Source organism: Bacteriovorax sp. As-1 (assembly GCF_058446905.1).
Map to the genome: position 1 here is coordinate 342,500 of NZ_CP184341.1, position 56,260 is coordinate 398,759.

59 protein-coding genes (2 of these 59 cut by a window edge) are annotated in these 56,260 nt (G+C 40.9%); 28 read left to right on the forward strand and 31 right to left on the reverse strand.

Features of this window, described 5'->3' with window-relative positions; all coding sequences use genetic code 11:
* Positions 1-270, forward strand: partial view of a hypothetical protein gene (locus ACN20O_RS01710; protein ID WP_491636584.1) — the 3' portion only. Its footprint begins 75 nt before the window's first position; the window shows 270 of its 345 coding nt (coding positions 76-345); the start codon falls outside the window, past its left edge; the stop codon is at positions 268-270.
* A gap of 44 nt (positions 271-314) precedes the next feature.
* On the opposite strand, the gene ACN20O_RS01715 is transcribed toward ACN20O_RS01710, so the two are convergent.
* Complete coding sequence (locus tag ACN20O_RS01715) at positions 315-905, reverse strand: hypothetical protein (RefSeq protein ID WP_491636586.1); 591 nt, start codon at positions 903-905, stop codon at positions 315-317.
* A gap of 279 nt (positions 906-1,184) precedes the next feature.
* Between ACN20O_RS01715 and ACN20O_RS01720 the strand changes: the two genes are divergently transcribed.
* Positions 1,185-2,519: a D-alanyl-D-alanine carboxypeptidase gene (locus tag ACN20O_RS01720; protein ID WP_491636588.1), complete on the forward strand. Its 1,335-nt coding sequence runs from the start codon at positions 1,185-1,187 to the stop codon at positions 2,517-2,519.
* A gap of 49 nt (positions 2,520-2,568) precedes the next feature.
* Here ACN20O_RS01720 and ACN20O_RS01725 read toward each other — a convergent pair whose 3' ends face one another.
* Both ACN20O_RS01725 and ACN20O_RS01730 read right to left on the reverse strand, forming a co-directional pair.
* Positions 2,569-3,213 carry a DedA family protein gene (locus ACN20O_RS01725; RefSeq protein ID WP_491636590.1) on the reverse strand — a complete coding sequence of 215 codons (645 nt, stop codon included), beginning with the start codon at positions 3,211-3,213 and terminating at the stop codon, positions 2,569-2,571.
* Between the two features lie 17 nt (positions 3,214-3,230).
* The gene (locus ACN20O_RS01730) at positions 3,231-4,085 is read right to left on the reverse strand and encodes a M48 family metalloprotease (RefSeq protein ID WP_491636592.1); all 855 of its coding nucleotides are present in this window, start codon (positions 4,083-4,085) and stop codon (positions 3,231-3,233) included.
* A gap of 94 nt (positions 4,086-4,179) precedes the next feature.
* Here ACN20O_RS01730 and ACN20O_RS01735 point away from each other — a divergent pair, with 94 nt between their 5' ends.
* Genes ACN20O_RS01735 through ACN20O_RS01755 form a run of 5 tightly spaced genes read left to right on the forward strand, consistent with a single transcriptional unit; the run spans position 4,180 to position 7,260 of the window.
* Positions 4,180-4,527, forward strand: coding sequence for a hypothetical protein (locus ACN20O_RS01735; protein WP_491636594.1), 348 nt, complete (start codon positions 4,180-4,182; stop codon positions 4,525-4,527).
* 20 nt (positions 4,528-4,547) lie between these two features.
* Complete coding sequence (locus ACN20O_RS01740; RefSeq protein WP_491636596.1) at positions 4,548-5,231, forward strand: hypothetical protein; 684 nt, start codon at positions 4,548-4,550, stop codon at positions 5,229-5,231.
* Positions 5,232-5,291: 60 nt separating this feature from the next.
* Positions 5,292-5,615, forward strand: coding sequence for a hypothetical protein (locus tag ACN20O_RS01745; RefSeq protein ID WP_102244151.1), 324 nt, complete (start codon positions 5,292-5,294; stop codon positions 5,613-5,615).
* Positions 5,597-6,523: a hypothetical protein gene (locus ACN20O_RS01750; protein WP_491636597.1), complete on the forward strand. Its 927-nt coding sequence runs from the start codon at positions 5,597-5,599 to the stop codon at positions 6,521-6,523. Before ACN20O_RS01745 ends, ACN20O_RS01750 begins: the two co-directional genes overlap by 19 nt.
* A complete protein-coding gene (locus ACN20O_RS01755; RefSeq protein ID WP_491636598.1) occupies positions 6,511-7,260 on the forward strand; it encodes a phosphatase PAP2 family protein in 750 nt (249 codons plus the stop codon). Before ACN20O_RS01750 ends, ACN20O_RS01755 begins: the two co-directional genes overlap by 13 nt.
* Here the strand turns inward: ACN20O_RS01755 and ACN20O_RS01760 are convergent.
* Genes ACN20O_RS01760 through ACN20O_RS01770 form a run of 3 tightly spaced genes read right to left on the reverse strand, consistent with a single transcriptional unit; the run spans position 7,257 to position 9,177 of the window.
* Positions 7,257-8,108: an MBL fold metallo-hydrolase gene (locus ACN20O_RS01760; protein WP_491636600.1), complete on the reverse strand. Its 852-nt coding sequence runs from the start codon at positions 8,106-8,108 to the stop codon at positions 7,257-7,259. The genes ACN20O_RS01755 and ACN20O_RS01760 overlap by 4 nt on opposite strands.
* A gap of 14 nt (positions 8,109-8,122) precedes the next feature.
* A complete protein-coding gene (locus ACN20O_RS01765) occupies positions 8,123-8,419 on the reverse strand; it encodes an ArsR/SmtB family transcription factor (protein WP_491636602.1) in 297 nt (98 codons plus the stop codon).
* Positions 8,416-9,177 (reverse strand): TSUP family transporter, encoded by a 762-nt coding sequence (locus ACN20O_RS01770; protein WP_102244156.1) that lies wholly within the window; start codon positions 9,175-9,177, stop codon positions 8,416-8,418. Before ACN20O_RS01770 ends, ACN20O_RS01765 begins: the two co-directional genes overlap by 4 nt.
* 64 nt (positions 9,178-9,241) lie before the next feature.
* Between ACN20O_RS01770 and ACN20O_RS01775 the strand changes: the two genes are divergently transcribed.
* From ACN20O_RS01775 to msrB, 6 genes are all read left to right on the forward strand, one after another.
* Positions 9,242-9,655, forward strand: a complete 414-nt coding sequence (locus ACN20O_RS01775; protein WP_491636605.1) for a YeeE/YedE family protein — start codon at positions 9,242-9,244, stop codon at positions 9,653-9,655.
* Positions 9,655-10,077 carry a DUF6691 family protein gene (locus tag ACN20O_RS01780; RefSeq protein WP_102244158.1) on the forward strand — a complete coding sequence of 141 codons (423 nt, stop codon included), beginning with the start codon at positions 9,655-9,657 and terminating at the stop codon, positions 10,075-10,077. Before ACN20O_RS01775 ends, ACN20O_RS01780 begins: the two co-directional genes overlap by 1 nt.
* 46 nt (positions 10,078-10,123) lie before the next feature.
* The gene (gene glsA / locus ACN20O_RS01785; RefSeq protein WP_491636607.1) at positions 10,124-11,047 is read left to right on the forward strand and encodes a glutaminase A; all 924 of its coding nucleotides are present in this window, start codon (positions 10,124-10,126) and stop codon (positions 11,045-11,047) included.
* 11 nt (positions 11,048-11,058) lie between these two features.
* Positions 11,059-12,105 carry a mechanosensitive ion channel family protein gene (locus tag ACN20O_RS01790; RefSeq protein WP_491636609.1) on the forward strand — a complete coding sequence of 349 codons (1,047 nt, stop codon included), beginning with the start codon at positions 11,059-11,061 and terminating at the stop codon, positions 12,103-12,105.
* Between the two features lie 56 nt (positions 12,106-12,161).
* Positions 12,162-13,607 (forward strand): hypothetical protein, encoded by a 1,446-nt coding sequence (locus tag ACN20O_RS01795; RefSeq protein WP_491636611.1) that lies wholly within the window; start codon positions 12,162-12,164, stop codon positions 13,605-13,607.
* A 64-nt stretch (positions 13,608-13,671) separates the two neighbouring features.
* On the forward strand, positions 13,672-14,181 hold the full coding sequence (gene msrB, locus ACN20O_RS01800) for a peptide-methionine (R)-S-oxide reductase MsrB (RefSeq protein ID WP_491636613.1): 510 nt from the start codon (positions 13,672-13,674) through the stop codon (positions 14,179-14,181).
* Here the strand turns inward: msrB and ACN20O_RS01805 are convergent.
* Both ACN20O_RS01805 and ACN20O_RS01810 read right to left on the reverse strand, forming a co-directional pair.
* Positions 14,145-14,381: a VF530 family protein gene (locus ACN20O_RS01805; protein ID WP_491636615.1), complete on the reverse strand. Its 237-nt coding sequence runs from the start codon at positions 14,379-14,381 to the stop codon at positions 14,145-14,147. The two genes, msrB and ACN20O_RS01805, sit on opposite strands and share 37 nt — an antisense overlap.
* Positions 14,371-14,946, reverse strand: coding sequence for a TetR/AcrR family transcriptional regulator (locus ACN20O_RS01810; RefSeq protein ID WP_491636617.1), 576 nt, complete (start codon positions 14,944-14,946; stop codon positions 14,371-14,373). Before ACN20O_RS01810 ends, ACN20O_RS01805 begins: the two co-directional genes overlap by 11 nt.
* Positions 14,947-15,009: 63 nt before the next feature.
* Here ACN20O_RS01810 and ACN20O_RS01815 point away from each other — a divergent pair, with 63 nt between their 5' ends.
* From ACN20O_RS01815 to ACN20O_RS01825, 3 genes are read left to right on the forward strand one after another with little or no spacing between them, the layout of a single operon-like run.
* Complete coding sequence (locus ACN20O_RS01815) at positions 15,010-16,290, forward strand: acetyl-CoA C-acetyltransferase (RefSeq protein WP_491636619.1); 1,281 nt, start codon at positions 15,010-15,012, stop codon at positions 16,288-16,290.
* A gap of 11 nt (positions 16,291-16,301) precedes the next feature.
* The gene (locus ACN20O_RS01820; protein ID WP_491636621.1) at positions 16,302-17,135 is read left to right on the forward strand and encodes an alpha/beta fold hydrolase; all 834 of its coding nucleotides are present in this window, start codon (positions 16,302-16,304) and stop codon (positions 17,133-17,135) included.
* 44 nt (positions 17,136-17,179) lie between these two features.
* The gene (locus tag ACN20O_RS01825; protein WP_491636623.1) at positions 17,180-18,715 is read left to right on the forward strand and encodes an SDR family NAD(P)-dependent oxidoreductase; all 1,536 of its coding nucleotides are present in this window, start codon (positions 17,180-17,182) and stop codon (positions 18,713-18,715) included.
* 4 nt (positions 18,716-18,719) lie between these two features.
* On the opposite strand, the gene ACN20O_RS01830 is transcribed toward ACN20O_RS01825, so the two are convergent.
* Positions 18,720-20,291 (reverse strand): ATP-binding protein, encoded by a 1,572-nt coding sequence (locus tag ACN20O_RS01830; protein ID WP_491636625.1) that lies wholly within the window; start codon positions 20,289-20,291, stop codon positions 18,720-18,722.
* Positions 20,292-20,522: 231 nt separating this feature from the next.
* Complete coding sequence (locus ACN20O_RS01835; RefSeq protein WP_491636626.1) at positions 20,523-21,257, reverse strand: helix-turn-helix domain-containing protein; 735 nt, start codon at positions 21,255-21,257, stop codon at positions 20,523-20,525.
* A 123-nt stretch (positions 21,258-21,380) separates the two neighbouring features.
* Between ACN20O_RS01835 and ACN20O_RS01840 the strand changes: the two genes are divergently transcribed.
* Complete coding sequence (locus ACN20O_RS01840; RefSeq protein ID WP_491636628.1) at positions 21,381-21,515, forward strand: hypothetical protein; 135 nt, start codon at positions 21,381-21,383, stop codon at positions 21,513-21,515.
* Here the strand turns inward: ACN20O_RS01840 and ACN20O_RS01845 are convergent.
* Positions 21,502-22,254 (reverse strand): GAF domain-containing protein, encoded by a 753-nt coding sequence (locus tag ACN20O_RS01845; RefSeq protein WP_491636630.1) that lies wholly within the window; start codon positions 22,252-22,254, stop codon positions 21,502-21,504. The two genes, ACN20O_RS01840 and ACN20O_RS01845, sit on opposite strands and share 14 nt — an antisense overlap.
* A 191-nt stretch (positions 22,255-22,445) precedes the next feature.
* On the opposite strand from ACN20O_RS01845, the gene ACN20O_RS01850 reads away from it, so the two are divergent.
* Positions 22,446-22,895 carry an LEA/WHy family protein gene (locus ACN20O_RS01850; protein ID WP_491636632.1) on the forward strand — a complete coding sequence of 150 codons (450 nt, stop codon included), beginning with the start codon at positions 22,446-22,448 and terminating at the stop codon, positions 22,893-22,895.
* On the opposite strand, the gene ACN20O_RS01855 is transcribed toward ACN20O_RS01850, so the two are convergent.
* The gene (locus ACN20O_RS01855) at positions 22,858-23,691 is read right to left on the reverse strand and encodes a rhomboid family intramembrane serine protease (protein ID WP_491636634.1); all 834 of its coding nucleotides are present in this window, start codon (positions 23,689-23,691) and stop codon (positions 22,858-22,860) included. The two genes, ACN20O_RS01850 and ACN20O_RS01855, sit on opposite strands and share 38 nt — an antisense overlap.
* A 147-nt stretch (positions 23,692-23,838) precedes the next feature.
* Between ACN20O_RS01855 and ACN20O_RS01860 the strand changes: the two genes are divergently transcribed.
* Positions 23,839-25,269: a DNA-3-methyladenine glycosylase 2 family protein gene (locus ACN20O_RS01860; protein WP_491636636.1), complete on the forward strand. Its 1,431-nt coding sequence runs from the start codon at positions 23,839-23,841 to the stop codon at positions 25,267-25,269.
* Positions 25,270-25,591: 322 nt separating this feature from the next.
* Positions 25,592-27,088: an ATP-binding response regulator gene (locus ACN20O_RS01865; protein WP_491636638.1), complete on the forward strand. Its 1,497-nt coding sequence runs from the start codon at positions 25,592-25,594 to the stop codon at positions 27,086-27,088.
* A gap of 9 nt (positions 27,089-27,097) precedes the next feature.
* Here ACN20O_RS01865 and ACN20O_RS01870 read toward each other — a convergent pair whose 3' ends face one another.
* The 8 genes from ACN20O_RS01870 to ACN20O_RS01905 form a co-directional block, all read right to left on the reverse strand.
* The gene (locus ACN20O_RS01870) at positions 27,098-27,232 is read right to left on the reverse strand and encodes a hypothetical protein (RefSeq protein ID WP_491636640.1); all 135 of its coding nucleotides are present in this window, start codon (positions 27,230-27,232) and stop codon (positions 27,098-27,100) included.
* Between the two features lie 384 nt (positions 27,233-27,616).
* Entirely contained in the window at positions 27,617-28,498 is an 882-nt protein-coding gene (locus tag ACN20O_RS01875) for a pirin family protein (RefSeq protein WP_491636642.1), read from the reverse strand.
* 6 nt (positions 28,499-28,504) lie between these two features.
* Positions 28,505-29,344: an aldo/keto reductase gene (locus ACN20O_RS01880; protein ID WP_491636644.1), complete on the reverse strand. Its 840-nt coding sequence runs from the start codon at positions 29,342-29,344 to the stop codon at positions 28,505-28,507.
* Positions 29,344-29,976 (reverse strand): glutathione binding-like protein, encoded by a 633-nt coding sequence (locus ACN20O_RS01885; RefSeq protein ID WP_491636646.1) that lies wholly within the window; start codon positions 29,974-29,976, stop codon positions 29,344-29,346. Before ACN20O_RS01885 ends, ACN20O_RS01880 begins: the two co-directional genes overlap by 1 nt.
* 86 nt (positions 29,977-30,062) lie before the next feature.
* Complete coding sequence (locus ACN20O_RS01890; protein WP_491636648.1) at positions 30,063-30,581, reverse strand: glutathione peroxidase; 519 nt, start codon at positions 30,579-30,581, stop codon at positions 30,063-30,065.
* A gap of 3 nt (positions 30,582-30,584) precedes the next feature.
* Positions 30,585-31,205: a TetR/AcrR family transcriptional regulator gene (locus ACN20O_RS01895; RefSeq protein WP_491636650.1), complete on the reverse strand. Its 621-nt coding sequence runs from the start codon at positions 31,203-31,205 to the stop codon at positions 30,585-30,587.
* 2 nt (positions 31,206-31,207) lie between these two features.
* Complete coding sequence (locus tag ACN20O_RS01900; RefSeq protein ID WP_491636652.1) at positions 31,208-34,414, reverse strand: efflux RND transporter permease subunit; 3,207 nt, start codon at positions 34,412-34,414, stop codon at positions 31,208-31,210.
* 1 nt (position 34,415) lies between these two features.
* Positions 34,416-35,816: a TolC family protein gene (locus tag ACN20O_RS01905; RefSeq protein ID WP_491636654.1), complete on the reverse strand. Its 1,401-nt coding sequence runs from the start codon at positions 35,814-35,816 to the stop codon at positions 34,416-34,418.
* A gap of 152 nt (positions 35,817-35,968) precedes the next feature.
* Here ACN20O_RS01905 and ACN20O_RS01910 point away from each other — a divergent pair, with 152 nt between their 5' ends.
* Together ACN20O_RS01910 and ACN20O_RS01915 are read left to right on the forward strand one after the other, a co-directional pair.
* Positions 35,969-36,586 (forward strand): TetR/AcrR family transcriptional regulator, encoded by a 618-nt coding sequence (locus ACN20O_RS01910; protein WP_491636656.1) that lies wholly within the window; start codon positions 35,969-35,971, stop codon positions 36,584-36,586.
* Between the two features lie 81 nt (positions 36,587-36,667).
* Positions 36,668-37,486: a substrate-binding periplasmic protein gene (locus tag ACN20O_RS01915; protein WP_491636658.1), complete on the forward strand. Its 819-nt coding sequence runs from the start codon at positions 36,668-36,670 to the stop codon at positions 37,484-37,486.
* Here the strand turns inward: ACN20O_RS01915 and ACN20O_RS01920 are convergent.
* Both ACN20O_RS01920 and ACN20O_RS01925 read right to left on the reverse strand, forming a co-directional pair.
* Positions 37,470-38,840, reverse strand: coding sequence for an acyl-CoA dehydrogenase family protein (locus ACN20O_RS01920; RefSeq protein ID WP_491636660.1), 1,371 nt, complete (start codon positions 38,838-38,840; stop codon positions 37,470-37,472). The genes ACN20O_RS01915 and ACN20O_RS01920 overlap by 17 nt on opposite strands.
* Positions 38,841-38,891: 51 nt before the next feature.
* Positions 38,892-39,773 carry a helix-turn-helix domain-containing protein gene (locus tag ACN20O_RS01925; protein WP_491636662.1) on the reverse strand — a complete coding sequence of 294 codons (882 nt, stop codon included), beginning with the start codon at positions 39,771-39,773 and terminating at the stop codon, positions 38,892-38,894.
* A 118-nt stretch (positions 39,774-39,891) separates the two neighbouring features.
* Between ACN20O_RS01925 and ACN20O_RS01930 the strand changes: the two genes are divergently transcribed.
* Entirely contained in the window at positions 39,892-40,611 is a 720-nt protein-coding gene (locus ACN20O_RS01930; protein WP_491636664.1) for a YceI family protein, read from the forward strand.
* A 118-nt stretch (positions 40,612-40,729) separates the two neighbouring features.
* Here the strand turns inward: ACN20O_RS01930 and ACN20O_RS01935 are convergent, their stop codons facing one another.
* Genes ACN20O_RS01935 through ACN20O_RS01960 form a run of 6 tightly spaced genes read right to left on the reverse strand, consistent with a single transcriptional unit; the run spans position 40,730 to position 49,296 of the window.
* Positions 40,730-41,404 carry a hypothetical protein gene (locus ACN20O_RS01935; protein WP_491636666.1) on the reverse strand — a complete coding sequence of 225 codons (675 nt, stop codon included), beginning with the start codon at positions 41,402-41,404 and terminating at the stop codon, positions 40,730-40,732.
* A 5-nt stretch (positions 41,405-41,409) separates the two neighbouring features.
* Positions 41,410-43,518, reverse strand: a complete 2,109-nt coding sequence (locus tag ACN20O_RS01940) for a TonB-dependent receptor (protein WP_491636668.1) — start codon at positions 43,516-43,518, stop codon at positions 41,410-41,412.
* Positions 43,519-43,531: 13 nt separating this feature from the next.
* Complete coding sequence (locus ACN20O_RS01945; protein ID WP_491636670.1) at positions 43,532-44,800, reverse strand: lysine N(6)-hydroxylase/L-ornithine N(5)-oxygenase family protein; 1,269 nt, start codon at positions 44,798-44,800, stop codon at positions 43,532-43,534.
* Complete coding sequence (locus tag ACN20O_RS01950; protein WP_491636672.1) at positions 44,793-46,538, reverse strand: IucA/IucC family protein; 1,746 nt, start codon at positions 46,536-46,538, stop codon at positions 44,793-44,795. Before ACN20O_RS01950 ends, ACN20O_RS01945 begins: the two co-directional genes overlap by 8 nt.
* The gene (locus ACN20O_RS01955) at positions 46,535-47,524 is read right to left on the reverse strand and encodes a GNAT family N-acetyltransferase (protein WP_491636674.1); all 990 of its coding nucleotides are present in this window, start codon (positions 47,522-47,524) and stop codon (positions 46,535-46,537) included. The genes ACN20O_RS01950 and ACN20O_RS01955 overlap by 4 nt, the downstream gene beginning before the upstream one ends.
* Positions 47,518-49,296, reverse strand: a complete 1,779-nt coding sequence (locus ACN20O_RS01960; RefSeq protein ID WP_491636676.1) for an IucA/IucC family protein — start codon at positions 49,294-49,296, stop codon at positions 47,518-47,520. The genes ACN20O_RS01955 and ACN20O_RS01960 overlap by 7 nt, the downstream gene beginning before the upstream one ends.
* Before the next feature lie 249 nt (positions 49,297-49,545).
* Between ACN20O_RS01960 and ACN20O_RS01965 the strand changes: the two genes are divergently transcribed.
* Together ACN20O_RS01965 and ACN20O_RS01970 are read left to right on the forward strand one after the other, a co-directional pair.
* Complete coding sequence (locus ACN20O_RS01965) at positions 49,546-50,784, forward strand: MFS transporter (protein ID WP_491636678.1); 1,239 nt, start codon at positions 49,546-49,548, stop codon at positions 50,782-50,784.
* Positions 50,785-50,804: 20 nt separating this feature from the next.
* Positions 50,805-51,524, forward strand: a complete 720-nt coding sequence (locus ACN20O_RS01970) for a siderophore-interacting protein (protein ID WP_491636680.1) — start codon at positions 50,805-50,807, stop codon at positions 51,522-51,524.
* 30 nt (positions 51,525-51,554) lie between these two features.
* Here the strand turns inward: ACN20O_RS01970 and ACN20O_RS01975 are convergent, their stop codons facing one another.
* Entirely contained in the window at positions 51,555-51,830 is a 276-nt protein-coding gene (locus ACN20O_RS01975; protein WP_491636682.1) for a hypothetical protein, read from the reverse strand.
* A gap of 330 nt (positions 51,831-52,160) precedes the next feature.
* Between ACN20O_RS01975 and ACN20O_RS01980 the strand changes: the two genes are divergently transcribed.
* A complete protein-coding gene (locus tag ACN20O_RS01980) occupies positions 52,161-53,066 on the forward strand; it encodes an alpha/beta hydrolase (protein WP_491636684.1) in 906 nt (301 codons plus the stop codon).
* Here the strand turns inward: ACN20O_RS01980 and ACN20O_RS01985 are convergent.
* On the reverse strand, positions 53,063-53,863 hold the full coding sequence (locus tag ACN20O_RS01985) for a response regulator (RefSeq protein ID WP_491636686.1): 801 nt from the start codon (positions 53,861-53,863) through the stop codon (positions 53,063-53,065). The genes ACN20O_RS01980 and ACN20O_RS01985 overlap by 4 nt on opposite strands.
* A 143-nt stretch (positions 53,864-54,006) precedes the next feature.
* A complete protein-coding gene (locus ACN20O_RS01990; protein ID WP_491636688.1) occupies positions 54,007-54,486 on the reverse strand; it encodes a hypothetical protein in 480 nt (159 codons plus the stop codon).
* Positions 54,487-54,660: 174 nt separating this feature from the next.
* Here ACN20O_RS01990 and ACN20O_RS01995 point away from each other — a divergent pair, with 174 nt between their 5' ends.
* Together ACN20O_RS01995 and ACN20O_RS02000 are read left to right on the forward strand one after the other, a co-directional pair.
* Entirely contained in the window at positions 54,661-55,116 is a 456-nt protein-coding gene (locus ACN20O_RS01995; protein WP_491636690.1) for a hypothetical protein, read from the forward strand.
* A protein-coding gene (locus ACN20O_RS02000; RefSeq protein ID WP_491636692.1) for a hypothetical protein crosses the window boundary here: on the forward strand, positions 55,109-56,260 show its 5' portion. The gene runs 192 nt beyond the window's last position; 1,152 of the gene's 1,344 nt are visible here — the first part of the coding sequence; the start codon lies at positions 55,109-55,111; its stop codon lies beyond the right edge, outside the window. Before ACN20O_RS01995 ends, ACN20O_RS02000 begins: the two co-directional genes overlap by 8 nt.

A 56,260-nucleotide genomic window follows, 5' to 3' on the forward strand; every position in this document is an offset into this window, starting at 1 on the left:
CTTCTCATGGGTGATAAATTTAATCGACTTCCCAATCAGACAATGATCGAGATTAAAAAAGGCCAGCTCGGCCCTTACAACCTGGTCATTACTTCAATTCAGGATGATGAAGAGTACACTCATTACCTGAGCGGGATACTACTGACGACCAATGAAGAAGAGCTATTAGAAGAGCTTGGTACATACCTTGAACAAGAGCATATACTGGATGACATTGTGGCCATGAGAAAGCGCTATGCTGTTTCACCCGGTCCCATCTGGAAACAATAAACACAAATAAAAAAGGCCTCTTTCGAGGCCTTTTCTTATTGAAACTATCTACACTGAGTAGAGCTTAGAACAATTCTTTCAACCCAAGTTACGTCCCCTTGGAAAGTTGCTGCTTCATCATTTGTGTTAGCAGCTGAGATCGTAAGAGTAACATCTTTGTCTGTCTTTCTGTCGTAGTACTGGATCCATCTTGTACCGAATCTTGTTTGGTACTGGATTGAACAAGCTACACCACCGTTTGGTACTGGGTAACAAACTTGAACTGGCTCTTGGTATTGGCAAGATTCAGTTGTTTGTCTTCTTTCAGAATCAGTTACAACTGTTGCAACTGTTCCTTTTAAGTCAACTGGCTGTCCAACTGTGTTTGAGTTGTAAGCAAACGATCCATTTGATGGGATTGATCCATCTGGAACGTTGAACTCATATTTTTCATCGCTGTCGTTGTTTAGGCGAAGAGTGATTTTCTTTTTAGTGTTAGCTTTGATGTCTGCTGAATATGTCCCTACTCTCACAGTTCTTAAAACACCTTTTGTTGTTTTAATTTTTACATCTTTATTAACGTTAAGTTGTCCTTCGATTTTTTCACAACCTGCAAATAGAATTGCGGCCGCAACTAATGGTAGTAATGTTTTCATTTGGGAGTTCTCCTAAAGTGGTAAAAAATTCAATATTTTGAACTTATCGCGGCTTCCGTAATAGGGCAAATTCCTGGTAAAAATGTAAGGTTTTAAATAATAGCTTTGTGTCATATGTGAAAAAACGGTGACATTCTGGCCCCGCCTCCCTCTAAATCCCTATAGGTATACGAACCTATAGAATTTACAAGCTTGGTTGAAACGCCCCCCTATAAAGGGTTATACCCCGAGTACATATTTTTGGGGAAACCACAGATTCATCACATGGGGGGCTACTGAATGAAATTATCTAGAAAACTAACAAGTGCAGCACTTTTAGCAATGTCCGCGACATCAATCATGGCCAGCGATAGTACTGATAAAGACTTTTCTAAGCTTTTATCAAGATACAAACTAAACGCTAGAGAGCAGTCATATTGTTACACTGATGAGAATGGAAAACTTCAAGGCTCAAACGTAGACCTGCAAGTTCGTCTTGCTTCAGTCACAAAACTCATCACTACTCTTTGGGCAATGGAAGAAAAAGGTCCAAACTATCGTTACGATACAAAACTCTATATCAAAGGAAATAACCTGCACATTCAAGGATCTTTCGATCCTTTTATGAGTAATGAAAAAATGCTTTTCCTGGTCTCTCAGTTAAACACTCTAGGATACAAGCACTTTGATAAGATCACGTACGATAAAACAGTTCAGATTTTCCCGAGTGCTCAGGTTCACACCGACCCATACCCTCTTATTACAAGAGAATCTAACGGAAAAAATATTAAGATGTATTTCAACACAGACTCATGGTCAAATGTGTTTAAAGCAGAATACGATCGCCTGGCCTCTCTCGCTAAAAAAGACCGTTTCCTGAAATCTGTTGAAATGAGTGCGGACGCTGTTGAATTCGCAGAGAAAAACCCTCTGGTAGCAGACATCAACAATGTTCCTGAAGATGTAAAAGTTCTAACTCTTACTTCTCCAGCTCTATATAAATACCTAAAAGAAACAAACGTTAAATCAAATAACTACTCTTCTCACACGATCTTCCTTGATTTAGGTGGGGCCGCTAAATTTGAGAAATGGGTTGCAAATAGATTTAGCATTACGACTGATAAACTTAAGCTTTGGAACGGTAACGGACTTCCGACAGTTATCAATGGAAAAAGAAACGACAACTACGCAACTTGTGCAGTTATGGCCGAGCTGATTGAAGCTCTTAAAGAGTCATCTGAAAGACAAGGAAAAGAAATTGAAGACGTAGTAGCAGTTCCTGGAAGTGACGCTGGTACATTTGCTAACCGTCTAAACTCAAGTGACCTAAAAAACACTTTCGTAGCGAAGACTGGTACATTAATGCATACATCGACTCTTGCGGGTGCAATGAACACGCAAAAAGGATATAGCTTCTTTGGTATCTTCAACCAGACAACAGATGTAAAAAGCGCTAAATTAGTTCAAAACGCGATGGTAAAATCTATAATGGATGAAATGAGTGGTCCAAAGACGTTTGGCTACCAGGTAGAGGGATTCCACGCTTACGACAACAACGAAAATGTTAAGAACTTCAACATTATCGATGAAGAAGAAGCTACTGACTTCAGTGCGATCGAAGGATCTCTTCACTAATCTGATTTAACATGAATAAACAAAAAGGCCCGCGTAATGCGGGCCTTTTTTATTTTGAAGCTTTTCTCTTTTCTTTGATAAATTCAATCACGGCCGGCAGAACTGAAATGATGATAATCGCAATCATGACCAGCTTAAAATTCTTTTGAATAAAAGGAAGATTTCCGAAGAAATATCCTAACGGGATAAATGAAAACACCCATAAAACAGCGCCAACTACGTTATAGGTCATAAATTTTTTGTAAGTCATCTCCCCGATTCCGGCGACAAAGGGAGCAAAGGTGCGCACGATAGGAATAAAGCGCGCGATGATAATTGTTTTTGCTCCGTACTTTTCATAAAAGGCCTGGGCCTTAATCAGGTGATCTTTATTAAAAAACTTAGAGTCGTGTTTATAAAAAACTTTTGGCCCAACATACTTTCCAATGGCGTAGTTCACACTGTCTCCGATAATCGCCGCGGCCAGAAGTGACAGCGAGATCGTCCAGAAATCAAATGAACCACGGGCAGCAAAAGCACCGATAGCAAATAAAAGAGAATCCCCCGGAAGAAATGGAAGCACCACCACTCCGGTCTCACAAAAAATAATCATAAAGAGAATTAAGTAAGTCCATGCATGATACGTTTGGATCAAATAATCCAGGTGGACTTCAATATGTAAAATGAAGTCGATAATTGCGTGAATGAATTCCATGAAAAGGTTCCTGTTGGTTACGGTTTATACCAACAGCGAGGACGGGTCCCTGGTCTATTGGTATCATTACAATGACCAATTTTAGCATCAGTCTCTGAAGTTGCAACATTAGATCCAACAGTACATAAGGCACCTTGATAAAGAGTATCAAAGCGGCATTGAGGACGTGGGTAGTCGTTAGTGTTAGTTCCCTTCACCACTCGCGAGTCTGTGGCGTCGATACTTACAGTCGTTTTTGCATCAGGAAGTTGATTTAAGAAATGTGCGAAGCTCAAACTTGCCAGCATAGTGCGGATACAAATTTTTAACTCACCCAGATTCTTATAAACGAAGTTACAGTCCTTAATGACTTTTTCAGGAATGTTATCGTTGATTGAAACGTCTTCACTTTTTAATTCAGCATAGTAGTTCTTTAAACATTTCGAAGACGCCCAGTAATCGGCCTGTCCTTCAGCTGAAGGCCATCCATCATAAAGGAAAGTTCTCGGTGCTCCACCTAAGTGGTGACCAAGTTCGTGACAAACAACTAATGCTAGAGAGTCTTTCGTCATGCCTTTTGCGCGGGCAATTCCACCGGCCACGTGAACAGTCCACGTGTCGACTTCGCGAGTGGCATAAGCGTTTACAGTGTCTTCGTTCCAAGTCGCATTCATGACTAGTTGAAGGCCAGACTTTTCTAAAACCACTGGTGCATAAATTTTATGGAGGAGTTTAGTAACTGTGTTGAAATCGTGTTCTGTCACACTTTCGAAATCCTTCACACGAAGTGGAGGGATATGAAGGTCGTAATCCGGGACAGCATTGGCCATCAGAGATCCCGAAGCTCCCAAAAAGAGTGAAAGAATAAGGGCAAAAGACCACAGTTTTTTCATGGGCCGGAGTGTACTCAAAAGACAGCAAAAAGACTAACCTTTTTAAATGAAACTTATATTGCAAAACGCATGGCGCAATAGATAGGCTAGACCTATGAAAACTCAAAAAATACGCCTCTCGGTTGCCCTACTGGCATTGATTCTTACATCGGTCCAGGCCTTTGCCCACTGCCCATCAAGCTACAAAGAAGAAAAAGTATGCTTTATGCTGGAAAAAAACCTGCTGTATATTTACGATAATAAATTAGAACACAACGGTCCCTACAAAGATTTTGAAAAGGCAGACTTAGTGGCACTTAAGTCACTAAAAGGCCAGAAACTGGATTTTAAAAAGGTGGCCCGCGGGATTTATAAAATTGAATCAACTGAGACACTAAAGAACATCACTGTTGAAGTTTCTTTAGATAAAAAGAAAAACGATATTAAGGTTTCTCACGAATAAACCCAGACCCAGGACCATGGATGGCCAGATATTTATTTGTTCTTCTTCTCCTTACTGCAATCTTCCCTACTCTTTTATTCGCAGGAATTCCTGGGATTGAGATCAAAGGCGTTCTTGAGCGCGAACTCAAAACAACTTATCTGCAAAGCTTAGAACAAAAATTCGGTGAATGCGGTGACAATCCTGAGTCATGCCTGTCTCTGCAAAATGGTGAATACCAGGTTCTCAATCTTCCTAAAAAAGAAATGTGCTTTCCTTACACCACTTGTGGATTCTACAAGTGCATGGAAAGAAAATACCAATGCGACAGTGTCGGAGTGAATTACTTTACAGAGCTTGCTCACCCAACTTGCAGCGCTTACGTTAAAAACATCGAAGATAAAAAATTTACGAAGGCCGGAGTTGAATGGATTTACACAGTGATGGTGTGTCTGCAAAAAGGATTAGTCGATGAATGTGAAGTCAAAGGAAACTGTCCGACATCAGGTAATTTAAAAGAGCGCAAAAAAACCTGTGATCACATCACAGAGTTCACTCTTTCTTATCATCCGGGCTGTTACATCAATAGCGGCGTAGGCGTTTGTAAATTACCCCTTCAAGACAAAACAAATATCTGGAAAACTGTCAGCCCTTATCTGACTGCGCGCGAGAGACAAGAAGCGTATAAAGTGATTTTCCATTGCTTGAATCCAATCAAAAAATAATTCTTTACACTTACAAGAAAATATTGTTTCATGGCCCAAACTTTTTCTCAAGGACCTGCTATGAAACACATCACACTACTTGCTTTAACTGTTCTATCAACTTCAGCTTTCGCTGGAAACCTTTGCTCTAAATACGAAAGCTACCCTCGCTACATGAAGGCGATCGCTGCTGTTGCATCAAACCAAAATAAAACTCTGGAAGTTTTTTGTTCTAATCCAAGAGTGCTGGATATCGAAGCTCAACCAAGTAGAATCATCACTCGCGAAGGAGAAGTTATTCCTCACGTTCGCGTTCAAGAGCACTTCGATTATGATAGCTGCCTGTACATGGTCAATGAAACAGACTACAGCATCTCTCAGTCTCGTTGTTACTCAGGAATGTAATTATAAAGTACCTCTTACTTTTAATTGTTCCATTCACACTCTTTGCAAAAGAAATCGATACCGATATCTCTCACCCGTTTTATCTTTTAAAACCGGGTGAGATTAAACTTCATGCTGAAACACGCTACTTTATGGAAGAGCATGAATATGAAAAGGCCAGTACCGTTCAGGACCTTTTTGAATATGAACACTGGTATTATAAAATTGAAAATGCTTACGGACTGTCTAACGGCAGACTCATCGGCGGCTCACTTTCTTTTATTTCTAACGGAAGACTTTCAAAAAACTATGCACCGACATTAAACATCCCAGACAGCAGAGTTTCTTATCAAGGATTTCATGCTTTTGAACTTTATTACGAAGAACACTTCAAAGCTGACAGTGATAAAAACAAACTGGCCTTAAGAATAAAAGTGAAAGGTTCTCCATTAAAAGGAAAAGAATCCAACAACACTTACTCCGGTAAAGATCTCTCTTTAGGTTTTCTGTACTCTCACCGCCACGAAGACTGGCGCTTCTATGGTGATATCCATGCCGATATCATCGGCAGAGAAAAAACCTGGAAACAAAATGGAGAAAAAGAAACAGTTAATGCCTATTCGCAATTCGGAACACTTTTAGGGACCCAATGGCTGCTGGGAAAATGGTTTGTTGAAGGCAATGCTCTTTTTTACCTTACAACCGATTACAATTCACATAGTGCCTCTTACACCAGACTCACTGACAAAGGATTTATTGTTGGTGGAAAGTTTGCACTTGGATATTTTTTATCAGAGCGCTCTTTCATGACTCTTGAGCATGTGAGAAAAGGCTCCAACTTCAACGTCATTACTGAATCAACCAATGATGCCACCGAGTTTGAAATTGAAACTCAATACAGTAAGCTGGGGGTTTCATGGTTTTTCTAAAATGGCTTATTCCTATTTTACTTATGTACCAAGTTGCCTTCGCTGAAGAAGAAAGAGCACTTCAATTTGAAGACAAATCTTATTTGAAAGATGTGGGTAGCGATTTAATCAGTCCACTCACCACTCCGGCAAAATGGATTCTTCTTGGGGGAACGATTACCACTGGGATGATGTACATTACGAGAAAAGACATCACCTATAGAAAAAGAGAAAGCTTTCGCGAGGCAAAGCCTTTGGGTAAACTAGGCTTTATCGGTGATTATGTCGGGTACGGGCTTTTAAACCTAGGCTACAGTTCATACTATCTTTGGCAGGGAAAATTTCACGATGACCCCAAAGCCCTAGAGCGCGCTGAACATATGTTAAGAGCAACAACTTATACTGTCGCACTGACGACTGCTCTAAAATACACCATCAGTGAAAAGCGGCCCGGTTATCCTGATGACCACCACTCCTTTCCTTCAGGTCACTCTTCTGCATCTTTTGCTTTTGCCTCAGTTGTGGCCCTCCAACATGGTTGGTTCTGGGGAGGAGTTGCCCACGGAGCAGCGGCCTTCATCGCTATCAGTCGCGCCAACGATGACTTTCACTACCTTCACGATATCACCGCCGGTATGACTATCGGAGCTTCATTTGCGTGGGGTGTATACTACAACCTACAAAAAGGGAATCCCTACTGGCTGACACTGGTACCAGTACCTAAAGGCGCGGGCCTTGCCATGGGATTAGATTTCTAGATTTTTTTCATCTTATTAAAAAGCGGCATCTTCAGTTCTGTAGGTAGAACACCTGCATTGATATTAACTTGAATGCTGGCAAAAAGAAGACGTGGGGCCTTTAGAGTTTTATCGCGGGCCTCGCGGAAAGTTACATACTCTTCTCTTGATGTTTCTTTTCTCAATTGAGTATTGTGCATTTTTGACTGGCCAATAGTTGTCTCAAAACGAAGGTCTCTACCGTTTGGCTGATAATCATGACCTACAAACACAATTGTATCGTCTGGCAGAGAATAAAGATTTTCATGAACTGAGGTATATAAATCCTGTGCACTTCCATCGGGGAAATCGCATCTTCCAGTTCCCGAATCTTCAATAAAAAGAGCGTCACCAGTAAAAACCATATTATTAATATGAAAACTCATACATGCTGGCGTGTGACCAGGAGTAGGAATAGCGTGAATTTTAATTGATCCTGCAGAGAACTCTTCATGATTTTTAATTAACTTATCAAACTGTGAACCATTGGTTTTAAAATCATCTCCAAAATGAAAGACATCCTTAAAAGACTTCTGCACTTTTTGAATGTTTTCACTTATCGCAATTTTAATATTAGGAAAGTAATCTTTAAGCTCTTGTGAGCTCGACAAATGATCTGCGTGAGCGTGAGTCTCAAGACAATAATGAGGATTAAGTTTGTGCTCTCTAATAAAATCCAGGATCAATTTCAGACTGTTATTTTCAATCGCACCAGAGGCCGGGTCATAATCTAAAACAGGGTCAATAATCACTGCATCTTTGGTGTTATGATCATAGACGATATAAGTAAGAGTAAATGTGTCTTTATCAAAAAAGTGCTGAACGTTCATAATCCCTCATTAGGTTAAGAGCAAAATATTTTATTCAAAGACAAAATTAGCTTTTGTATTTTTTTATCAGAAATGCTGTACATTGAAAAGTTTCCCTCTTTACGCGACATAAGGATACCTTCTTTTTGCAGACGGATAAGAAATTGCGAAGTCTGAGACTGAGATAAATCACTCTTTTGCATAATCTCTCCCACACTTTTTTCCCCATCCATTAAAAGACAAAGAATCAACAGTCTTTGTGGATGAGAAAGCGCCTTGAGTATGTCTGCCACCTCCACACTCTTTTGTTTTAAATCGACATTTTTCTTCATATTAAAACCTTTTGTCCTATGGCCATAAAAGAATACAGAACGACTAGGGTAAAGACAACTCTTCGGCCTAATTCACTCCATTTAGCTGGTATTTTACCCATTATTTTTTTGACAACTAAAGACGCGAGCACTGTGCCGATAAAAAGAAAAAAAATATCTATTCCTCTGACTCCTCCACTTCCTTTTTTTAACAACTGCATTACAAACGAAGAAAGAGAGATCAGGAAAATGAGAAGCAAGCTGCTAGGGAGGGCCTCTTCATAGCTCAGGTGAAAAAAGTTGATCAAAAGAGGAATGATCAACACTCCTCCCCCAAGTCCTGTAAGCGTCGTCAATGCCCCAAAAACGATACCTGAAAAAATAACCGGCCAAAACGTTTTAACTTCAACACCTGGTTTTGCAGAACTTTTCTTCTTCCATACACTCCAGAGTCCATAAAGACTAATAAGCCCCAGTAAAGAAGCCGTAACCAAGTCCCCGACATAAGGTTTAATTTGTAGGGCCATTGCCGTCCCTAAAAAACTGCTCGCAAAAAGTCCTGACACTATTTTATTATCGGCCTTTTGTCCGCCCCCGATATGGCCTCCAAGGTAATTAATCCCTGAAGCAATCATGACAACTATTAAAGAAAGGAAAGTGGCTTCATTTAAAGAGACATGAAGTCCGGTTAAAAAAAGAGGAATGGCAATCAATGCCCCGCCTGCCCCAGTCAGACCTAGAACCAACCCTGTCAATAAACCAATAAGTGTTAAAATCATGATGTTATCCTGCCTTGACAATATTATTATATTATAATATCGTTATATTGTCAAAGGAGGTCTTATGTTGGCATTAATAGGTGGAATGATGATTGGGCTGGCCGCGGCCATGCTCTTACTGACCAATGGCCGGATAATGGGTGTAAGCGGAATCGTGGGCAACCTCATTTCCCCTTCTTCTTTAAAAGAGAAAAAATGGAGAATCATCTTTCTCTTAGGGCTCTTCAGTGGCGCCTTTTTAGTCAGAGAGTTCTTGCCCTCTTCATTATCGTTTTCGACTTCTCTGAAATATTGGGACTACGCCTTAGCGGGTATTCTCGTCGGTGTAGGGACAACAATGGGCAGTGGCTGTACTTCCGGTCACGGAGTCTGCGGAATCTCCCGCTTTAGTCCGCGCTCTATTATCGCAACTTGTACCTTTATTGCTTTTGGAGTCCTGGGATTTTTTCTCTCTAAAATTATTCATGGAGGTTTCTAATGAAGGCCTATCTTGCAGCTTTCCTGGCCGGCGCTCTCTTTGCCTTAGGTCTTGGGGTTTCAGGTATGACTCGTCCGGATATCGTCCAAGGTTTCTTAGATCCTTTTGGCAACTGGAATCCAAGTCTGATTGGGGTTATGGTCGGAGCTATTTTGGTTTTTTCCATTGCCTATCGCCTGATTACCAAACGACCTAAACCTTTATGGAGCGAAGCTTTTAGTCTGCCGACAAAAAAAGACATCGACTCCCGACTTATTCTTGGTGCTACCGTTTTTGGACTCGGCTGGGGATGGGCCGGAATTTGTCCAGGACCAGGACTGGTGTCGCTTGTTAGTGGCCATGGGGAATTTTTTATTTTTGTCGCGGCCATGCTTATTGGGATGCGACTGTATATGTGGATTGAAAAGAATTGGTTAAGTTAAGAGTATTGAGATGACGGGAGGATCTACTTAAGGTTATAGTTTTTCTATGGAATACATGAACGTTTTTTTAGAAGAATTAATTCAAAAATACTCCTCTGACAAAAAAGGCGCTCAGGCCAGCTATATACCTGAACTGGCCAAAGTGAATCCTGATTATTTCGGAATTGCTGTCGTCACAGTTGATGGTGAAGTTTATTCTGCCGGAGACATTGAACAAAACTTCACTCTACAATCGGCCTCAAAACCTTTTGTCTATGGCATGGCCTTAGAAGAGCACGGCAGAGAGTTCATCAGGGCCCGCGTAGGTGTTGAGCCAAGTGGTGAAGCCTTTAACTCCATCGTCGAGCTGGAAAAAAACACTCATAGGCCATACAATCCGATGATTAACTCTGGGGCGATTGCCATCAGTAGTTATATTCAGGATAAAGATAAAATCAAAAGATTAGAGCGCGTGCTCAATCTCTTTGGCGATTATGTCAATCACCCAGTAAGTGTGGATGAAGCCGTTTTTCAGTCTGAGAAAAAAACTGCTCACCGCAACCGCTCTATCGCTCACCTGCTTCGCCACTTTGATGCCATTGGTGATGACATCGAAGAGTCATTAGATCTTTATTTCAAACAGTGTTCGGTTTTAATTAATACAGTTGATTTGGCGACAATGGCGGCGACTCTTGCTAATAACGGAGTTCAGCCTAAAAGCCAAAAGCAAGTCATCAAAGAAGAATACGTCAGTGATATGTTAAGCCTGATGTTTACCTGTGGGATGTATGATACAGCAGGTGAATGGGCCTACACAGTCGGGCTTCCGGCAAAAAGTGGTGTGAGTGGGTGTATCCTTGCCGTGGTTCCTGGAAAAATGGGAATTGCTGCTTACTCTCCACTTATTGATCAGCACGGGCATTCTGTTCGCTCAGTTAATGCGATTAAAGACTTAGTGAAGAAATACAATTTAAGCATTTTTAAATCATAAGAGGATCGTCCATGGATCAGGTCAGGCTTCCCATTGAAAAAATTGAATACTTTATTCAGCATGAATCATTTGTTGTTTTAGTCGTTGCCCTTCTTTTTGGATGGATCTTTTACAAAATTTTCTTAAAACGCATTTCAGACAAAAGGCACGCGACGCTAAGAAGACGTTTTATAAAAACCGGCCTCTATCTGGTTTTGGCCATTGTGCTCGCTCTCTTTCACTGGGGGCTTGTCCAGGCGACCTGGACAGATTACTTTACCGTTAAAATCGCCAACTACATTGGCCTCGTATCTTTTCTTATCTTAGTCACAGTCCTTATCCGCTGTGCCCAGATCTATGTTTACCTCTATCTCTTCCTGGCCAATATGAGCCAGGGGGTTCCAAGACTTATCGCCAACCTTTTCACTCTGCTCTTTTCAACCTTTGTTGTGAGCTGGATTGCCGCTGATGTTTTTGGTTTTAACTTAGCAACTGTTCTTGCCACTTCTGCTATCTTTACTATCGTTCTCGGTCTCGCTCTTCAAGATACGTTGGGAAATTTATTTTCCGGTGTGGCATTGCAGATTGAAAGACCATTTCAGTTAGGTGATTGGGTTGAAGTACATAATTCCGATGATAAGTGGGTTGGACAAATTCAGGAGATCACCTGGAGAGCAACTTCTCTTTTAGGTTTTGGTGACGAACTGATTGTGATTCCCAATAAAACAATTGCTCAAAGTCAGCTGCTCATTTTTTCAGACAGAAATAAGCCTGCGCGTTTTTCCCAGGCCTTCCGTTTCCGCTTTGATGTAGACATCTTAAAAGCAAAAGCGGCCATCCTGGAAGGAGTCAAAGCTGTGCCGGAAATCCTTGAAGACCCAGAACCTCGCGTTTTGGTGATGGAAGTCACTGAGTCCTGGGTATCCATGAAAGTCTTTTATTCGGTAACTGATTACGGGCGCAAATACCGCGTGGGTGACCTGGTCGTGAGTAATGTCCTGGAGGCCATCAAGCGCAAGCGTCTGGCGCTGGCAACGCAGGTTTTAAGCCTTTCTCGAGAGGAAGAAGACCACGATTAAACCCCTCTATTTATAGGCAGTTTGACCTTGATTTGGTTCACTGTTAAAATTTAAGTATGAGTATCGCCGTAATTGACCAAGGGGCTGAGCTATACTGGTTTGTGAGCAACGCTCTTTTACAGGACGAGCTTCCCTTAAAGCACTTAAAAACAACGTCTTCAGGTGAACAGTTCATTCTTCAAGAGCTTCCAGCTATCGTTGTATTAAATGGTGATGACTCTGCTATTCAACCTGAAAAATTCATCGGAAAAATAAGAAACCACGTCTTTGCCAGAAACACCATGTTCATCGTGGTCACGGCCGACACTTCTGCTGAATTTAAAAAATCATTAATCATTGCCGGAGCAAGCCAGATCCTCTACCGAGGTCGAGGCTACACTCCTTCACCTAAATTTTTTAGAAATCTTATCAAGTGGTTTTTAAATTTAAAAAATCCCGATCCTCAGGTGATTGAATACAAACCGGTTGAATTTTTAGCTGATGGTGAGTTCTCTACTTTTGGACGCATTGGATGGATTTCAGCTGCCCAATGTTATATCGAAGTCAACCTGGATTTGAGTCCAGGGAAGGCAATTGAAATGAGAAATCCGCTTTTTGATGAGCTGGATATTAAAGATGTCATTTTAACTATCGTCGATAAAAACACCATTGGCCGCTATTACCAATATGCCAATGGGTATCTATGTAAGATTGAATCTAAGAAATCCAATGCGGATAAAAAGAAGCTGCTCGCCTTTATTGAGAGCAATCAGGACATTTCAAAATATAAACCGGTTAAAGTTGTTTACTACGAACAAAACGTGAATAACCGTGAAGCTATTAAAGGAATGATTAAACTCGACCAGCGCTACTGTGCACGTGGGTTTGCCAACCTGGATAACTTCCTCGATGAACTTAACTTCCAACTCCCTCACCTCATCTTGATTGACCGCCAGATGATTGAGGTCAATAGAACAAAATTTGAGCCGTTAAAAAAATTCCTGCAAAGTCATTTCTGTTATTGTGTGACTTATGACAATGAAGGAAAAACTGACCTGGAAAAATATAAAAAGGATTTCGACTTTGCGATGCATGTGCCTCGTGGAATTGAAAGTAAACTACTTGAGTCCATGGTGCAAAAGCTCGATGAAAAAATGCTCGCCAACCACATGGAAGACAGCGCTGGAAAAATCTTTTTTAACAAATACTCTGCCTATAGCCGCATGAGTCTGCATTCACACTGTCGCGTGAGTGAACTGGCCATTACCGGTGTAGGTGTTTATCTGCCTTTTGCCATGTCGTCTTATTGTGCTTTTGAAATCACCTCTCAGGGCTTCACTCACCTTGGGATGAACCGCATGCAGTACTTTAGAAGTTTTATCAACAAAAAAAGTTCTACTGACATCTACCATCAATGTATCTTTATGGGACAAACTGTTTCGGATAACGAAATGATCAAAACTGCAGTCGAAAAAATCAAAGCATCCAGCTTTGAAGAATGGAAAATGAACTCTGCCCGGTAAGACAAAAACAAGACAACGAAAGCTTAAGTTGCTTTAATCAACTCAAAGGAAGATGATCATGAATATGAAAACTTTAATCCTTTGTTCATTTCTTTTTTCACATTCACTTTACGCCTGGGATTCTTCTTCATTTAAAATGCCTATCAGGGCCGAGTTAAAAAAGAAGCTCACTCCCATTCAATACGAAGTCACACAGGAAGAAGGAACTGAGCACCCTTTTAAAAACGAGTTCCACGACAGTAAAAAAGAAGGCATCTACGTCGATATCGTTTCAGGAGAGCCGCTTTTTAGCTCTCTGGATAAATTCGATTCCGGAACAGGCTGGCCGAGTTTTTCTCGCCCGCTGGTCAAAGGCAATCTAATTGAGAATAAAGAAAACAGTTTATTTCTTGGTGCGCGCACCGAAGTCAGAAGTAAGCACGCAAACTCTCACTTGGGTCACGTTTTCGATGATGGCCCAGCTCCTACAGGACTTCGCTACTGTATGAATTCAGCTGCGATGAAATTCATCCCAAAAGAAAAATTAAAAGAGTCTGGTTACGGTGAATTTGAAGCGCTTTTTTCACGTAAGTAAGCGACGTAAAGATTTTCCACTTTCGTTCTTGCCCATGGGGTTTTTCTTAAAAAAGTCAGGCTCGATTTCACACTAGGGTTGCTCTTAAAACAATTGATATCAATTAACTGAGACAATTCTTCAAAGCCATAGAACTCTACCAGTTCTGTCACGATTGCCTCTAATGTTTTTCCATGAAGTGGATTATTGTTATTTGCCATGTAATTGATCCAAAAGGGCCTCGAGCATTTTCTTTAAACTCTCCTGCTCCCCTCTGATGCGTGCGACTTGAACGCCGCCTTGAAGGGTCGTGAGAAATAAATCAGCGGCCAGTGTACTATCGATTGTCTTTTTAATTGTTCCTTCTTTTTTTCCCTGCTCAATTGTTTCTACCAGCCAATCGCGGATCAAGAAATGAAATTGCTGAAGTTTCTTTTTCATCTTTGGCGAAACAGAATAAAAATCAGAAGTAAAAGATCCTACCGGGCATATCATGTTGTGTTTAGCTGAGAGTGAGCAAAATCCTTTAACCATCTTCTCCAGTTTTACTTTTGAAGGAAGCTCCTGCACTTTTTTTGCCCAGGTCTTATGCCCCTGTTCGTAGTCTTCCAATAAAGCTATCCCCATGTCTTCTTTAGAAGAGAAGTAATAATGAAGGCTCGCTTTTTTGATCCCAAGAGAGTCGGCGATGGTCTGAAAGCTAAAGCCATTAAACCCCAGAGTTTGCAGGTATTCCTTAGCTAAATTCAGGGCCTCGGTCTTTGTGTTGTTGCTTTTAGCATTCATAAGGTGTATTCTACCTACCGGTAGGTAAAAAGTCAAAGTCTAATCATTTAAGGAAGATAAAGTATGAAAACCACAACAATGAGACCCGTTGCCATCATCGCAGGATCAAGAACTCCTTTTACAAAATCATTTTCACACTATTCGAGAACAACGAATTTAGAACTCATCACGGCCACACTAAAAGACCTGGTAAAAAAAACAAAACTAGAAGGTGTACAGCTTGGTGACGTTGCTACCGGTGCTGTTATGAAAAACGCTGAAGACTGGAACATGACCAGAGAAGCGGTTTTAAAATCAGGCCTACATCCTCACACTCCTGGATATGATGTTCAACGTGCGTGTGGAACAGGATTAGAAACTGCTGCACAAATCGCTCTTAAAATTGCTTCAGGACAAATTGAGGCCGGGATCGCCGGCGGAACTGACACTAATAGCGATATCCAAGGTGTTTTCTCACATAAATTCTCATGGCTCATGATGGAGTTGCAAAAAGCAAAATCAATTCCTGAGAAATTTAAAATCATCTCGCAAATTAATCCCAAACTTCTTCTGCCAATTTTCCCAGCGGTAAAAGAGCCACAAACTGGTTTATCAATGGGGCAACACACTGAGCTTATGGTTCAAGAGTGGAAAATCTCTCAGGCAGAACAAGATAAACTTGCTTTTGAATCTCACCAAAAAGCGGCCCGTGCTTATGAGGCTGGCTTTCACCAGGATTTATTATTTGAGTTTAAAGGATTAAAAAAAGACTCAATCCTAAGACCTGATACGACAATTGAAAAACTATCAAAACTAAAACCAGCTTTTGATTTCACAGGAAAAGGTACACTGACAGCTGGTAACTCAACAGCACTAACAGATGGAGCTTCTGCTGTATTACTAGGAAGTGAAGACTTCGCTGATAAACACAAGCTTCCTATCCTTGCCTACTTTGTCGATGCTGAATACTCCGCTGTAGACTTCGTTAAAGGTGAGGGTCTTTTAATGGCGCCGACATTTGCAGTAAAAAGATTATTAGAAAGAAATAATTTAAAACTTCAGGATTTTGATTTCTACGAAATCCATGAGGCCTTCGCTGGACAAGTTCTTTGTACACTAAAAGCTTGGGAGTCACCTGAGTACTGTAAAAAGATGGGACTTTCTGAACCAATGGGATCAATTGATAGAAACAAACTAAATGTTAACGGCGGAAGTTTGGCCCTAGGTCACCCGTTTGCAGCAACAGGGGGAAGAATTATTGCATCTCTGGCAAAAGCTCTTTCACAAAAAGGAAGTGGACGTGGATTAATTTCCATCTGTACTGCTGGTGGTATGGGTGTTGCGGCGATTATTGAAAGACCGTAAGTGAGAGCATAATGAAAAAACACCTGCCAAAAATCATTGCCCTCTTAAGCAGCTTTGCTCCGGCACTCGCCGCTAAGATTGCGCTAAAAATGTTTGCAACTCCTACGAGAATTCCTCGGCCAGAGTCGGAAATGGCAGTGTATGGAACGTCAAAAAAATATCTTTTATCAAATGGGATTGCTGCTTTTGAATGGGGCAATCCCACTGATCCTCTTGTCATGCTTATTCACGGATGGAATGGCCGTGGAACTCAAATCGGAGCTTTCAGTACACGATTAGTTGAACTAGGTTTTAGGGTGGTCGCTCTCGATGGCCCAGGACATGGAATCTCACCTGAGGGGCCCAATGGAATGACCAATCCAGGTCACTACGCTGAGTTTATTACCCTCGCCCAAAAAGAATTAGACCCAAGTGGAGCTCACGCCGTGATCGCTCACTCTTTTGGTGGAGGATGTTCAGTCCTTGCTGCTAAAAGAGGATTTAAAGTTAAAGGGATGGTCTTAGTTGGAACTCCAAATTTTTATGAAAGAGTGGTGACTTTTTTTGGAGAGAGTTTTGGATTAAACGACAAAGGTCTTAAACATTTTTTTTCTCTGGTAACGAAAGTCGCAGGTCTAAAACCCAGCGAACTAATTACTGGCGAAATCGGAAACTCCCTGAATATCCCCTGTTTAGTCGTCCACGACAAAGACGATAATGCCGTTAATATTGCTGCCGCCGAAAGCATCCATGAGCAGTGGAAAGGCTCAAAAATCATCATTACAGAGGGACTCGGCCACCGCCGCATCCTAAAAGATCCTAAAGTCATAGCGGAAGTTTGCGATTTTATTAAGAGCATTCCCTAAGACGCAATTGATTATTTGTAAGGGGCGTGATAACACTCTCCCCTATGAAAAATTTTAATTTAAGCGATGTTATTGAGAGCATTTCATTACTTGAACACGTGGCAAACAATTCAGAAATTCTGACGGAACTTAGTCACGAACAAAGAGTTGCTTTATTTAAAGCATGTGGAACAATCGCTAAGCCTGATAAAAAAGAAATCGCTAAAAGAAATAAAGATGTCAAAATTTTCAAACAAAAACAATTAGTCGAACAAAATAGACTTAAGCGTGCCATGACTGGAATCAGAAGTGCGCGCGAGAACTCTGTCTTCGTTGCTCCTGAGCAGCTTTTATTAGACAGCAATAAAGCTTACGAAGAAGCGCCGGAATTAGATACAGCAAGAAACTGCTACGTGTGCAAGGCCGAGTTCAAAAAGCTTCACTTCTTCTACGATACAATGTGCAAAGAATGTGGTGACTTCAATTACCATAAACGTTTCCAAACAACCGACCTGACAGGCCAAATCGCGCTCATCACAGGATCGCGTTTGAAAATCGGTTACCATGCCGTTTTAATGATGCTTAGATCTGGAGCGACAGTTATTGCAACCACTCGCTTCCCGGTTGATTCAGCAATGAGATACGCCAAAGAAAAAGATTACAACGACTGGAAAGACAGACTGCATATTCACGGTCTGGATCTTCGCCACTCGCCTTCTGTGGAAATCTTTGCAAGTTATATTGAACAAAAATTCCCACGCCTGGATATTTTAATCAACAATGCTGCTCAAACCGTAAGACGCCCACCGGGGTTCTACGCCCATTTAATGGAGCAAGAACAATTAAACTTCCACGATATCAATTCTGAAGCTCAAAGGCTTTTAAAGAACCATCAGGAGTTTAAAACTGAACTTAACCAACTGACTTATGGAAGCACCCCTTCGAGTGAACACGCTCTACCTGTTACGTGGCACGGAGAGGGCCCAGGAGTTGGTATCAGGGCCTCTGCTGAACTTTCTCAAGTTCCATACAGCTTTGATAACTCACTTGTGGCAGAAGAAGTATTCCCTGAAGGAAAACTGGACGCCGATCTTCAACAGGTCGACCTTCGTACAACCAACAGCTGGAGACTTCGCTTAGGAGAAATCCAGACTCCGGAAATGCTGGAAGTTCAGTTAGTAAATGCTGTAGCGCCTTTCATTCTATGTAACCGCCTGGTACACATGATGAGACGCGATTACACAGGTAAAAAACATATTGTTAACGTGACAGCGATGGAAGGAAAGTTCTATCGTTTCAAAAAAGAAGACCGCCACCCGCACACGAATATGGCGAAGGCCGCTCTTAATATGATGACTCACACGTCAGCTTCTGACTTTGCTAAAGACGGTATTTTCATGAATGCTGTTGATACTGGTTGGGTGACTGATGAAGACCCGGCACAAATCTCTGAGTACAAACAGAAAGTGCATGACTTCCAACCACCTCTGGATATTGTTGATGGAGCGGCGAGAATTTGTGATCCATTTATTGACGGGATTAATTCGGGGAAACATTGGTGTGGGCAGTTCTTAAAAGACTATAAGCCTATCGATTGGTAAGTTTTTAAACGACAATTCCCATCTCAATCACAAAACAAGTATTAGAAACTTCCTTATCCAGGTAGATCTTCCCGTTGTGATCTTCGATAATCCCTTTAGAGATCGAAAGCCCAAGCCCCGTCCCTTTACCCACTTCTTTCGTTGTGAAAAACGGCTGCATGATATTATTGGCGACATTTTCCGGGATGCCCGCCCCACTATCGATGACTTTGATTAAAATCTTCTCAGTGCCGATGACCTCAAACTTCACCTCGATCCATTTCTCATCTAATTTTTCAACAGCATCAAAGGAATTGCTCAGAAGATTTAAAACGACCTGAACGATCTGAGACTCGCGGCAGTTGATTTTTATATCTGGGATAGAATCAATTTTTAACGAAACCGGACTTGTCCTGAATTTCTCTCGGCAAATTTCAATCGTATGCTCAATTACATCTTTAACCTGAGTCGGAACAAAAGGGTCTTGCTCATTAGTGCGTGAAAAGGCCTTAAGACTTTTAACAATCTTGGCGATTCGCTCTGTCGTTTGTCCAATCTTGTCCAAAGATGTTTTAAATCCTTCAGGATCATATTGATTTGAATCGATACTCTTAATCATTAAATTCACCCGGCCAGAAATAATCGCTAACGGATAATTAATCTCGTGGGCAATCCCTCCGGCCATCTCTCCTAACGAAGTAAGTTTGGCATTCTGCACGGCCACTTTTCTTTGCTCTTCCAGGTCATTTAAGGCCTTAAGCGAGTGGATTAAAAAATTTAAAGCGAAAACGAAAAGAATAATAAAGCTGAGAATATAGATTGCACACTTCGTGTACCAACCTGCCATATACTGACTCTTAGAGAGGGCCGTTATAACAAAAAAATCATAATCACCGACGCGTCTGGCACTCGTAATTCGAGTCACTCCATCAATGCGGGATTTTTTCTCAGCAAAAACAGCACGCTTATTGTGGTAAAATAACTCTCGGATCGTATCCTGATTTTGCAGAGGAAAACCTATAAACTTTTCAGCCCATGGATAACGGGAGTAAAGGAGATTGTCGATGCCGTTGATAGTAATGGCCGAATCAGGAAGAAGATTTAGTTCCGAATAAAACTTGCTAAAATGAATCAGAGGCACACCTGCGGCCACGATTCCAGCAAACTGATTGTTTTTATCCAGGATTTTACGGCTCAATATAATAACTAAGCGACCGGTCTCGCGGCTTACTAATGGTTTGGAGAAAACAAGTTTATTTTCAACACTGGAAAATTGCTTATAAAAATAATCCCGGTCCCCTAGATTGAACTTGCTGCTAATTTTAAAGCGAACTCTATCGCGCCCATCTTTTCCGACAACAAAAACATTTTGAGCTTCAGGGATGAAGCGATTTTTTTCGATAAGGATTTTCGCTAATTCCTCAGTCTTCCAGTCTTCCATAGAGTCGCGGCTTTTTAACAAATCTATTGTGTTAAGAAGAACCATATCAACTTTTTTAAAAGTGCTTTCAATCTGAGTCTGAAAGGCCTGATTTAAATTGTCTGCATCAGAACGGGCCCTTTTGAGTTCATAAAAATACGAAAACCCAAGTTCCACGGTCACTCCAATGAGTAGCAGAACTGAAACAATACAAAAGAGGAAAATGATTCTTTTGTATTGGGATTTTTTTAATAACCGACTAATTTCTTTCAAAGAGCACTGATTCCATCACTATTGCTAATAATGGAAAATATTATCACAGAATCATTTTCTACAAATGCAAAAAGATAAAGTAAGGAACTCAAAACATCGTGGATTAATTGCTTCGTTTGCATGCCATGCAAGATTTTATTTCTTTTTAATCGCTTCAAGGGGATATTTCCATGGTCTCATTGCCAAGAGTATCCCAATATCGTGGGCTTCATTGTCATCTTTTTCTACAACGCGTGACTCTTCCTGGATTTCAGCGACAAGCTTATCAAATTTCTTCTTAAACTTAGCTAAAGAAACAGGTCCAAAAGAATTGGTTGAGAAACGGATGTAATCACCTTCTTCATTAAAATCATAATTAAGATAATTATTTTTCGTCTGCAAGAAAAGAGTCTTCCCGACGGCTCCATCACGGCGAAAGCGCAAAGTTCCCGCTTTATTTTTTAACTTCACGCGATCGCGCGGATGAAGTTCAATGAGATTGATTTTATCCAGCAGAAGTAAATGTTTTTTAGATTCATTGGCCGAAATATCAAATTCCCTTTCTATCTTCTGTGGAGTCATTCCATCATTGAGCATAATGAAGTAATGTAAAAGCCTCGGATTTTCGGCCAATACTTTTTCATGCTCTTTTGAAAGCGTGTGCCCTGAAATCTCCTCTTCAAAATTAGCGTTTTTGCAAATCTCAGCAAAACTTAAATCACAAGCACGACAAATTTCCTCAATCCTCTCAAGGCTAATAGACTTATCAGCAAGAATACGTTTTACACTGGACTCACTGAGATCAAGAGACTGAGCTAGATCTTTATAAATAATATTTTTGGTCTTCAGTGCTCGCTTAAGAGCATTGAGAAACTGATCAATCTGTGACACGAGCACTCTCCCTTGTAAAAGACTTCCACGCTTAGGCTAAAAGTATCACAATATGATACTTTCCTCAAGAGTATTGAGGAAAGTCCTAAAATGGGCGATGATGCCTTTAACAGGAGGAGATCTATGCTAGAACAATTCTTGAAGAAATTACTAAATAGAAACTGCAAGTTTTACAGTTTTAAAGAGCAAATGGATTTTGAGCTGGAGCAAGAGCTAAGAAGAGAAAGAAATTTAAGCTGTGCTTTTACAATCTTTTAACTTGTAAAAAGTCCCTTAAAAGACCATCCATCTCATTGAGCTGCTTGAGTGAAATTTCGTAAATGATTTTCTTTAATTGCCCTTCATTTTGTTTAAGTTCGTGAATCTGACCAATGATAAGCGAACTTAAACGTTCCATTTCGTTAGAGATGGCAAAGCGGTAATTTTTTGAGGCCTTGAGTTCGTTGGCGACGATGCCCATATATTCATCATTTTCGCGTTTTTTTTCATGAGAGGCACTTAAAGAATTCTCTAACTGATCGAGAATTTCAACATTCTGAATAGCAATCGCGGTGACTTCGGCCAGGAATTTTAACAAATCGACTTCCTCTTCACTTGCTTCATGCTCTGTCGCCCAGTAATTTCCAATCGCACCGATAGGAGTGTCCACATTAATAGGAACCATCACTAAGCTTTTCACAAACGTCGGGCTGTAGGCATTAATAGGAATGCGTGGGTCTTTATAAATATCCTTAATCACCGTATGGTGCTTATTGAGCATGGCCCAACCGCTGATACAATCTTCTATAGGAAAACGCTTTCCTTTCCATAAAGGGCCAATGGCATCTTCATCAACGTAATAACACTTATCAACATCTTTTAGAATGAATGTGGCACCATCTGCTGCTGTGAGTTTTCTTCCCGCATGCCTGATGATCTCAATAATTGCCTGCACACTTCTAGTGCGCGATAATTTTAAAATCACATCCATTAAATAATCTGATTGCATAGTATTCATTTGCCCAGAACTCCTGTCTCGCATCAATAAAAAACACTATTCAAATAGGCATATTATTACTATTGAACTATCATTTTCTGTCTTTATAAATAGCAGAAATAAATCTTTAGAAAAAATTTATATTGTTATTCGTAATTATGAAAAATCCTTGATTTGTCTATGGATGTCAGAGAACATATCTTGAGGATTTTATGAGATTAAAGACCCTATTTTTAATTCTGACCATAGTGATAACATTTTCTGGCTGCTCGAGCTTAAAGAAGGTTGTTGAACCCCCTAAAGTTGAGCTGCAAGATGTAAGGATTACAAACCTTTCTTTTTCTAACTTGGACCTCGACGTTGTCCTAGAAGTAGAAAACCCAAACAATATCGACTTTGATGTCAAAAATTTAAAGTACACTCTGGATATTAATTCAAAGACTGTCACCACTGGATCTTATAAAGAAAAAGTTTTGGTCAAATCCAAAACTAAAACCTTGGTCTCTCTTCCTCTAAAACTGGCCTATAAAGATATTTTAGATTCGGCCGTGCTCTTTATCAAAAAAGAAGGTATGCCTTACAAAATTCAAGGGAGTGCAGAAATAGGACCTTTCACTATTCCTTTTAATGATACTGGGACTTTAAAATCTTCGGAGCTGTAGTTGGTGTGAGTTCATCATACTTATAAACGGTGATCTCGCCTTTTTTGTTATCCAGAGTTTCTTTCGGACTCTCTTCTTGATGATGGCCCCACTCTTCCAAGCGAGGCTCATCAAAAAGCATATATTCATCACCCAAGATGTGGCCATATTCTTCCGGAATTTCCTCCACGACTTCTTCTGCCAGAATGCTCTTTCTATTTATGAAATAAAAAAGCATCGCGCTGAAGATACCAGCGAAATATCCTAAGAAGTGACTAAGATAACTCACCTCTGGTTTGAAACTATCAGGAACAAATAAAACAATAGTGACCGCAATCACTTTGAGCACTCTTCTTCCTTTTGATTCTCGCCTGTCAACTAACCATGAGAGGGCAAGCCATGCTCCCCCCATCCAATTCACCACTCCCGAAACGCCAACTAAAGAGACATGGGCGGGCATAGTTGAAAGAACCACGAGGTTAACAAGACCTCCGACAAAGAAACCAAAAAATGGGAAAAATGAAAAACCAAAATAAGCGATCAAAAAATATGAGAACGGAAAAAATAAAAATAGATTCCCTAAAATGTGTGAGAGATCTGCGTGCGCAAAAAGTGTGGTCCAGGCACGCCACCACTCATGCTTAGTAAAAACTTGTTCACCCGTGGCCGACATCCAAAGAGGGGCATTGAAGAAGTCATTGATGTAAATGAAGCTGGAGGCCAGCAGTAGTGACATTAAAAGAAGAGTTGGATTGAGACCGTCTCTCTTTGGATTTTTCGTCAGCCAGTTTTCTTTAATATAGGTTTTAACTTCCATGCACATAAGATGGAGTTCATTTTTTCCAGTGCAAGGGTTAGTGGATTATTTATTTTCTTTTTTTGTAGGTAACGCCGCTGATACTAGAGCATGTTCGCGTCCGAAAACCGCTAGTAGCATCTGTGTGTCCATAATATAATAGAGCACATGACGGACTTATCTCAAAAAGACTATAAGAAAATTATCCAACGCCGTGACCCTCGTTACGATGGACGATTTTACTTTGGAGTAAAAACAACTCACATTTATTGCCGTCCAGTCTGTCCAGCAAGGCCCAAACCTGAAAACATTGTGATCTTTAAAAGTGCCTCTCAAGCCGAAAAGGCCGGTTACAGACCGTGCAAGCGTTGCCATCCCGATCTTGCTCCAGGAAGTAAACTCCTGGAAGGAACAACTGTCAGTGTAGGAAGAGCGTTGCGCTTAATTGACGAGGCCATCACTGCGTCTTCTGTTGAAGAACTCAGTGTTCAAACTCTCGCTGAAAAATTAGGTATGAGTGACCGGCATCTTAGAAGGCTTTTTGAAGAGCACTTGGGAGCTTCACCGATTGAAATTATCACTACAAAAAAATTGCACTTTGCTCGCTTGTTGGTCATGGAGACTCAAGGGCCACTCGCTGACATTGCTCTGGCCGCAGGTTTTAAATCTGTCCGCCGCTTTAATGAAGCCTTTAAAGAGTTCTACAATCTGGCTCCTAGCGAGTTAAGAAAAGAGCATGCTGAAAAAATCCCTAAAGACCAAATCATTTTACATCTTGCAATCAGGCCCCCCTATGACTGGGCCTCTATCATGGCCTTTTTAGGAAGACATGAAACTTATGGACTAGAGGAAGTTCACCCGGATTATTTCCTACGCTATATTCCTCATGGCAAAGGTTACGGGACACTCAAAGTGAGTTATGAGCCCCGTAAATCGGCGCTCAAGCTTGAATTGACCAATATTCATCTGATGATGGTACGCCCTCTTATAAGCAGCTTAAAGTCACTCTTTGATACCGAACATAATCCAAACGATCTGCCCAAGAGTAAAAAAGTTCATGCGAACGGGATCAGAATCCCGGGAGCGTTTGACAATTACGAAACGGCAGTCTCTATCATCCTCGGCCAGTTGGTTTCTACCGTTTTGGCCAAGGCAAAAATGAAGGACCTGGTTTTAAAATACGGGAAAAAAATTTCTAAGAAGTCAGAAGCAAAAGACGTCTACATCTTCCCATCTCCTGCTCTCTTAAAAGATGCCAAGCTAGAAGAACTGGGGATGACTCGCCATAAGGCCAATGCCATTAGAGAGCTTTCTCGCCTCGTTGAAAGTAAAGAAATAGTGATCTCAAAAACCGCTGATCTAGAAGAGACCAGAAAAAAACTGCTCGCAATTAAGGGCATCGGTCCATGGACTGTGGAAATGATCGCGATGAGATGCATGGGAGACACTAACGCCTATCCAAAAAAAGACCTCATCATCGCCCGCGCCATTGAATCAGGCCTGGTCGATGAAGACGAATGGTCATCTTCAAAGGCCTACCTCACGCATATTCTATGGCGGGAATACGGAAAATCCCTCTCGAAGACTGGTTCCAAGTAAAAATTATTAAATAATTCGTAAGGCTAATGATAGGGGCCCATTTCCTGAAAAAATCTTAACTCACAAAAGATAACATAAAATACTTTTGCGATAACCGCGTATTGGTCATTCAATATTAAGATTTCATTAAGCATTTTTTTGCTTATCTTTAGATAAAATCTCACCTCGGAGTGACTTGAAAACCTCTTGAATCTTCTTAATACAATATTGAGTTTGAAAACATATTGTTGTGTGAGAAATCTTTATACGCAAAAAAACTTGATCGACTTTAAAGGTGCACGCAAGAATGCAGTTCAATGGAGAATTATCTAATTCATACGAGATGTCGAAATTGACTATTGATTCAATGGTCGATCACGCCGTCTATATTCTCGACACCAAAGGCATCATTCTTTCTTCTAACAGCGGAGCTGAGAGATTGATGGGACTCAAGCATAGTGAAGCGTCAAAAACCCATATCGCCCGCTTTTATACGATGGATGACATCGAAAACAATCATCCTGAACACGATCTAAAACAGGCCTTTATTTTTGGACGAATCGAAGAAGAAGGCTGGAGGGTGAGAAAAAATGGTACATCGTTTTGGGCCAACTTTGCCATCAGCAGGCTCGACGACGCTCAAGGTGTCCACATCGGCTTTTCAGTGATCACACGAGACCTGACTAAAAAGAAAGATCGCGAAGAAGCTCTCAAACAATCACAAAGCATGGCCCTTAAGGCCCTCAAACTAAAAACTCAATTTATCGCTGACATTAGTCATGAAATCAGGACTCCTCTAGGGGCCATCCTGGGGTTCGCTGAATTCTTACAAAAAGATGACATCTCAAAAGACGATCGTCAAAGATACCTGGATATCATTTTAAAAAATGGGAAAAACCTTCACCATTTAATTAACGATATTCTCGACCTCTCTAAAGTAGAGGCCGGAAGAATCGATATCCAGATGCGACCATTTGATTTGGATCTCTTAATTGCTGAAGTGATTGAGCTCTTCCATGCCGAATGCTTAAAAAAAGATATCTTCCTCACTTATGAGCCTAATCACCTTTTCCTCGAAAATGTCACCAGCGATCCAAGTAGACTTCAGCAGGTGCTTATCAACCTGGTTGGAAATGCAGTGAAGTTTACTGATGAAGGCGGCATCACAATCAAAGTAGAAAGAGGACAACAAAAAAATCAATTTAAAATATTAATTCAAGATACTGGCACGGGAATGAATGAAGAAGAAGCTTCACGCATTTTCCAGCCTTATGTCCAGGCAGATAAATGCCAAAGCAGAGCGCGCACTGGGACAGGTTTAGGTCTTATTCTTTCGCGAAAAATTGCCGAAGCCTTAGGAGGCGACGTGGAACTTGTTCATTCAGAATTTACATTTGGAAGCACTTTTGGAATCAGCTTTACTGATTACCATAGTCTTAGGGCTTCCAATAAACCTAAACAGATTGAAAAAACCGACAGGTCACTTAAATCGAAATCCATCTTGATTGTCGATGACTCTATCGACAACCTGGAAATCATTAAGCTCTTTTTAAGTTCATACGGCGGTGATGCTGATGTGGCCTCTGATGGCAATGAAGCTCTTTGTAAAATTAAAGAGAAGCATTATGACGTCATTTTAATGGATATCGAAATGCCAAAGATGAATGGCTTTCAGGTTATTGAGAAGCTGCGTTCAATGGAAGTAGAAACTCCAGTCATTGCTCTCACAGCACATGCGATGCCTGAAGACAGACTAAAAACAAAAAACGCCGGTTTTTTTGACCACGTGACTAAGCCGATCGACTTTACTTATCTGGTAGAGGCCATCGAAAACGTTTAGATCATGCGTTCAAATTGAATAGGCATAAAGCGCTTTATCTAAACCGCCGTGCACTTTAAGATCGGCCTGTTCGTCGCCTTCTAATTTAAGTGCTACTAGCTTAACCGGGCCTTTGACTTGCTCTTTGAAAAAGCCCGTTTCCACGGGCCTTCCTCTATACTCAATTATTTTTTACTTTACCGATTTGAATAGTTAAAATTTCATAAGTAAAGTGTAGCGCTCTTTAGTGAGCTTGGGCAACTGAAAGACTCAAGTCTTATTGCCAGAAAATTCACTGATCTCAAAGGAAGCCTTTGGGCCACTCCTGCCTTCATCAAAAAACACGGATTGCCAACTCACCCCAGAGAGCTCAAAAAATACTCTTTTGTTAAATTCGCTTCTGCTTTTAATCCACTTTTATTGACAAATGGAAAAGATGACCTGGAAGGCCTTTGTGACTGTGAGTTTTGTCTATCCACCACAGCGTTTTGTTTCTCCCAAAACTCAGAGTTTTATTGAGTGGTGCCTACAACATCCACCGCGTGAAGATTAGAGAATCTTATCAGTAGGGGCCATGATCTTTTCTGTCTCACCTGGCACTTGAGGAAAATTTCCCGAGTTCCAGTTGTCCCTGGCCGTGTTCATTTTTTCTTTGGAGCTTGAGACAAAGTTCCACCAGATAAATTTTGGGTGAGGAAAAGACTTTCCTCCTACCAGTACACAATGCGAACCTTTTTTAATCTGAGCGCGGATACTAGACCCCGGTTCAAGTACGATCATCTCATGATTAGAAAACTTCTTTTCTCCCAGGTCAACTTCCCCTTCAATCAAATAGAAGGCCACTTCAAACTCTGGGGCCGAATATTCAAATGAATAGTCTTCTTTAGCTTCGATATTTAAAAAGATCATCGGGCTAAATGCTTTTACCGGAGACTTTTGTCCGTGGAACTCCCCTACAACAACACAAATCTCAGCGCCGTTTTTTTCAATTTTTGGGATCTCGTGACTTTTGTGATTGGTAAATGAAGGCTCCATATCTTCAAGTTCATCAGGCAATGCCACCCAAAACTGCAGTCCATGAATGTCACTTTCATGACCGATGACATCAGCAGGTGTTTTTTCAGAGTGAGAAATCCCCTTACCTGCAGTCATCCAATTCACTTCACCTGGAACAATTACTACACTTGAACCAATGGAGTCCTTGTGGTGAATGCGCCCTTTAAAAAGATAAGTAAGAGTGGAAAGCCCAATGTGTGGATGAGCATTCACTGTCAGCTTATGGTCTTTATCAAAATGCACTGGCCCCATATGATCCAGGAAAATAAAAGGACCTACCATGCGCTTTTTAACCCAAGGTAGAACTCTGGTAATAGGCATTCCTGCCAAATCTTTTGCACGGGACTCGATTACAATTTGAATTTGATTTTCCATTTTATCCTAAAAGTCTGCAGTCAGCGGATTGGCCCCTGTCCTGCCGCTAACATCATCCAGTGAATCCATTTGCGCCAGGTCTTCTTTATCGAAGTGGAAATCAAAGATATTCAAATTCTCCAGCATTCGCGAAGGATTCCCCGACTTAGGAATGGCGATGATTCCATTTTCATAATGCCAGCGAAGAACAATCTGAGCTGGAGTTTTATTGTGTTTTTTTGTTAAAGAAACAATCACTTTATCATCAAAAAGATTTCCGCGGGCCAGTGGGCTCCAGGCCTCTGTCACAATTTTATGCTTGTCATGAAAAGCGCGCAGTTCTTTTTGTTGAAAGTAAGGATGAAGCTCCAGTTGATTAACGGCCGGAACAACGCCTGTTTCATTAATCAGTCTTTCCATATGATCAATTGTGAAATTTGATACCCCAATAGAACGGGCGATCCCTTCTTTTCTCAAACGCATTAAGGCCTTCCATGTAGGAATGTATTTTTCAGAATTCACTCCCGGCCAGTGGATGAGGTAAAGATCAACATAAGGGGTTTTTAAATTGCTTAAACTTTTATCCATTGCTCTTAACGTGGCATCATAACCATGATCAGAGTTCCAGACTTTGGTGGTAAGAAAAATTTCCTCGCGGGAAAGTGAGCTCTCTTTAATGGCCTTACCAATCCCGACTTCATTGCCATACATGCTGGCCGTATCAATCAAGCGGTAACCAGCTCCGAAGGCTTCATCTAAAATCTTAGGAGCATCGGCATCACTCACTCTCCAGGTTCCAAATCCAACAGTAGGGATTTTCATTCCATCATTTAGAGTGAGAAATTTCTGGCTGATCTCAACTTTCATTACTTAATCCCTTCAGCAATCTCGTAAGCTTTTTTGACCGCTTCTCTTTCCTTCATTTTATCAAACCATTTTTTTAGATGAGGAAAGTCATTTAAGTTTTGTTTTTGGTTTTCATGAGGAACAATCCAAGGGTAAATGGCCATGTCAGCAATCGTGTACTCTTGGGCCGCAACCCAATCCTTCCCCTCTAAATTTTTATTAAGCACGCCATAAAGACGGGCCGTCTCTTTAGTGTACCTTTCCATGGCGTAAGGGATTTTTTCAGGAGCATACATATTGAAATGATGATTTTGTCCGGCCATTGGCCCAAGTCCTGCCATTTGCCAAAAAAGCCATTCAGACACTTCGGCCTTTGCACGTTTATCGTGAGGAACAAATTTTTTAGTTTTTTCGGCCAGGTACCAAAGAATCGCTCCAGATTCAAAAAGCGACATTGGTCCCTTTCCATCTTCAGGATTGTTATCGACAATGGCCGGAATGCGGTTATTCGGGGCAATTTTTAAGAACTCAGGATTAAACTGCTCGTTCTTCATAATATTGACGGGATGAAGTTTGTAAGGAAGGCCTGCTTCTTCCAGGAAAATAGTGATCTTATGACCGTTTGGAGTGGTCCAGTAATATAAATCAATCATACCTTGTCCTTGGTTTTAGATTTTACTCTTGTAACCTTAAACAAAGCTCCGAAAAGAAGCAACTAAGGAATTATGACACGCAATGATTAGAGGATCTGTTCTTCAATCGCACGGACAATGCGTGAGTCATCCGGCTCAATCTCCGAAGAAAAACGCTGAATGATTTCACCATCTTTACCAATGAGAAACTTTTCGTAATTCCATAACACATCAGTAACCATGCCCTCATCCATTTTTTGGGCGATAAAAGCTCGCTTGGCAATGCTATAAAACTGCTCGACTGCCTCTGGCGCTTCATGGGTTAAGAAATCGTATAGTGGGTGTTGGCTTTCTCCACGCAAAGAAACTTCTTCGGCCACTGGGAAGCTGTAATGTTTGAGGTTTTGATTAGTCACGGTATTAAAACTTGAGCTTGGAATGGCCAGCATGTTAAGGCCTTGGTCTTTGTACTTCTGATAAAGTTTTTCCAACTTCTTATCTTGGTAAGTCATCGTGCAGTCACTAGTGACGTTAACAATCATCAGAGTTTTTCCACGGTATTCTTCGAGAGAGAATTTCTCATGATCCTGATTATTTAGTTCGAATTGATAGATATCCCCTTTCATATTTTACTCCTTAATGGAACAAACAATTTGCTTTATTAGTTTTTCGGTAAATGCTTCATCATCCAGCGTGCATTCAGCACGGCGCAGGTTAGTGACTCTGCTTCTGATAAGACAAAAGAATGGACTGATGATTTGAAAACAAACAATTTTCGAATCCCATTCCGGTCTAATAAATTTTTGGGCCTGGGCCTCTTGAATAAAAAGATGCAATCGATCCCAGACTTTTCCATAGGTTTGAGAAAGAATTTTTCTGGCAAGGTCGTGCCCCTTCTCCAGCTCTTCAAGATAAAGACTTACGACTTCTTTATTCTCAAGATAAAAACTCACATAGGAATTCAGGTACAGAGTCAGCTTCACTTCTAAATCAACACTAGAGGTAGGTGTTGAGAGAATGTTAACCATCTCCTGGAATCGTGAGCTTAAAAGCTCTTCTTCAAAAATCACTTCCAGGAGGGCATCCTTTCCACCAAAGTGGAAAGAAATCAGGCTTGGGTTAGCGTGGGCATCGTCACAGATTTCACGGACAGAAACAGCATGAAAACTTTTTTCCGAAAAAAGCTTAAGAGCGGACGCGATCAAACGATCGCGTCCATTTTCTTTTGATTTCTTCATTATTGCATTCATGATTACTTTGTCACCATGTTGTCAGTATTCAACTCACCTTCTGTTTCAACCGCTACTTCATGTTTAGGAGCATGTTCATTCTTTTCTTTGTTCGTCGTCATTTTTGTACCAAACTTATTGGCCCATACTCTGAATCTGTCGATGTAAACAAAGATCGAAGGAAGGACTACCAGAGTCAGGATTGTTGAAAGAGCAACCCCTGCTACAATCGCCACTCCCATCGACGTTCTCGTTCTCGATGCCGGGTTTAGACCGTAAGCAATCGGAAGAGTACCAGCGATAAGAGCAAAAGATGTCATCAGGATCGGACGAAGTCTGGTTTTTCCAGCTTCGATGATCGCTGAGAATCTATCGCGCCCTTCTTCCATCAGTACTTTTGCAAAGTCGACCATTAGAATCCCGTTTTTACCGGCAACCCCGATCAACATAAAGAATCCAAAAATTGCAAATAAGTTAATCGACTTACCAGTTAGGAACAGACCGAAGAATGCACCACTGATGGCAAGCGGAAGAGAAAGCATGATCGTTATCGGTGTGATGAACGACTCATACAGAGAAGAAAGAATCAGGTAAATAACCAGGATACCAAAACCAACAGCAACCATTGTTGATGTCATTAGTTTTGCCATATCTTCGGCGTCACCACCAAGGTTCAGGTTTACACCGTCTTCAAGTTTTAAATCCCCTTTCGTCATTCTCTCAATATACTCGGCCATAACTTGGTTTAGACCGACTCCTGGTTTTAACCCAGAAGAAAGCTCAATGAAACGACCGCGGTTCATCCTTTCAATCGACGCTGGCCCTGTTGTTTCAACTCCATTAGCGATATCAGAAAGTTTTACTAAGCGGTGGTTGATGTTTGGAACATAAACCTGATTATAAAGTTTCTTTAAGTCACGCTGTTCATCTAGTAAACGAACACGGACATCGTACTCTTGTCCATTTTCACGGAATACTGCCGGAGTCGCCCCTTCAACCTGAGCTCTTAGTTCAGCTCCCAGAGTTTTAGTGTTGATACCGTATTCTTTCGCCTTACCTGGCTTAACTTTTACTTGAAGCTCTGGCTTACCTGTGCGGTAGTTAGAGTCAACGTCAACTAAGCGCGGGTCTTTTTTCATTGCTTCAAAAACCTTCATCGCACTTCTTTCCAGCGCCTCAGCGTTTGGAGAAGTGATGTTTAGAATAACCGGCTGGCGCCCCATTCCAGATGTATCGAATTTTTTAACGATTGGGTTTGCAATGTCTCTATAAGCAACCAACTGCTCACGAAGTGTGTTTCTGAAATCTTCTGTTTTGATTCCATGTCTTTCGTGTTTCAGCTTTACTACGTAAGTGGCCTTGTTAACCTCTCCGTTTTCGTTACCTGCGGTATAAAGAACGAAGTCTACGATGTCATTCTTTTGAACGATATCTTTGATTTCTTTTGCTACTCTTGCTGTTTCATCAATGTTTGTTCCTGGAGCAAGTTCAAGCGTAATGTTCAATTCACCAGAGTCATCATCTGGTACGAATTCCCCTGGAAGAAATCCTGCTACATAGAAAGAGAAGAAGAAAACGAATAACGTTGCACCAATTGTTGCCAGTGGCGACTTTAGAGTAAACGTAACGAATTTTTCGTAAATGTTTTCTAACCATGTCTGGAAGCGGTCAAATCCTCTGACCATTCGGCCAAGAGTTTTGTCATACACACCAGGGTTTGCAGGGATGTGTTTAATATCGTGGTGCTCTCCCCCAAAGTAAGCAGCAAGCATCGGGATAATTGTTAGAGCTACAAAAAGTGAGATGGCCATTGAGAAAGCTACCGTTAAACCGAATGATTTAAGGAACTGACCAATTGTCCCTGACATCATCGCAACCGGAACGAATACCGCCATAACGACCAAAGTGATCGCAATAACCGCCATCTGGATTTCGGCAGTCGCCTTTTGAGCGGCTTCCTTAGAGTCGTAACCTTTTTCCATGAAACGATACACGTTCTCGATAACTACGATGGCATCGTCGATAAGAAGACCTACCGCTAGAGTTAAGGCAAGAAGAGTTACAATGTTAATCGTAAATCCGGCCGCACCAATTAGAACGAAAGCCCCGATAAGTGAAACAGGAAGAGAAAGTGCCGTAATAAGTGTCGATCTCACTGATCCTAAGAAGAAGAATACAGTGATAACTGTCAGGATAATACCGATAATAATCGTTTCATAAACGTCGTTAACGTTGTCTTCAATCTTAATAGATGAGTCGACAATGATATCTAGTTTTGGAGCGTTTTTCGCGTTTTTAAATTCAACGTTGATCGCTTCAGCTTTTTTCTTAATGTCCTGAGCAACTTTCAGTGTGTTTGATCCCGCTTGACGGTAAACTTGTAGAGTAAGAACTCGTTTATCACCTAGGTAAGAACGAGATGTTTCATCTTCTAGTGTGTCTTTAACAATACCAAGATCAGCTACGCGAGTTGGAACCTCGTTTCCATAAAGGTTAACAAGTGTATCTGCAACTTCCGGAACGTTTGAGAATTCCCCTACACCTCTGAATACAAGTTCTTTTTCTCCACGAGAAACTTTACCTGCCGGGATGTTTTCCCCCATCGCTCCAACTTGAGAAGCAACCTGAGAAACTGAGATTTCACGGGACTTTAGTTTATTTCTATCTAGTAGAACGTGAATTTCTCTTTTTCTACCACCGATAATTTCTACCGCACCAACGTTATCTACCTGCTCAAGACGAGGCTTGATAGTTCTATCAGCTAAGTCGAAAAGCTCTCCATCACCTAAACCTTCAGCTGTAAGTGATAGGTACACGATGGGAGTATCGGCCGGGTCGAATTTTTTAATAACCGGGTCTTCTACTTCATCTGGAAGGTCAGCTTTAGCGATGTTTACTTTATCGCGGACTTCTTGCTCGGCAACTTTCGAGTCTTTATCATCATTGAATTCGATAATAAGGATAGAAACCCCTTCAAGGTTTCTTGATTTAAGACGTTTAATACCAGAAATCGATGCGATCTCATCTTCAAGTGGTTTTGAAACAAGTGTTTCAATCTCTTGAGGCCCCGCTCCCTGATAAACAGTTTGCACAGTAACAACCGGAATCGAAACGTCCGGGAATAAATCTACCGACATTGATTTGAAGGCAGCGATACCACCAACAAGAATACCAATAATCACACAGGTGATGAATATGGGTCTTTTGATCGATACGTTAGCTAAACTCATATTACTTCTCCCCTTGGTATAGTTTCAATTGAGACTCAAGTGCAATGATTTGTGTCGCTGCTTGTACGCGAGAGGCCTGCGCTTGTGTGTAGTCTTGTTCGAAAAGAAGAACTTGATAAGTTGTCGTACGACCTTGTCTTAATCTCGATCTTTCGTTTTCAAGTTTTGATTTTTGAGCTGACTCCATTGTGCGAGAAAGTTTTAATGTTTCTTTTGATTCAGAAAGACTTTGTCTTAAATCAATCCAATCCTGCTCCTGTGTATAAAGGAGGTTTTGTTCATTGATATCAGCTGAGTCTTTAAGTCTTTGTGCCCCTGCTTTTGCATCGGCCACAGCTTTGAAGTTTAATGGAAGCTGGAACATCACTCCAACATAACCTCTGTCGTGGTTTGTTTTTGCTGAGTTCTCAAAAGCTTTCGATGTCTCAGTTCCACGGCCTTGAAGAGTGTAACCACCAACTAAATTAAGAGTTGGTTTGTTTCTTTCAAGAATCAAGTCACTTGATGCTTTTGCCAGTGCTGCTTGAGCACGGCTTGCTTTCACATCAAGTCTATCGCCTGGTCTTTGATCTGGGATCTTTAATGTTTCAAGATAATTATAGTTAAGTGAATCAAGACTTGGCACTGGCGCATCTGCATTCGCATTTAGGTACTTGTTAAAAGTTCTTGAAAGACGAAGTCTCTCGTTTACCGCTTGCTGCAGTTGAAGTTTATAAGCTTCAACTAAGGCATTTGCCTGTAGAACGTCAGCACTTTCTCCCAAGTTTTTTTGCTTTTGTTTTTGTACGTAACTAAGAATGTTATTTCCCGCAGTAAGTGCCTGCTCTTGAATCTTCACTCTCTCTTGAGAGGCAGATAATTGCCAGTAAGCAACTTCCGCTTCAATTAATAAATTCTGTGAAAGCGCAAGATTTGCGTATTCATCAGCTTTGTTCTGTTGTCTGGTTAATTCTTCCTGGGCCTTAATCCCGCTTCCAAAACCATTGGCCCATAAAGGCATAGTTAATTCAACACTTGGAGAAGCGTCCCAATATTTATCAGGATTAAAAGTTGATCCTTCATAAGCATTTTTTGTTACAGCATAAGAGAATTTAGTCTCAAGACCAAAACTAAACTGCTGTGAAATTCCTGCGCGGTACACATCGTTGTCGTATCTGTCATACATAGACATCGGAGGTGTTCCTAAAGAAGTGTCGAAACTTTTTCTCGCTTCCAAGAAGAAGTTTGGTGAAGTTAAAAGATCAGCTTCTCGAGACACTAGTCTCGATCCTTCAGCCTGGGCCTGGGATTGTTTGTAACGTAAGCTTTGACCTTCAACCTGGGCAAGGTATTCAGAGAGACTGAGCGCGAAAGCACTAGTACTCATCGCAACCGTCCCTACTATGGCGATTGTTTTAAGCATGTGTGTGTCCTTTTTGTGATGTAATCAAACGATTACTTTGTTTACTGCCCAAGTATGCTTGAAAACCTTGATGTAATCAAGTGATTACTTTTTGGTAACAACCATAATTTTTAGCTATCCTTTAAAAAAATAAGGTGTTAGGCTCAATTTATATGGCATCAAAATCGACAAAACCTAAAAACAAAGATCGTTTAGCGACAGAGGAGCGCCTGCTTTCTGCGGCTGAACAGATCATTGCCAAGCACGGTTTTAAGGGGGCCACAACCCGCATGATTGCCAAAAAGGCAGATGTGAATGTGGCGCTGATCACTCGCTATTTCGGCGGGAAATATGAGCTGTTAGTGAGAATGGTCGAGAAAAAAGCGACAGAAAAACGCTATACTCACCTCGCCTACCCAGTACAAGAATCTATCACTGATGAGTGTCTGCTTTTTGTCCGCCACCGTATCAATCACTTCACAGAAGACTTGGTTATTTTCCGAGTGATCCTGTTGCAGTTTTTAACAGACCCAAAATTTTTAAAACGCTTTCAAGAAAACCTGGAGATCTTCGAACGCCACCCTGAATTTGAAGAAAGAGTCCTAACCTTGATCAACAATAAAAAGATGATCAATACTATCCAGCCTCAGCAAATCCTGGACACACTTGAGGATTACATCTTTGGTGTCGTTGTCGGTCGCATCCTGATTCATATGGGTGATGATAAGATGTGGGAAGACATCGAACATTTCGTCCGCAGCTACTGCTCTTCTTTTGAACTTAAAAAGTAAACTTAAAGACAACATCAATTTTTTATTGGACATTAACTAAACAATAGATTTTGACTTCTCCTCAGGTCATAATGACCTGCAATGAAAAAGCTTTTAATCTTAAGCTCTCTATTCTTCTGTCTTGCTATTCACGCAGAAATTGATCTGAAAAAAATGTCGTTACCTAATGAGCGAGTCATCAAAGTCACAGGTCACCCTGATTATCCACCGGTTATTTGGGCCAAGCGAGGAGAAAAACAACTCAAAGGTGTATCTGTAGAACTCATCGAAAGGATTTTTAAAGATATCAATGTAAAAGTTGAATTTATCAATGTTGAAACATGGGGACGCGCTCAGGAAGAAGTGAAGGCCGGACGCATCGACATGCTTTTACCGCCTTATAAAACTGAAGACCGCCTCGCTTTATATAACTACTCTGCCGAAGCTTTTATGCTGGATGAAACTGTAGTTTTTGTAAAAAAAGGCAAAGAGTTTAAGTTTGAAACTTTTGAAGACCTGCTGAAATACCCAGGTGTCGCCATCATCAATGACAGTTTTGGAACGAAGTTTGATGAATTTGATAAAACCAACCGCAACATCACCCGACTCCCCACAACTGAACAATGCTTTCGTTTTGTCGACAAAGACCGCGCTCGTTACCTTATTGCCGGCACCAATTCTGGGCTCTCTACGATGACGAAAATGGGATGGGAAGGTAAGTTTGTCGCTCTTCCCAAAAATATCATTGTCACTGGTCTCTTCGCCCCGATTTCACTTAAATCTCCCTGGAATACACCTGAGATCAACGCTTTCCTAAAAAAGAAATTCGCCGAGATTAGGCCGTCTGAGATAAAAGAGCTGAAAAAAAAATACTTGGACATCTTTAAGGCCGAAAATGCAAATGTTAAACAAACGCGCTAAGACCTGTAATTGCTCTTCCTACCACCAATGAATTAATTTGTTTTGTCCCTTCATAAGAATAAAGAGCTTCAGCATCTCCTAAAAAACGCGCGACTTTATTAGAGATTAAAATTCCATTGGCCCCCATAAGTTCACGGGACATGCTGGTAATCGTTCGGCATCCGACAGTACAAAAAACTTTGGCCAGTGACGCTTGTTCATCCGACATACTCCCCTGATCCTGCAATAAATTAAGTCGTGCCACCATACATTGCATTGCTGTTAGTTGGGAGAGCATTTGTGACAGAAGGTCCTGGGTCATCTGAAAGCCGGCAATCGGCCGGTCAAATTGACGTCTCTTCATGGTGTAATTCAGTGTATGCTCATAGGCCCCACGAGCACAGCCGACGGCCTGCCATGCAACACCTGCTCGGGTCATCTTGAGCACTCGTGCGGTATCTTTAAAACTATTGGCCCTTTGAAGCCTGCGCTCTTCACTCACTTTGACATTCTTCATTCTGATGATCGCATTTTGTACGATCCTTAGGCACATTTTATCCTCAATCTTTTCTGTTTCTAATCCATTGGTGTTGCGATCAACGATAAAACCTTTCACCTGATGATCGTCTTCATCTTTGGCCCAGATGATAATGATGTCAGCAAAGGTAGCATTTCCAATCCATTTTTTTTCACCATTAATCGTCCAGGTGTCACCTTCTCGTTTACACGTTGTCGTAAGCCCCATAGAAGCAGCTGATCCGACCTCCGGCTCAGTTAAACCAAAGGCACCGATTTTTTCCATGGCAATCATCGGAGGAATAAACTCTTCAATCTGCTCAGGTGAACCGCAGTGATAAATTGAATTCATCGCCAGTCCCGCGTGCACCCCGAAAAAAGTACACGTTGAAACATCAACGCGTGCGATTTCTTCACCAATCATTCCTTCCAGAAGATTGCTGCGTTCCTGGCCGCCAAGATTTTTATTGTATGTGAGTCCCATGATGTTGAGCCTCTTCATTTTTTCGATAATCTGAAAAGGAAACTCTCCTTTCATCCAATACTCGGTAGCAATTGGTTCAATCTCTTCGATCATGAATCTTCGCACACTATCAAGCACCAATTTTTCATCGCCATTGAGGTATTGGCGAGTGTCGTAAAAATCCCCATTAATTGGGGGAAATTTGGGCTCTCGGCGCTTTTTGATTTTGCGTGCTTGATCAAGCCACATCAACACTTCATCATCTTCTAAGTCACTTAAAAAAGATAACATCGCTGGTATACTTTTGATAAGATTCAAGTCTTTCTTACTCTTGTCCTCAACTTTATCAAAAGCATCTTTCATCTTTCCACTGACTTCGCTCCAAAAACTCTCCATAAATTCCTCCCGGTCTCTATGGTAAGTGCAAGGCCAATGCCCAGTTTAAAACTAACAAACCTGTCTAACTTTTTGCCTGAATTTACCTGGGTTTTGCTTGGTCTTCGAGGTGAAAAAACGCGTGAAGTAATTGGGGTCATCAAAACCTAATTCAATGGCAATCTCACTCACTGATAAATCGGAGTAAGCTAAGAGTCTTTTGCTTTCTAAAATACAGCGCTCCTGAATCAGGTCTCGCACACTCTTTCCAATAATGCGATTGACTTTAGCTGTGAGGGCCTTGGGAGTTATCCCCAGTGTTTTTGCATAGAACTCAACACGGTGATGTTTTTTATAATGCTTCTCAATGAGATTGATAAAGTCTTCGCGAAATTTTGAGACTCGGGAAACTTTTTTCGGTTGATCCTGAATGATGCGTGAAAACAGGAGCAGCAAAGTTGCAAGATGAAGCCTTAGAAGAATTTCAAAATCTTTTTTCTCTTCTTCGTACTCTTTCAGCATTTTCTGTGCGTGAGTGAAAATCTCTTCACGTGTTGCTCCAGCGACTTCAAAGTAATTCACTGAAGGCATAAGTGCATCGGAAAAAATATTGTAGGCTTCGTCACCTGAAAACATCGAAAGCCCTTCAAATTCGATAACCACCCCACACGTGTCTTTACTCATGGCCCAAGAATGAACTTGCGCCGGAAGCATAAAAAAGATTGAGCCTTTTTTCACATCATGACGTTCGAAATCAATCTCGTGCCATCCCGATCCTTTTGTAATGACTACCAGGTGAAAAAAATTGTGTTTATGTGGAAAAGGCACCGCTGGAATCAATCGTCCTTCCATGCGAGTGACTCTGACCTGTTTGGTTAGACCCGAGACGACTCCAAAGGAATCCATAGGATGAAGGGTGTCTAAATGATGGTGATGATCGTGCTTCTTTTTCATAGTTGTCTCCTAGGAGATAGTACCATGAATAGGGCGTTTTGTGCTATTTTTTAAACCTTGAGTCCATAGAGCCAGACTCCCCCTTTTGATATAATTAAATCACCCAGAGGAGGGTTCAATGAAACGACTATTTATGTGCTTACTCATGCTCGGGTCAGTCTCATCTTTTGCCAAAGATTTTGAATTGATTAAGGAGCACTCTAAAATTGCTTTTGATGTCGACTATATGTTGATGACGAAAGTTGAAGGCCAGTTTAAAGACTACCAAGGTTACTTCACACTCAACAGTGCTGAAAATGACTTATCTAATATCAGAATCACGATCAATGCTGAAAGTGTTGACACCAATGATGGAAAAAGAGACTTTCACTTAAGAGGTCATGAGTTCTTCTTTACAGCGAATTATCCTGAAATCACTTTTGAAAGCCCAGGTCCAATAAAACTAGAGGCAGGCAAAAAGCTGGTTATCGGCGGTTATTTAACCATGAGAGGGATCAAGCGTCCCCTCATACTTGAAGGCGTCTATAAAGGGAAATTAAAAGACCCATGGGGGAAGGACAACTATTTTTTCACCCTTTCAGGTGAAGTGGATAGAAAAACTTATGGCATAGTGTGGAATAAATCAATGGACAATGGTGGAGTGCTGATTGGTGACACTGTTCGAATTGCTATCACTATTCAGGCACAGGTTCTGGGAGAAAAGACACCTTTTTCAACTCATATGGTTCCGACGACAAAAGGAATTGTTGAAAGAGATCTTTTACAAAAAGGAAAAATTAAAAAGCTTTCGACCTCAACAGATCCGAAAGATCATTCAAAAAAGGAAGCTAAAAAATAACTTCTTTTCGTTTAAAAATGGCCGTTTTCTTAATAGCGGCCATAAGGCGAGAGAAATCTTTATCTGTGATTGTTGCCACCAATGCTGATGAATACAGATGTGTCCGCTAAAAAATTTTTTAAGAATTAGACGTTAGAAAAAGAGGAATGATTAATTCTGATGGGATGGGCGAGCCGCTTTTCCATAAATGCTTTAGTGGAATATTTTTTGCGACACTTAAGATTTTTCTTAATGTGCTCATATCAAGTTTCCCTTGAATGAGATCCGCGGCCGTCACTGTCCCATCACTTTCAAGAGAAATTTTAATTTTAATAAGCTGATCTTCTTTAATCACTAAAGTAGAACCTAATCTTGTTTCAAAGTGTTTTTTTATTTGTGAGAAAAGCACTCCTCCATCAAAATCCCCTGCCCCTGTACCAAACCCTAGACCACTTACTCCGCCAGAACCACTTCCAGTTGCACTCCCACCAGTTCCTGCAATCGAGTGAGAAGCTGCTACGGCCGATACTGAATCAGTCGTCATTGCTTTTTCTGCTGGAGTTGCCGGTTTGGCAAAAGATGATGTTGAAGTTTCTTTGACTGGAGCTCTCGAGACAGCAGGTGCACTTGGAGCACGTCTGCTGAAATTGATTCCATCTAAAGAAATTGTTTTTCCATTTCCACGCCCACCTGTGAGTTCCAGTGTCTGCACAGGGCCTTTATATAAAGCGGCCGATGCCACTAAAACCACCAGTCCGTGGACGGCCAGAGAAGCAGTGAAAGCGCGAATGTCTGTAGCAGCGAAAACTTTCATATTCATTACCAGTTGTAAGTCAGCCTGACGCCCAACTCTCTAGGAGTGCTTACCTGGTGGTATGTTCCAGGGAAGGCCGTTGATGTTGGGGTTCCATCATAAATTAAATAGTCCTTATCGAACAGGTTTTTTGTGTAAACTTCAATCCCGTAAGATGAGAAAACGTATTCTGCATTCAGGTCAATGTAATACTGATTTGGTGCTCTTTTTGTATTTTCAGCATTGGCCCAGCTTTGTCCTAATAAACGTCCTATCACACCAACATTCAAATTGTCAGTGACTTCTGACTTCCATGAAATAAGTCCAGTGTATTTTGGAGCATTCGGAAACTCTTTACCTGCGTAATTTGTACTGCCTGATCTGAAGTTTAGAAACTTCGTGGCCACATACCCAACACTTGCGCCTAAATGGTGACGGGAAAGAATTTTCACTCCCCCTTGAACCTCTGCTCCGTATAATTCTGATGAGGAAGCATTCTTAATACTCGAATCGTACGGATCATTCTGAACGACTCTTACCTGAACCTGTTGTTTTTTCCAGTTCGTGTAAAAGATGTTGGTTGAAACATTGAAAGTCTTATCGTTGTATTTTTGTGACATCTCGTAGTTATGTGTAAGTTCTGGATCGTAACTGCTCGCCGTTCCACGTCGGCGGTTAACACTGACTCCTCCATTTCTGTAAGCTTGGGAGTATGAAAGACCAAAATCGTTGTTAGTATTTAAGTGATAGACGTAACCTAGTTTAGGCAATGCCATTAACTTTTTAATTTCGTCTCCATGATCCCCTACAATTCCTGCGACATAATTATCAATGGTGGTGTTGGCCCCACCATAGTTTCCGTTTCTCACTCCGTAGAGGAATGTTTTGTATTCGTTAACAACGTATTCTAAACGAAGCCCCAGGTTAAGCGAATGCTCTTGAGTAAAATCATAGGTGAAAGAATCAAATAAACTGTAAACTGTTTTTAGGTTCTTTTGTGCCTGGATAGCATCAATCAATGCATAATTTGAGCCGCCAATCGGGAACATAACATTGAAGTGGTGATAGTCATTTAGTTTGTAGTTATGCAGGTTAAAACCAAGGGTGTTGTTGATTTTCCCCGATTTATATTGAAGCAGATTTTCCAGAGTCATCATCTGGTCTTTGTAATCTTCTGTTCTAAGGCCTGCCAGATTATTTTTAGTCCCATCTGCATCAGAAGAAACTTCTTGTTTTGACTTAGAGAAGGCCACGATCAACGTATTGGAGAAATCTTCGTTGAACTTTTTATAATAACGAACAGATCCTTGAGTATTGTGTGCCTTGTTTTTATAATCGATGTCTTCAAAAACTTCGTGTTTAAATGGATCACTCCCTTGAACATAAGTTCCACCAGTTGAATTTCTAAACATTTTTAAATCAAAAACCAGTTTATCACTATCGCTGATTTGATAAAGGAAGCTTGCTCTAGCTGCATCTTTATTTTTTCTTCCCCATTTATCATTATTGGTAATAACGTTTTTAATATACCCGTCAGAAGCGTCTTTATTATAAGTAATTCTCGAAGTCAGAACTCCTGGAATGATTTCATTATTCGTCATAACAGCAGCTTCTTTTCTATCAAAACTTCCATAACCTAAACGAAGCTTTCCTTCTCTAAAAAAAGAAGGCTCCTTGTGGTTGACTAGGATTGTCCCGGCCAGGGAGTTAATCCCTTGAGTGGTCGCCTGCCCACCTCTATGAATTTCCATTCCATCCAAGTCCCAAAGATCAAAAACACCTGCGCGGATCGCCAGGTCTGACTGGAAAACATCATCAATGATGGTCGAGGCCAGATTGTCTTTTAGAACACCTGTTACACCAGTGTTGTTGATTCCACGGATACTGTAAGACTCACCATTCTTATTGATCTGAACGTTTGAAACACCATTAAGCGAGTTAATTGAGTTATCAATTGTTCCGGCCTTAAAGTCGTCATTTTTAATAACCGAGATACTAGAAGTTGTTTCGTTGTACTTTTTTTGCTCTTTCGTTCCACGGATAACAATTGAATCCAGCTCCATTGATGACTGAGCATAGAGAGATGTTGAAAGAAGTGTCGAAAGAAATGCAGAGACAGAGAGAATTGATTTCATAAGGTCCTTTTCATTATCTATAGTTCATAAAATTTCTGACCTGGTTGTTAATCTGGTAGAATTTTTCATTTAAAATCGTATTAGTCACTACGGCTGATCTCCAGGCCATCAGACTTGTCTGCGGCTCAGAAATCCCATGCATGTGACGACTGAAGTTTAAGGCGAATATTTTATTTTCACTTGGGCCTTCCCATTTAACAGTGAAATCTTTATTTAATTGAAAACGTCCGTTTTCATCAAACATGATTTTTGTTCTCATCGGTTCAATCATTTTTGGAACCGACACATCAAACCCTGTGCACAGGATCACGATGTCGGCCAAGAACTCATCCATTCCATTCGTGAAGTGGTTTTCCATAACCATGCGGTAGCGACCGTGCATGTTTTCAACGATTGAAAGGCGTCTGCTCGGGCAAATTTCAAAATCCAGGTTGTCACCTTGGACGAAGCGGCGCTGGTAAAGCTCCTGGTATAATCCTTCCAGATAATGAGGAGTGTTTCCATCGCTGGCGTATTTTTGCGCCTTCACGATTCCTTCTTTTGTATGAAGAGAGACATCAAAGAAGTTTTCGACATAGGCAGGTGAAAAATACTCGTTTGTAAATGGCGATTCATCTAAAGGAAGAAGCCCCATTCTTCCTGTCACAAGTTTAATGCTCTTAGGTCGGGACCATTTATTATTTAGAGCATTTCTAAAGATCTCAACTCCCGTTTGCCCTCCTCCGATAACTAATACATCCTTGCCTTCAAGGTTTAAGTTTTTAAGCTCTGGTGATTTAGCGTGGAAGAAACTCTTAGAAAGATGCTCAACTGTGCACTCTGGAACTCTTGGAGTCAGACCTGTTCCGATACAAAGATTTTTTGCTCTATAAGTTTCGTTCTTTGATTGAAGCACAAAACTCTTTCCATCGTAGTCGACTGCGATAATAGGAGAATTAAACTGGAGTCTCTTTTCCAGTTTACTCGAAGTCCATTGACAGTATTGCTCAAATTCCTTTCTGGTTACATTAGTTCTTCCGGTATTCATAAAAACATGAAAAAGTCCATTCTCCACCAGGTAATTGAGGAACGAATAGCGGCTTGTCGGGTCTACAGGAGTCACCAGGTCTTTTAAGTAAGACGTTTGCATATCAGAGTCAGAAAAAAGAATTTCTGAATGCCAATCAAATGAAGATTTCTGATCAAAGAATTTATAATCCAGTGCTGTTTTATCTAAAATAGCGGCAAGACTTAAATTGAATGGTCCGATTCCTACGCCGGCCAGGTCTAATTGTTTATCCATTGATTTCCTCTTTGTGTTTTAAACCCAAATAAAGTGGATTTAACAAATCAACTCCCACCATTGGTTTAGGCCTTTCACTTGAGTCCCCGTAACCGATCTTAAAGCGCACTTTGTTCACCAGGACTCGGTGAATCTTTTCATTTAAAAAACTCAGCTCTTTTGGTACTGAGTATTCGTTAATATAATTTTCTACAACTTCTGCCAGGATCTGGTAGAAGTTGATTTCTGGAAGTCCGTCGCTCTCTTCCATGACTTCAGACACAAAACGCAGCACAGTCACCAGATGACCGGTTAAAAGGTCGTGGATTAGGTACTCTTTTGGCATTTTATCCAGCTTCATTGCCAGCTCTTTAAAGTCAGCGCGAGTGTTTAGAATTGAATCGTTTGAAAGTCTTAAGTCTCCCTGGAAATCTTTTAATATGATTCCAGCAGGAACATAGTTCTTCATTTTGAGAATAATATTCTGCCCGTGAGACACTAGACCAAGTCCGTATTTCACTTGAAGGTGATAAAGAGGGACAATGACGAAATTAAAATACTCTCTCAACCACTCTTCTTTAGTCAGTTTTGATTTTGCGATGTAAGCCCCGATCAGCGATTTTTTTTCTAAATCCTGAAAGAAAAGACTTCCAGTCAAAATCCCTTGTTCGTTTTCTGCGAGCTTAGATGTCGTGCTCTCTCTCCAGATCGCTCCCAGGTACTCTTTGTAGCGGTATGGCGAGTTCTTAACTTGAGAGTAAGCATTATGTTCAAAACTTGCTCCACCTTTTTCAACTAGCACATCCGTCTTCAGCGATCTTAGAAGATCATCTTCCTGGCATAAGCTTAAGATCGATCGCGAGAGTCTTGCTCCAATTGAAATATAACGTGCAGGAATGCCTCTGATTGCTGAAGTATTTAAGATTGTAAGTGGAAGTTTTATATCCACTTTTTCAGGGCGAGAGATATTTGAAAGTGTCCTGATTGAAATTTGCGGTAAGTACTCGTCTCCAAAAAGACCGAGCTCCACCATGTCTCCTTTGGCCAGTGATTCCATATACTGGATTTTCACAAAGCGATCCCACTGCCAAGGGTGTAGCGGAAGAAAGATATATTCATCAAATGAGAGCTTCTTTTCCTGAAGCACTTCAAAAAGGCGACTCATTTCATTTTTATCAAGTGACTCTTCTAAAAGAGAAGTCATCGAGTACTGGTCATCAAAAGAAAATTCTAAAGCGCCTTTTTTAATCGCCACCCAGAATAATCTTACCGGCATTTCGCTTTCAGGAGCATAGGCTTCTAGCTCTCTTGCTCCCCAACCGACTCTTCCTTTTGAAAGCAGAATCTTAGGGTGACCGTTTAAATAGGCCTGAACTTTTTCTCCACTCCAGTAGCTCATCTCTTGGGCAGAGACATTTTTTTGTTTATTTAACAGGGTGATGTCCGAATAAAGACTGTTGTGCATTTCTTCCAGGAAATTCCCTAGAACAATATCATCCATTTCCAGGTCGGCCTGAGCATCAATAAAAAAAGCAGCCGCTGAAATATCTGTGCTTCCAGTTTTTTTAATCGATTGAGCATCAACCCTCAAGTGATCCCAAATCCCCATCCAGGCAGAAAAAGTGTACTCCGCTCCGCTTTGCAGACGCACGCGGTACTTTCCTTTTTCTATTTCTTCAGCTTTCAGGATTTGCTCATAAGAGAGCTCTCCCAAAGTTTTTGCCAGAAGGTTTAGGTTAACTTGCAGCCAGTCACTCACAGGTAATCTCCCATGAAGAAAACCTCTCTTCTGCATTCAAGCAAAGCCGCACGTTTATGAGGGAAATCGAATTCGTAAAGTTTTCTCCAGGCCGTAAACGTTTCAACATATTTTAAAACTTTAGCGTTATCAGATCTTGGCTCGGCCATAATTTTTCTTGTTCTCACTTCATCGAGAAATAAGAAATGACTCAAGCTCTTTAAGATGCTGTCAGTATTTTGGAATCCTAAAAATTCAGTGTTTCCAATCAGAAAGTGAAATCCACGATCGTAAGCTTCACTTTCATAATAAGGGGCCAGGCGGTCTTCGCGAGTCCAATACATTTCAAAGTACCCGACAGGAACACCGTCGCACTCAGCGATCATTGGCAAAGTGTGAGGGTCTTTTAAACCTTTTTGGATATATTGAAGAAGCTCTTCTTTTGGCAATGCCAGTTCCCAAAAGTTTGCCACTCTTGGTTGGTTGTGCCAGTCATGAAATGTATCCAGGTCTTTTACCTGATCAATCATTCTGAAACTTAATGTCTTTTTGATGGCCGGAACATAACGGCTATAAAGCGTTCCCGATTGAATATCTGGCCTTATCGGGTGAGCGTAATTTCCAGTTTGCGTCCATGTCTCAAGTGCCGGAGTGTAATCATGTTCTGCATGCCAAAGAGCCCTTAATTGGAAGAACTGGTGGCGCTCAACTTGGATTTCTCCATCTTTTAGAAAGTATTTTAAAACGATGTCGCATGAAACATAATTTTCAACTTTAAGTGTTTTAAGCTCAGGGTTGTGCCCAAAAATATACTCTAAAGCAACGAGGAGAAGATCATCGTTGTCTCTGCGGCTTGCCTGCTCAACTTTTAAAAGCCCAGGAGAAAGCATTAACACCAGTTCATCGTCACCTGCACTGATAGTGCAAAGGCCATCGACTAAAGATGCAGTAAATGACTCTTTAAGCGCCAGCGGTTTATAAGTGACATTCTTTAATGTGTTTAACATAGATTTTTCTCGCAAAGAGGATTTTTAATTTGATTGTAAATTCCCAATGGGTTTTCCGTCGTATTTTCATTCATGTTTACAAACGAACACAGGAAGTTTCCTTTCTGAAGAAGGAACTCTCCATCCAAGAGATAGTTAAAACAAGTTGTGTCGCGAACTCCCTCTGCTCTCCATTCAAGAAGAGATTGACGAAGAATTTTTAGTAAGTCTTTTTCGGCCACTTTGGCGTCGCGGGCAAGCGTGCTTATTACGTTAAATGTCGAGTTGATCATCAGGTAGTAAGAAAAAAGAGTGTTCCCCATCTTATCATCAAGAATATTTCCGTTTTCCACCGTCATCAGATCCACGTCATTAGCAAAAAGCTCAAAGCCCACTTTGCTATAACCTGTTCCCTGACAGTCTCTGAAATACGCTCTCTTTGGTAGATGATTCTCAATATCCAGGATCATATTTTGTTGGTGAGCTCCTAATAGCACCCCAAAATTGGCCTGCGCCATCATTAGAGGTTTTACGGCCACCTCTAAGTATTTTTTTAACCAGACTACTGCTAGTTCATCACTTCCCTTTCCTGATTCCTGTGCCAATTGATCTAAGTGAAGTCCAATTAAGCTCACACCCTTTATCGGGTGATCTTGAGTTAAGGTGGCCAGGACGCACTTCTGGTCAGATTGACCGATTGTAAAAGGATTTAATCTTAAAGCGACAATCGTTTCATTTAGGATCTTTTGGTCTTTATCAACCAGGGCCATAAAGGCCGGCTCAAAAAGAATGCTGAAGTTTGGATACTGATTGAAAAACTCTTTTCCTTTCTCTGTTGAGAAAACATCCATTACCTGAAGGCCCCTGACAACTTCCAGTGAAAGCAGGTGGCGAACAGAGTTCGTTAATCTCACACTTAAAGAGAACTTAAGCATATAAGGCGAGTGTTCATTGTACACCGAACGAAGAGATGAAGTCGGAGACCATTTCTCCATCTGGTTTTCACTAGCACCAAGATCAATCAGCAAGTCCTCTTCCACATACTCGCGGACAAGTGGGTTTTTTAGAATGATCTTTTTTTGCCAAGGATGAACAGGATAAGGAATATAACCTTCGGCCAGTTTTTTTTCTAAAAAAGCATTCTCACTAAAAGCGGCAAGGATCATATCCCTTGACCAATTTTTAGCTTCGAAGTTTTTTGAAATATGATGATGAAGAATTTCTGGTCTCACTAAGAACCAGTGAAGAAGAAATTCCCCTGCACTCTCCGGAGCAAACTCGCGGAAATCTTCGCGGCTAAATCCATCGCGGTTTTTTGGGTGCGGGTGGAAAGTGTGTCCAATAAACAGACCTTGCTCGGCCTCTTTAAAGTTTATTTCGCCCTTTGAGTAAAGTTTTAAAAGTTCATTTAAACGAAGATCAAGAGCTGACTCAATGTTGTTAACACTGTCAGTGATTCTTTCCATAAAAATGCTGATTTGTTCTTGAGATGTTTTATACTGAACGCTCAAATGTGCCAGTAGGACTTCCACCAGCTCAAGAAAGCTCACTTCCTCAACGTCAGAATGTTTATCTTTTTTGTAAAAGAAAGAGTCACTGTACTCATGGCGTCCGACTTCAGAGAAAGTCATGAGTGGAAGGATTATCACACCTTCGTTTTTTAATGGAATCACAAAGGAATTTGAATCTTGATCAAAGCAATAATCGCTCCACTCTCTAAACAGCGAGTTAAAAAAGCAGTGAGCTGAGTGTTTTTCAGAAAGAGCATTGGCCTGCATAGTAGATAACCACATTTAAAGTTATGTATTGTGTATACTTCACCATAAACTTGTTTGACAAGCCAAACTTTCTATAATAAATTACCTCTGAAAGTTTTATAACTACCCTAAACAAAAGAGAGTTTGGGAGTTTTGCTGCCTAGCAAAGTCAGCCAAAAACCTATCCCTTGAGGTTAACGAAGCCCTATGATCGTTAATTAGTTTTTATTAGATTGGAGGCCGGATTCTTCGCTAGTTTCCGGCCTTTTTAAACTGGGACTACCTATGAAGATCTCTAGCACGAACCAACAACTCTGGATCGCTTATCTCAACACACTCACATTTAGCTGCATCCAGATTCTTCTTTATACGACGATTCCCTATATTTCTGAACAAACCACAGTCACTACGGCATCGATCATCGGGTCTATCAGCGTAGGCTCTTTTATCTTCGCTTTCATGGGCCCTTTCTGGGCAAGTAAAAGTGATACGTGGGGAAGAAAAAGAGTGCTTAGCTTTGGAATGATCGGAATGGGTCTTTCTTTTCTTTGCCTAAGTTCATTATTTGTTTTTAACGATGTCTTCTCTATTCAACTTAAAATCGCCATTGTGTACTTAAGCCGTATCATCTACGGTCTTCTCGCCTCTGCGGTTGTACCAGTCTCTCAAGCATGGCAATTAGATTTAATCGACACCAAAGACAAACTTAAAGTTCTTACTCGCAACTCGATGTGTTTAAACGTCGGCCGCGTGCTTGGACCGGTTTTAGTCCTGGTAAAAAAAGTCGACTTTGAACACATCATCTACTTTGGAACAGGATGGATTTTTTTCCTGGCCATTAGCTGTCTTTTAACATCGAAAAATCCAAGACCGCAACAAACAATGGCAGCAGAGGCCAGCGCTCCAAAATTCCAATGGAAAGAACTGATCAAAGAGGCCATGCTTCCTATTGTTCTTGCTCTAATTTTTACAAGCTTTATTGGAATCCTTCACTCAACATTGGGGCACCACTTAAAAGAAACTTTAAGTATCAAAGGTGATGAGGCCAGTGTCCTCATGGCAAAAATCGTTCTTGCCAGCAGTTTATTTGCTCTTATTGTTCAGCAAACCAGCCAATGGGTCTTTAAGCGCAACTGGAAAAACAGACTTATCGTGGGCTCAAGCAGCTTGGTAGGTGGATCGTTTATTCTAAGTATGGCCGCGACTCTGACAAGCATTTGGATTGGTATTGCTTTTATCTCAATTGGACTGGCACTTATCCCGCCGGTTTACATGGCACTGATCAGCCACACTTCTTCTACTGAAAATGTCACAGGGAAAAAGATTGGTTTTGCCAGTATCGCCCATTCTCTAGGTTATGCAGTTGGCGCAGGACTGATTGCTATTTCTATGAAAATGAATTTAGTATCAAACATGACAGTGATTAGTTTTGTTTCGGTGGTCACTTTTACCATCGTCGCAATGCTGATCCTCCGCAATTCAGAATTTGTTCTTCCTGCAAAAAAAGACCCTCAGTATTCATAAGAGGGAAAAGGAAAAAAATCATGAGCAAAATAAAAAATGTTCTTCTAAAAGTTTTGGGACCACTTTTTTTATCAGAAAGTAAAGTTGTCTCTAATGAAAGGCTCTCGCCTCATTTTCAATTCCTGACGATTAAAGGCAAGTCCTTTAAAAAGTCAGAATGGATTCCAGGACAAAAAATCCAGGTGCGATTGAGTGACGACATCATGAGGAGCTACACACCAAGTTCATGGGATAGACAAAACGGAGTGGTGCAAACCTTAGTCTATATGCACGGAAAAGGTCCCGGTGCTCTTTGGGCAAGAGACGCTAAAACCGGATCAAAGGCCACAATTCTAGGCCCTCGCGGTTCACTGGTGCTTGGCGAAGAATTAAAAGAAGTCGTCTTCTTTGGCGACGAGACGACTTTTGGCCTAGCATATGCCATTAAAGAAAACTTCAAACAATTAAGCGTAAGATGTTTTTTTGAAAATACTGATCTCAGTGAATCAAAGCCAGTCCTGGAGAGATTCAATCTGCAAGAGAGCACCCTTTATACTCTGTCTCAATACGACATCATCGCCAGCGATATTGCTCGTGGCTATCAAAGTTCAGCGACCAGCAAGATTGTGCTTTCTGGAAAACAGCAGTCTATTGTGGCCATCCGCCAGAAGCTCTACTCCCTGGGAATTCTCCCTGAGGATATTATTGTGAAAGTCTACTGGGGATGGAAAGATGACCCGAACGGGAAATTAAAGAAGTAAAAATAAGGCCGCTATAAGCGGCCTTATTTTTTATATGTAATCAGACCCTCTGTTAAAGTGTCTGTCGTGGATAAATTTTTTAAACTGCTCTTTTTGTACTCCTTCAATTCTTTCTCTGTGATTTTCACAAACTCTCAGTTCATCTGCACGCAGCTGATCTGCTTGTAAATCATTTGAGTCACCGATTCTGAAAGACTCCGGGTGATTTCTGTGTTCATCTGCTCTCATCGCATCCTGAGCAAATACACTACTGCCAAAAACAAGGCTCAAAAGCAGGGCCCCAAAGATAAGTTGTAAAGTTTTCATATATATTCTCCTTTAAAATGTTGGTTATTCACTGAACTCAGTATCTTCCTGAACTTGATAAAATAATATTATTTTGTTTTTATTGATTTGATAGTTTTATCTTATACTGTAATTCGATGATTTTCTGCGCTTATAATCTTGAAGAGTGACCGACGTTAATACTTGCATTGCCTATTGGACAACCTCACCTATTTCATCTTATTTAACTTCACTGGCCCAAGAATCTATTAAGAATCTCTAGCCAAATGTTATGCTTTTGATTCATCTCATCTTTCACTCTTTGCATAGCAAAGTTAAAGTGGAATATATATCTGCAACCAGGAGAGCTTTATGTCTGTGGCACAAGTCCTTCCCAACTTTCCCAGCAATCGCATCACCAGAAAATTAGAAATCCAGACTGCTGATGGGCTTATCCTTCGAGGGTGGCAAATGGCCGCAAAGATTGACCCGGCCAAAGGCAATGTCATTATCGTTCACGGGTTTAAAGACTACTCCGAGCGCTATCTGGATTTTGCAAACCAGCTTTCTAAAAATGGTTATCAAGTTTTTGCCTACGACCAAAGAGGACATGGTCGAAGCGAAGGCGATAAAGTTTACTTCCCTAATTTCGATGTGGTCACCAAAGACTTAGACCTGGCAATAAAAACGTTTAAAAAATTCGAAAATGGTAAACCATGGATCGTTCTTGGTCACAGCATAGGAGGCTCCATTACCGCTCGTTATACCGTCACCCATCTGGATGGCATCGCTGGTTTCATCCTGAGTGCTCCCGCCTTAAAAAAAATGCCAGACCTTCCAAGTTTTATTGTCGGTGCGCTTAAGGCCACAAATGCGATTGCTCCTCACATGGGGATCGTTGACCTGCCCAACGAAAAATTTTCCCGCGATCCCAAGATTGTCGAAAAGATGAAAACCGATCCCTTAATTGCTGACATTAAAATTCCTGCCCGTTCAGGAGTTGGGGCCTTAGAGAATATGGACTTTGTTCAGGAAAATAGGGCAAAAACGAAAATACCTTTCCTCGTTCTTCACGGAACGGGAGATCAAATCAATAACATTGAAGGTAGCAGAGAATTTTTTGAAGGCACTCCCGATATCCCGGGAAAACAAATGAAGATTTATCCCATTCTCGCCCATGATCTTTTACATGAGCCAGAACATCAGGAAGTAGAAAAGGATATTCTTCATTGGATCAATTTGATTGCTGATAGGAAACAAAACCATCAAGAGATTTAAAGTTTAGGTGCTCTTCTGCGCTCAATTGCATAAGCAATCTTATCTTCGAACTCGCTGTAGTCAAAAGGCTTGATGATATGGTCTTTAATATCTTTTTGTAACAGAGTCATGATGTCTTCCACATCACTTCGACCGGTAATGACTATGGGAATAGATTCTTTCAGACGCTTAGAGCGTTTAACGTCGCGGGCGTAATCAATAATTTCAAAACACGTCCCATCTTCCAGGTCCCAATCCAGCAGGAGCAGATCGAAATCCTGGTTCTCCATGATCTCTTTGGCCTCACCGACGGTCGAACAAGTGACGAAATTCTTATGCGACAACTGCTCCATATGCATCCCCAATATTTCCAAGACATTGGGGTTGTTATCTAAAATAAGCACACTTAAATTTTTAGGAAGAATACCATTGATCTGCTTATCCCAGGCATTCATCAAGCTTTCACTAAATTGCTTACGCGAAAAAGGTCTGGTGATAACCGTATCAACCTTAACCTTCGGATGATGATAAGGACGATCCTTATGTTTTTCGTGGGTAACAAAAGCAAAAGTTGCGCGACAAAATTTTTGTGTATTTCTTAATTTTTCGGCGATCTCAATGACGTTGAACTTATCGCATAGATAATCAAAGACAAAGGAGTCAATATGCCTGGTGGCAATGCAGTCGATGAATTCATTGAAAGAATCGCAACTGTAAACAGTCACTTCATAATCTTCAAGTGTATTGAGTTTTAGAGCGAGCCTACGCGCCTCTTCTTTTAAACTCATACAAAGTGCAACACTGATCTTTCCTTTCATAAAATGATTTTCACTCCTTAAAAATCATTTCGGTCAATATTGCAAAAGAATTAAATGCCCAACAAGGAGCATTTAATTCTTCATCGTTTATCATTTAGAACCAAAGGCTCCCTTGAGATTCTTCCAATGAAAGTTAACAATTGCTATTTAAGTGAGTCACAAGTAAAGGTGTGATACCAATCTCCCCAATCATCACTGGTGATTCTCATTTCACTGACAAAAACATCATAGCCTTTAAAGACTATTGGGATGTCTCCCCAGACCAGAGTGCCGTCAGTAGAGAGTGCGCCAGGGTAATAAAATTCATTTTGAGTCTCGCCAATATAGGCGTATTGATTTTCCGAAAGCTGCCAAAAATCTGATTCAGTCCACTCTCCTTCCACGCTGTAGTATTTTACAAACGCAATAATATCTTTTGAGCATCCGTTGACTAAATAGAGACTATCGGAATCCTCTCCATTAATCATTTTTTCAAACTCAACAAATTTTGGAAGGACACGATCGACTGATGAGTGCAGAGAGCTCACTTCAACTTTTGTTAAGAGTCTTGCCTTATGAAAATTTGTTTTGGAATAAAGAGAATTCATAGAAAATAACAGGGCAAATGTAAGTAACGTCTTCATCTTCTCCTCCTTGAGATAGGGCCTCAACTTCATCCTAAAAATGGGCACAGCGACTTGTAAACTCTCTTTGTTTAAAATGTTTTTTTCTTAATGTTGAGCTTCTTACTAGCTAATATCAAAAATCTTTTTCATTATTTTTCTCATCCTTTTGGATTAATAACTTATAATGAATGTATGGGTGCTTTACTCTCACAATGTATTTCTACCAAAACGTTCAACCGCTCAGGCCATAAAGTTTTGATCAGAAATGAAACAAGTCATACACAATTTACGAAATCTGAAGTTCTCTTAATCAAAGAACTCAAGGACAACGGAATCGTGCTTGAACTTCCGGCCAACGTTTGTCAACGAGGGCATAGCCTCACGCTTTTTTTTGTAGATGGCCAATCAGAATTAAAACACAAGCTTCCTTCCAATGGTGCCTATAAAGAATCACTTTTTGAAGTTGTCGCAAAAGTAGAAAAACTTGAGGACATTGAAGCTCAAGAAAAAATCGTCGCCGCGACTTTAACTTTTGTTCAATATGATGTCCGTGAGTGGAAACAAATCATTGAACAATACGAAGCGGCCCAGAAAGAAATTAATAACCTCATCATGCGCCAGCATGACTTGAGAGAAGATAATGAGTAATTATTTTGATCCGACCGCTAAAGAAAACATGGCGACGTTGGAATTTTTCGAAACTAAGATCTGGTTGGTCGTCGATCCTTCGTCGAGTACGCGTTCATCTATCAAAAAAACTCTGACTCAATTAGGATCAAAGATTTCAAATATCTTCGATACCGACAATCTGAACGAAGCAAGAAATATTATTGCGGAGAAAAAACCTCATTTTATTATCGGCAATAAAACCTTATCTCAAGGAAGCACTATCGAATTGTTTGGTGCTCATATCAAAATCATGCCTAACCGTGCAAGCGCAGGCTTCTTTGTTATCACCGAAGAAAATTCTTTAAGCGAAGCGGCCATTGCACTCGACTATGATATGGATGGTCTGATCTCCATCCCATTTACTGGACAAAGCATCATCAACACCATCCTGGCCGGTATGAAGTATAAGCTGGCACCTTCCCCTTATCTAAAACTTCTCTATTTGGCCCAGGAACTTTTAATTAAAGAAGACCTGGATTTTGCCCAGGCCAATTTTGAAGAGGCCCTGGCGCTTAACCAGCACCCTTATGAGGCCTATTACTACCTGGCCGAAATCTATAAACAAAGAAGCTTGTTTAATGAGGCCATCAGTGCTTATGAGAAGGCCTTCTTTCATAATCCTCAACACTATAAAACGTTGAGAGATATGAGTGCGCTCTATTACCAGATGAAAGATTTTAAGAAAGCTTATGAATCTAATGTGCAAATGGCCCAAAGCTACCCTATTCTTCCAGAGAGAATACCTGAGCTGGTCAGGCTTTCAATCATCAACCAAAAATATGCTGACATCATCAATTACTTAAGAGTCTTTGATGCACTAAAATCCCCTAGTGTTGATATCCAGAATGCACTTGCCGCGGGTCTTGCCGTTTTAGGAAAATACTTTTTTAGCCTCGGCGAAACTGATAATGCCATCGACACTCTAAAACGCGCTTTCCACTACTCGAATGGAAAGTATGAAGTGCTTAGAAGTATCGCGCGCACTTTTCAAGAAATGAATAAATCTGACATTATGCTGGAAGCTTTTGAAAGAATAGACCTAGCTCAGTGGCCGGATAATGCTGAAGTCATTTACTTCAATACACTTCACTTGGTTAGCAATGATCATCAATCCGTCATTAAC

Coding starts and splice junctions, on each gene's coding strand:
- ACN20O_RS01760 (WP_491636600.1), bottom strand. CDS start 8,108: ATGAACGTTCAGCACTTTTTTGATAAAGACACATTTACTCTTACTTAT.
- ACN20O_RS01850 (WP_491636632.1), top strand. CDS start 22,446: ATGAGATTAAAGACCCTATTTTTAATTCTGACCATAGTGATAACATTT.
- ACN20O_RS01815 (WP_491636619.1), top strand. CDS start 15,010: ATGAAAACCACAACAATGAGACCCGTTGCCATCATCGCAGGATCAAGA.
- ACN20O_RS01755 (WP_491636598.1), top strand. CDS start 6,511: ATGGTTTTTCTAAAATGGCTTATTCCTATTTTACTTATGTACCAAGTT.
- ACN20O_RS01890 (WP_491636648.1), bottom strand. CDS start 30,581: ATGAAAGGGGATATCTATCAATTCGAACTAAATAATCAGGATCATGAG.
- ACN20O_RS01720 (WP_491636588.1), top strand. CDS start 1,185: ATGAAATTATCTAGAAAACTAACAAGTGCAGCACTTTTAGCAATGTCC.
- ACN20O_RS01945 (WP_491636670.1), bottom strand. CDS start 44,800: ATGGATAAACAATTAGACCTGGCCGGCGTAGGAATCGGACCATTCAAT.
- ACN20O_RS01860 (WP_491636636.1), top strand. CDS start 23,839: ATGACGGACTTATCTCAAAAAGACTATAAGAAAATTATCCAACGCCGT.
- ACN20O_RS01855 (WP_491636634.1), bottom strand. CDS start 23,691: ATGGAAGTTAAAACCTATATTAAAGAAAACTGGCTGACGAAAAATCCA.
- ACN20O_RS01920 (WP_491636660.1), bottom strand. CDS start 38,840: ATGGAGAGTTTTTGGAGCGAAGTCAGTGGAAAGATGAAAGATGCTTTT.
- ACN20O_RS01790 (WP_491636609.1), top strand. CDS start 11,059: ATGGATCAGGTCAGGCTTCCCATTGAAAAAATTGAATACTTTATTCAG.
- ACN20O_RS01885 (WP_491636646.1), bottom strand. CDS start 29,976: ATGATTGATTTATATTACTGGACCACTCCAAACGGTCATAAGATCACT.
- ACN20O_RS01990 (WP_491636688.1), bottom strand. CDS start 54,486: ATGAAGACGTTACTTACATTTGCCCTGTTATTTTCTATGAATTCTCTT.
- ACN20O_RS01765 (WP_491636602.1), bottom strand. CDS start 8,419: ATGAAGAAAAATGTCGATTTAAAACAAAAGAGTGTGGAGGTGGCAGAC.
- ACN20O_RS01930 (WP_491636664.1), top strand. CDS start 39,892: ATGAAACGACTATTTATGTGCTTACTCATGCTCGGGTCAGTCTCATCT.
- ACN20O_RS01715 (WP_491636586.1), bottom strand. CDS start 905: ATGAAAACATTACTACCATTAGTTGCGGCCGCAATTCTATTTGCAGGT.
- ACN20O_RS01810 (WP_491636617.1), bottom strand. CDS start 14,946: ATGAATGCTAAAAGCAACAACACAAAGACCGAGGCCCTGAATTTAGCT.
- ACN20O_RS01925 (WP_491636662.1), bottom strand. CDS start 39,773: ATGAAAAAGAAGCACGATCATCACCATCATTTAGACACCCTTCATCCT.
- ACN20O_RS01740 (WP_491636596.1), top strand. CDS start 4,548: ATGGCCAGATATTTATTTGTTCTTCTTCTCCTTACTGCAATCTTCCCT.
- ACN20O_RS01805 (WP_491636615.1), bottom strand. CDS start 14,381: ATGGCAAATAACAATAATCCACTTCATGGAAAAACATTAGAGGCAATC.
- ACN20O_RS01975 (WP_491636682.1), bottom strand. CDS start 51,830: ATGAAAACTTTACAACTTATCTTTGGGGCCCTGCTTTTGAGCCTTGTT.
- ACN20O_RS01840 (WP_491636628.1), top strand. CDS start 21,381: ATGCTAGAACAATTCTTGAAGAAATTACTAAATAGAAACTGCAAGTTT.
- ACN20O_RS01770 (WP_102244156.1), bottom strand. CDS start 9,177: ATGATTTTAACACTTATTGGTTTATTGACAGGGTTGGTTCTAGGTCTG.
- ACN20O_RS01955 (WP_491636674.1), bottom strand. CDS start 47,524: ATGTTAAACACATTAAAGAATGTCACTTATAAACCGCTGGCGCTTAAA.
- ACN20O_RS01970 (WP_491636680.1), top strand. CDS start 50,805: ATGAGCAAAATAAAAAATGTTCTTCTAAAAGTTTTGGGACCACTTTTT.
- ACN20O_RS01845 (WP_491636630.1), bottom strand. CDS start 22,254: ATGAATACTATGCAATCAGATTATTTAATGGATGTGATTTTAAAATTA.
- ACN20O_RS01735 (WP_491636594.1), top strand. CDS start 4,180: ATGAAAACTCAAAAAATACGCCTCTCGGTTGCCCTACTGGCATTGATT.
- ACN20O_RS01960 (WP_491636676.1), bottom strand. CDS start 49,296: ATGTGGTTATCTACTATGCAGGCCAATGCTCTTTCTGAAAAACACTCA.
- ACN20O_RS01875 (WP_491636642.1), bottom strand. CDS start 28,498: ATGGAAAATCAAATTCAAATTGTAATCGAGTCCCGTGCAAAAGATTTG.
- ACN20O_RS01915 (WP_491636658.1), top strand. CDS start 36,668: ATGAAAAAGCTTTTAATCTTAAGCTCTCTATTCTTCTGTCTTGCTATT.
- msrB (WP_491636613.1), top strand. CDS start 13,672: ATGAAAACTTTAATCCTTTGTTCATTTCTTTTTTCACATTCACTTTAC.
- ACN20O_RS01985 (WP_491636686.1), bottom strand. CDS start 53,863: ATGAAAGGAAAGATCAGTGTTGCACTTTGTATGAGTTTAAAAGAAGAG.
- ACN20O_RS01905 (WP_491636654.1), bottom strand. CDS start 35,816: ATGCTTAAAACAATCGCCATAGTAGGGACGGTTGCGATGAGTACTAGT.
- ACN20O_RS01880 (WP_491636644.1), bottom strand. CDS start 29,344: ATGAAAGTTGAGATCAGCCAGAAATTTCTCACTCTAAATGATGGAATG.
- glsA (WP_491636607.1), top strand. CDS start 10,124: ATGGAATACATGAACGTTTTTTTAGAAGAATTAATTCAAAAATACTCC.
- ACN20O_RS01725 (WP_491636590.1), bottom strand. CDS start 3,213: ATGGAATTCATTCACGCAATTATCGACTTCATTTTACATATTGAAGTC.
- ACN20O_RS01780 (WP_102244158.1), top strand. CDS start 9,655: ATGAAGGCCTATCTTGCAGCTTTCCTGGCCGGCGCTCTCTTTGCCTTA.
- ACN20O_RS01940 (WP_491636668.1), bottom strand. CDS start 43,518: ATGAAATCAATTCTCTCTGTCTCTGCATTTCTTTCGACACTTCTTTCA.
- ACN20O_RS01965 (WP_491636678.1), top strand. CDS start 49,546: ATGAAGATCTCTAGCACGAACCAACAACTCTGGATCGCTTATCTCAAC.
- ACN20O_RS01935 (WP_491636666.1), bottom strand. CDS start 41,404: ATGAAAGTTTTCGCTGCTACAGACATTCGCGCTTTCACTGCTTCTCTG.
- ACN20O_RS01795 (WP_491636611.1), top strand. CDS start 12,162: ATGAGTATCGCCGTAATTGACCAAGGGGCTGAGCTATACTGGTTTGTG.
- ACN20O_RS01895 (WP_491636650.1), bottom strand. CDS start 31,205: ATGAATGCAATAATGAAGAAATCAAAAGAAAATGGACGCGATCGTTTG.
- ACN20O_RS01745 (WP_102244151.1), top strand. CDS start 5,292: ATGAAACACATCACACTACTTGCTTTAACTGTTCTATCAACTTCAGCT.
- ACN20O_RS01910 (WP_491636656.1), top strand. CDS start 35,969: ATGGCATCAAAATCGACAAAACCTAAAAACAAAGATCGTTTAGCGACA.
- ACN20O_RS01775 (WP_491636605.1), top strand. CDS start 9,242: ATGTTGGCATTAATAGGTGGAATGATGATTGGGCTGGCCGCGGCCATG.
- ACN20O_RS01865 (WP_491636638.1), top strand. CDS start 25,592: ATGTCGAAATTGACTATTGATTCAATGGTCGATCACGCCGTCTATATT.
- ACN20O_RS01730 (WP_491636592.1), bottom strand. CDS start 4,085: ATGAAAAAACTGTGGTCTTTTGCCCTTATTCTTTCACTCTTTTTGGGA.
- ACN20O_RS01820 (WP_491636621.1), top strand. CDS start 16,302: ATGAAAAAACACCTGCCAAAAATCATTGCCCTCTTAAGCAGCTTTGCT.
- ACN20O_RS01825 (WP_491636623.1), top strand. CDS start 17,180: ATGAAAAATTTTAATTTAAGCGATGTTATTGAGAGCATTTCATTACTT.
- ACN20O_RS01900 (WP_491636652.1), bottom strand. CDS start 34,414: ATGAGTTTAGCTAACGTATCGATCAAAAGACCCATATTCATCACCTGT.
- ACN20O_RS01980 (WP_491636684.1), top strand. CDS start 52,161: ATGTCTGTGGCACAAGTCCTTCCCAACTTTCCCAGCAATCGCATCACC.
- ACN20O_RS01995 (WP_491636690.1), top strand. CDS start 54,661: ATGGGTGCTTTACTCTCACAATGTATTTCTACCAAAACGTTCAACCGC.